We start from the raw sequence: 57,142 nt of genomic DNA, 5'->3' as shown, positions 1-57,142 counted from the left end.
CACCACAGAATTAGATGAATGCATGCAATGCTATTTCTTTTCAAGGAGAAAGTCATTCAGGTCATTATAACATTGGTATCTATATGACTCATCAATGGATTTATTTGGGTAGGCTTTGGTTATCTCCTTTGTGGCAGTCCTATCTGCTTCATCATTATCTAGAAAGCAATGAATGGAGTCATATCGTTTAAGATAGGGCAAAAGCAACCTTACTTCGCCAACACCATTAAGAACAAACAGGTCGCATGATTCTACAACGGTAACACCATTGCCAGGCATTCGAGCAGACATCGTCATATATGCCAGCATGTCAAAGAAGCCCTCAAAAATGCAGCATTCTTTCTGAGGAACTTCATTCGGATAGATAGCAGAAATACTCTTTTTGCCTATACAACGCTTACTGAGTTTATTTCGAGCCTCCATGCCACCCACGACATTCATAAAGGCGATAGCATAGTATTGTCTGCCTCGGAATGAATAATGAACCTCTTTGCAGTACTTCTGGGCTATGGCAAAGTCTATATGTCTCTGGATTATATAGTCACGAAGAATAGGGTGAGTGAGAGGAATAACCTTGTCAACAATAGTTTCCTGGTTTTTACTTTCTTGATATTCAATTCGTTTACCCGTAAGCCATTGACGCTTCTTTTCCTCCTCCAGTATTCGGGCATTAAAATCCTCATTGAATTGAAGCCTTTTCTCTTTGATTTGCTTTTCAAGATAGCCCAATACCTCATGCATCGTCCATGCCGAATTTATTTGTTCAACAAGGTTTATGAGGTTACCACCTTTACCCGTACCAAAGTCATACCAAAGATTATCCTTGGTATTGACTACGAATGATGGAGTTTTCTCAGAACGTAACGGTGAACAATAGAAGACATTCTTGCCTTTAATAGAACCAGCCCCATAACCATTCTCCTTCATCCAATTATAGATACTAACAGACTTTATTTCTTCAATTGTCATGTTCATTATAGATTATATTGCGCCTACGTGCATGTGCGTGCGTGTGCGCGTATGTGTGTATATATACCCTCTAAACTTAAACCTTAAACCTGTTCACCTCTGCTTGATACGGCTTTCTTGAAACATTCTGATTTATAGACATATCCTTCTTTCTCTCTTACGATGATACCTTTGCCAGTCAGGAGTTTAATGAGATCCTTGATACCATTGATTCCTCGTTTGTAACCAGCAGCTTCATAAGCTTCTGAGATAGAGTTAACCAGATCATTGTATCTTGAAGGAGAGTTGTTCTCAAACACTTTACTTAAAATCTCCTGATGTATCTCATTGTCCAGACTGACGAGGGATTTCTCTTGTCGCTTCACAACTGTTACGGAAATGCCAGAATCAAGAACAGGGAGTTTGTTGTCATCTATATGGAAAGCAAAAGTCCTGAACTCCTTATCTCGCATGTGCATTGGTTTAACTTCACTGATACTGTTGTTCTGCATATTCTTGCTGATAATAAGAACCGTCTCAGCTTTGTTTTCCAGTTCAGTACCTATATGACCACGAGGGTTGTTGTCGTTCTTGTTCAAATGAAGGACAGTGTGAATGTGCAGGTCATATACACTTGTCCATGCCATCAAAACAGTCATCACATCTGTTGCTTCCTTGCCGTTATTGATGTCGTACATAAGGTCTCTCAGACCATCGATGATAACAAGACCAACTTCATCGTACTTGCGCAAAGCATAATCAATAAGGGCAATACGCAGTTTTGGGGTGTATTCACGCAGTCCCCAGAACATAAGGCGAGGATCATCCTTTTTGAAGGATAGCCCAGACAGCTTATAAATACGCTCCAAAACCGTGTGGCAATGGTACTTACTTTGCTCTGTATCGAAATACAGAATCTTTCGTTTGCCATCTGGGAGACACGCTCTGTAGTTCAAAACTGTAGTATTTGTAACAGCAGCGGCTACCATTGCTGATATATTGAAGGTCTTCTTACTCTTTGCTTTGCCTGTGGATGCACTGAAGTTACCAAAAGTTGCAATGGTGCAGTCACCAACAAAAAGGATCTTGGGCGGTATAGTAACTTTGTCTGTAGCCTTGATTTCGCCTTTTGAGAGATAGGAATCAAGTTCTTCATCGCTGAAATTGTCTTTGTCAAGCATAGACACTTCAAGAGACTGATGCTCAAATGGTTCCTTTTGATTACCTGTACCTATCTTATTCGTTCTTTTTGCCATTTTGCTTATTCTTTTTTATGTTAGTTCTAACATCTTTGACCGTGATTGCACATCTGTCAAGCAGTTCTACCAAACGTGAGTCGGGAAGATTAACGCCATCAATGCTATTCTTTTTCGTTTTCTTCATAATTAGCGGAATCATTAGACATTATTTTAGAAGACCCTTTAACTACTTCTGAGCTTACCAAGTTGCTCTTCTTAATCCACTCAATCAATTCCTTTTTTTCAAAGAATATCATCTTGCCACGTGGCTTGAAATGTGGAATCTCGCCATTGCAGGTAAGTTTATACAGAAGACTCTGTGATATATCAAGGTACTGACAAACTTCCTTCATGTTCAGTATATCCTTGGTGGTATAAAGTGTTTCTTCTATTGATTGGAGTCGATCATTGATAACTTCTGGTTCCACCGTTTTCAGCTCTTTAATCTGCATTTCCAAGAGCTCAATGCGTTTCAACAAGAGCTCGTATTCAGTTTTCTTTTTTGCCATCTTTACATGGATTTGAAATTAGACATTGAGGTAGCTAACCTCATTATTGAACCGATTCGTTTGCAAAGGTAGAGGAGGTAAGTCACTATAAGGAATAATGATGCTATATAGGAATGATTGTTTCGCTATTATATAGTTATGTACCTTTCATTTGGTAGTCTTTATTGACTGATTTAGCACTTTCTTGCAATTGATGTCTTAAATCTGAATGGAAATGATGTGCTACTCCTGATTAACATGGGTGTTTGTGTTATTTAGGCGTTTAGACCGCACTTTTTAGAATATTTTTACTAATTTTGCAGCATGATTAAGAGAATGGCATTTTATGGTACAAACCAAGACAAGTTCAATAAGCACTTCACCAATGATGACGATTGCTTCAAATACTTGTCTGAAATCAAATGGAAAGATGACACTTTCGTATGTTCTAGGTGTGGCAATACTCATTATTGCAAAGGTCATCTGCCTTTTTCAAGACGCTGCACTAAATGCAAGCACGATGAAAGTCCGACTGCAGGTACTGTATTTGACAAAATCAAGTTCTCTCTTAATACAGCTTTTCACATTGCCTTCAATCTATGCATATCAGAAAATGGTGTAACATCAACGGCTTTATCTATAAAATACGGATTAAGACAAAAAACAGTCTGGGATTTCAAACGGAAGATACAACATGCTATGGGCTATGTCGAGGATAAACCTCTAGAAGGTATGATTCTCGTTGGCTCCTTTGAGATAGGAGATTCAAAATGTTCACCAAAAGGCGATTTGGTGATTATCTGCATGGAAATCCTTGATGGGAAGATAGCAGGTCACGAATATGCCTATGTCGTTGACAGTGCATCACCGGACTCTATTAGAGATTTTTTCAAAAAACACATCAGTAGTAAGTCAAATCATAGTCGGTAAAGAGAGTAGATGCGAGCAATATGCAGATGAATATTCAGATAGGACAGCTACAAGATTAGAAAATTCAACTCTCATGGACAACCATATATCAAATCTAAAGAAGTGGTTGTTTGGAGTACATCGTCACTGTTCTGCAGAATACATTCAAGACTATTTGAATGAATACTACTTCCGACTTAATGGATATAGGGATAACACTGTATTGTTTGATACACTCATGAATTTAATTGTAAAGAATAAGCCATTGCATTAAATGACACCATTCTTGATTAGCCCGTACTTTTCTCGAAATTTTAAAAATCGCATAGATGTTCCTATGCGATTTAACTCATTATATTTTATCACATTATCAATTTAACAAAAAGAAAATGAAACGGTTAACAAAAACGCCCGTTTTCTCTCTTTTTGTGCCCATGTTGCGTAAACTGCGCAAAAAAAAACAGAGAATGAGTTGCCAAAGGATGAGCTTTGGCAACTGTATAGTGCTGCCTATGAGCAGTACCAGTCTGAAATCATTAATGGTGAGAAGTCATATTCTCGCTATGTGAATGATTTCTATTACTATCATCTTCCAGTTATGAACGTGAGTGAATGCGATGCAAGGGTTCATTTCATGAACGTCTGCGGTTTGAAAGAGCTTCTTGAAAACCGTCGTGACCTCGTTGAAGTTTATTTTTTAAAAGAGAAGTTTGAGGAAGAGGACTATCAGCAAATGTCTCGTCTGTTTGATTCCGGAGAAAGCCTTATTCCCGAAAAAGACTGCCTTGCTCGATTTTCAGATCAGCAGATTGGCATCATCACACAGTTCGTGAATAAAGTAAGTCTCTTTAAAAATACCGTGACTGATTCTGATATCAAGAATTTGTTCATGTGTCAACTTTCCAAACCACTTCAGGCAAGCATCAACAGACATGTTGCCTTGTTCTTTGATGCTCTTCGCTCTTATGGTTTATTGCCTTTCCGATGGCAAATGATAATTGAGAACAATAAGCTTATTGCCTCGTCTGCCAACAATGAGCCACTGCGTGCAAGTCAGTTGCGTTGCGGTCTGTCTCAGGCAAAAAACGTGAAGCTCGCAAAAGCCAAATTGTCTAACTATAAAATTGACGATGTCGGCTTTGAAAGTGTATGCGATGATTTTGTCAAGAAACTGAAAGAAAGCATGTGAAATGCAAGAAATCCAACCAACGACAAGTAGGGAAGATATATAATGAATATATAAGAAGCCCTATATAGTAGGTTTTTCTACGCATTGTGATTGTTGGAACTACCTTTGCATTCGAATCGGTTCGAGTGCGGAGGTAGCTCCTCCTTTTCAATAACAATAATCATAAGAAATACAGATAATGGACAAAAATACAGAATGTCATTTCATTGATAAAACTGTCACATTCGACCAGTTTGTCAACGAGCTAGCGACAATGATTGCTTTAAGGATTCATCAGGTTGAAAAAGGCCAGCTTGAAATCAGCCAGACAAAAGCGTTCCAAATGTATGAACGTGCAGATGTTGAAAGATGGATAAAGAGTGGCAAGTTAAAGCCTTCCAGAATATCGCCTGGCAAGAAACGATATAAGCTGACAGATTTGCAGAAACTTGCGAATATTCAACAAAACTATCTCTTGTAAGCGTATAAAAAAACGAAAAAGCTCAGATGTGACTTTATGCCATATTTGAGCTTTTTCGTTGTTGTCAAGCGTAGTGACTATCTAACAAGACGCTGATACATCTGTGTTAGATCCTTGTCAATATTAGTAATCTTGAACTGAACACGAGTGTTGCTGATTTTTTCAGGAAGCATTGTCGTCAATTTATCCATGATTTGATCAACGTTAGAGAAACCGGTATCTTCGATGGCACAAACCATTTTGCCCATAACGTATGCTTCTGCACGAACATTATTGTATTTGGATATTCTCTCGAAAGACTTATCCTCTTTTTCGATGTGCTTGGACTCATTATCTGTAAAGAAAACGAAATCTATAACCTTTTCATTAAGAATCCACACAGGAGTATAGTCTATCTTGACATAGACTCTTGCCATTCTGTTTATGGAATGGTTAAGACCGAAATCAACCTCATTCATAGTTGCGCCACATTCATTTTGCGCTATGGTTGCCCAACTATGACGGAACGCATACAATGATGCTCTGAATCCTGGTTCTACTTTCTCCCAAACCTGTTTAATTCCAATATTTACATTTGCGCAGAAAGAATCAGAAGTTGATAATCGGTCATGAAAATTGAACACCATGGAGAATCTGCCTTCTTAGAGAGGTACTTCTCAAAGGTTGGTTTCAAAAAGGGTGGTACACGCACTTCGAAGTAACCACGGTCTGAACGTGTAGACCTTGTTTTCTGTCGCTCATAGTGGAAGATTCCATTATTATACTGATCCTTCTTCGCATTAAAGATGTCCACGGCATTAAGACCACACATGCAGAAGGAAATCAATGCAACATCCTGTCCAACCTCCATCAACGGGTTGGTGAAACGGCTTCTATCCGGTACGACATTAAAGAACGCACGCAACTTACTTGCTGGGATAGCACGTTTCTCAGGAACATCACTGCGAGGAATCTTCACTTTACTCCATGGATTATTAAGTTTGCTCAAACCACGCTCCTCATCATTAAACTCCATGATAGCAGCTTTATATATCTCTCTAATGCATACAGGATACTGCTCTTTACTACGAGTAGTAGTTTGTGATAATGTCTCAATCCACCTATTAAGAAAAGCAGATGTTAGACGAGAGAACATAAGATTGTCCGTTCGGGCAAACTTTTCCAGATGCTGCAGGGCCCATTTATAGTTACGAGAGGTACGTTCCTGGCCACGTTTTATCATCTTATCAATGTGCAATCTTGCATAATCCGAGAAGGATATGTCTTTCTCGTACTCTAATACGAACTCCAAGACTTCTTTTACAGACCATTTAGAAGTATCTACTTGGTTTAGCTTATTATAGCATTCCTCTATCAAGATAGAGGTTTGTTGGATGACAAATGGATCTATTATGTCTTTTTTGTCATCAGACAGTCCCTTTTCATTGACCATCCATGAAGTTCTCATGTAAGAGAACTGTCTGTTGTGAGTAAATCGGATATACACTTTGTACATTCCGTTTCTCATCTTTGTTTTTACAATTGCTCTTAATGTTGCCATTTTGAAAGTGTTATTTGAAAATTAGTATTTACGTTTATTGCTATAGTTGAAAATGCCCTTATTTTTTGGGAAACACAGCATTGTTTTTGGGAAACAACGAGGACTTTTTAGGAAACATTCGTTGTTTTTAGGTACCGGTTCATATGCTTTGGGAAACACATAAAGTGAAATTGGGAAACATTTCACTCGTTTTTGGCATCTTGGTCTGCTTGGAGAACGTGCAGAATAAACACAAAAAAATAAAGGCAAGTACCTGAATCCCAGATACTTGCCTTTTATGATGCTAATTTTCAGCACTTTCGTTTTATTCCTCTACAGCAGCCTGCGCCACTTTAATGCTTTACTGATTTTCATGTTTTTATACTTCTTGGGGAAAACAAAGTAAAAACAGAATGTGTGATCAGTATAAATACAGAGGGATTCTTACTCGATTGCAGCTTGGGCCGCTTTAATACAGTATTGATATTTAGCTGTTTACATTGATATAGAAAACAAATAAGCACAATACATATAAATAAGAACCTTAGACCTCTTGTATTATGGCTGCGAGGCTATGACAACATTATTATTTTTATAGTCAGAAACTACCGTGTCGGCACAGATGTAAGGGCTTTACTATAATGAAAACCATCTTATGGCCACAGCATTCTTGATGTTACATAAGTCTATTTCCTTTCTTTTAAAAGTTCTATAATAACGTCCTTGTCCTTCAAGTTGGAGTCAAGTCGATTTATCTGCGTATTCAAACTATCAATATGTTCCCTTAACAAACTGATGGTTGCCTTTAGAGAATCGGTGGTAGCCTGTTCTTTGGAAAGCTGTGTTGCCAATTCGCTATCTCCAATGTTATTATTCGCATTACCGTTTAGGGTAACAGCCGCAAGGTATGCGGAGATTTTATGCGACATTGAACAGAACAGGGCAAAGAAATTAAAGTCCAAGACCTGACACACCTTCAAGAGCTTGTTGGTTTCCATAGTCTCGCGTTCAAGAATACGATTGACATGCTGCTGTGGAACACCAATCTGGCGTCCGAACTCTGACTTGCTAAGTCCAAGCTCGATACGGCGTCTGTCAATTTCGTGACCTATATGTACTGGTTTTACATCTATTTCCATAGGTAAATCATTAATTATTGAAGATTAAATAGAAATCTTCAAACAAATATTTGGTAGTCTAAACTATTTTATGTTATTTTGCAGGTGTTATAAATTATACTTTCGAGTACAAAGTTAAACATTAAATATTAAACAAACAAATATTATGGTAGAAAACTTAGAAAAAATCCGTCCTGCGCTCGTTGCCCTCGAAGTCGGCGATGCTATCGTGTTTCCCATTTCGCGCTTGAAAAGCGTCCGTACCCAAGCATCTGAACTTGGAGCAATTTTTAATCGCAGATTCAAGACGAAAACCAACCGCGAGAATCAGACGATTACAGTTTCAAGAATCTCTTGAATAAACAACATATGCAATATGGAGTTTATTCAATTTATCGACCGTCTTATTCCCTATGACACATTTATTAACGACCTATCTGCCCGTATTGTCAAGCTACTAAAATCCGACAGCAACGATCCGGAGTTCATCAGCCAACGAAAGGCATTTGAAATATTCGGTCGCAGGAATGTGGAACGCTGGAGAAAGCAGGGAAAAGTGAAGACATACAAAAGGCCGGGAAAAGTGGAATACCGTACTGCCGACCTCAGACTTCTGCAACGCATTTCTCAGGATTATCTGAAAAACAGCAAGTGTAAGTAGAATGTAAACATAACGATACACCAAAGAAACAAACATTATTATGCTTATAATATGGATATAGACATTCCCATACTGTAATCATAGCAACGATTCTTTCACTAGGGTGGCAAATAGTATAATTTCGGTTCGTATTGGATTCGCATCAAACCAATACAGCCATAACAAAAAATGTTCAATGAAAGAAATAAAGCCTAAGTGCGACCCTAATGGAGTCTACTCAGTCAAGCAAGCCTGTATGGAGCTGGGCATTAGTCACAAGACACTCCGTAAATACAAAAGGTGCGGTTATATCAAGCCGATTAATCCGGATAATGTCTGTCGTCCAAAATACTCCGGGCAGTCAATCATTGACTGCTGGCACATCCTGACCGCTCTATGATTAATGAATCTACTCTAAACAAAGTAAAAAACCTTCCCATCGAGGAAGTTCTCAAACCATACGTGCAGCTTTCAAGAAAGGGAGCTGCATTAATGGGTGTCTGCCCTTTCCATTCGGAGCGGACAGGCTCATTCTCCGTATCACCCCAAAAGAACCTATTCCACTGTTTCAGTTGCAACCGTGGCGGTGATTCCATATCCTTTATAATGGAGAAAGAGAATCTGCCCTTTTGGGAAGCGGTTCGATTCATTGCCAAGAATCACAACATCCCAATAGAATATGTTGATGAAGAGCGTTCCGAAGAGCAGATTGCCGAAGCAAGACACAAGGAATCCTTGTTCATTGCGCTGGAGCATGTGCAGGAATATTTTCTAGAGAATCTGAGGACGAACATGAGCAGTGAATGCCAAGCTGCCCGTGATTACGCTTATGGCAGGTGGACGGAAGAGTTCTGTTCCGTGTCCGGCATCGGTTATGCGCCAAAAAACGGGAGCGATTTCATAGAATATTGCCGCAGGAAGTCGCTCAACGAGGAAGCCCTGTTCGAGCTGGGACTGTTCAAGCGTGGTGAAGACGGTTGTGCCTATCCGATGTTTCGTCAGCGTGTCATGATTCCGATCCGGAACAGGTGGGGACGCATCATCGCCTATACCGCCCGTTACATTGGTGACAATCCAAAAGCCCCGAAATATATCAACTCGGCAACCAGTTGTATCTACTCCAAAGGGGAAACATTGTTCGGTATTGACAGGGCATTTCGACAACGTAATTCGGACTATTATATCATTGTGGAAGGTGCGCCCGATGTGCTTCGGATGCAGTTAGTAGGTTTTGACAATACGGTGGCCGCACTCGGCACTGCTTGGAGTGAAAACCAGTTCGACCTGTTAAAACCACATACATCGTCCTTGTGCTTCATCCCGGATTCCGATGTGGCGGACGGAAAGAGTTTCGGGCCTGGCTTTGAGGCGGTCATGACAAACGGAGCTGCCGCCATCAAAAAGGGATTTTATGCGACTGTCAGGGAATTGCCCTTCGCTTCGGTTGTTGGTGACGATGAAAAGCAACAGAAGAATGATGCTGACAGCTTTATTCATTGCAAAGAAGATTACACCTCGCTCAAAGAGAAGCATTTCATCGTCTGGCTCGCTCAAAAGCGTTTCCTTGTTGCCGGTTCATTGGTGGAAGAACGTAAATGCGTGGCTGAAATCGCTGACCTGTTGCGCTATGTAAAAGACCAGTTGGTATTCGACCAATGTATCGAGCAACTGGCCAAACTGCACGGCAAGGTAAAGCTATGGCGTGACGCTGTGGCACAAGCCCGTGGAGAAGCGAAAAAGAGAAATGACAAAATTTCCTCCATGAGTGACCTGCAACGTGAAGCGGAACTGTTGCGCCAGTTCGGGCTGTTCATCCGGGAGAATTGTTACTATTCTACCGGGGAGGAAGATGAAGACCCGTCCAGAATTTCCAATTTCATTATGGAACCTCTATTCCACATTGAAGATGAAAGCAATGGTACTCGTATATTTCGGCTACGGAATACGCATAACGTATGTAGGGTTATTGAGTTGAAAGAGTCTGAGTTGTGTTCACTAAGCAACTTTCAACAAAAGGTAGGTTCATTGGGTAATTATGTTTGGCTCGCCAAAATAGACAAGCTCAACCGTGTCAAGGAATATCTATACTCCAAGACCGATACGGCAGAGCGCATCCGCAAATTGGGCTGGAACGCCAACGAGGACTTCTTTGCCTTTGGCAACGGCATTTTGACTAACGATGGTGTATTCAAGAATGTTGATGAGCTGGGTATCGTCCGTGGCATCAACGATAAGGCTTTCTATATTCCGGCTACCTCCAAGATTTACATCCACAATCAGGAGATATTCCAATTCGAGCGGTTGATGGTACACGAGAACCGTAGCGGTGTGAAGTTATACGACTTTGCATCAAAGCTTATGGAGGTGTTTGGTGAGAATGCAAGCATTGCCTTCTGCTATCTCTTGTCTACTCTGTTCCGAAATATAGTGTTCAAGCGTACCAGACATTTCCCAATCCTGAACCTCTTCGGTGAAAAGGGAACGGGTAAGACCACGTTGGCCACTTCGCTACAATCATTCTTCCTGCATGGTGTGGATCCGCCCAACCTGGGAGTGACATCCATCCCTGCAATGAACGACCGCGTATCGCAGGCAGTCAATACATTGGTGGTATTGGACGAATACAAGAACGACCTCGACATCAGAAAGATTGCTTACCTAAAAGGACTTTGGGGCGGTGGCGGTCAGACCAAGAAGAATACGAACACGGACGGTATGGCGGCACAGACCATCGTGACCACCGGTGTTGCGCTGTGTGGGCAAGATAAACCTACACAGGATATGGCCCTCTATACCCGTGTCATCTTTCTGGCGTTCACTAAGACCTCATTCAGCCAACAGGAAAAGAGGCATTATGAAGATTTGGTGTCTGTATGCAACATGGGGCTGACCCACCTGACAGTGGAATTGCTCCGTCATCGGGAACTGTTTGAAAAGAATTTCTCAGAAATCTATTCCATTACCAAGCGCGAATTGGCGTCCAAATTGGAAAACGATACCATCCACGACCGTATTTTTGGAAACTGGGTGATACCGTTGGCTACGTTCAGGACATTGGAAACCGTCATCGAAGTACCATTCAACTACACCGGGCTGTTTGATACAGCCGTCAGGGGTATGCGCAATCAGAACGAGCTGGCACAGGAAAGTTCGGAGGTCGCCGACTTCTGGAATATGCTTCAGGGCTTCCAGACTTCAGGGAAATGTATAGACCGTGCGCATTACCGTATCAAGTACCAGAAATCCTTCCGTCCTATCTCGGTCAAGGAGGATATAGAGTTTAGGGAAGCCCGTCCCATCCTGTACCTGAATATGGCGGCAGTGGCTTCGCTGTTCAACAGCCGGAACATGAACGCCACCGCCAACCGCTCGAATTGGTCCACCATCATGTCTTATTTGAAATCCCATAGTTCGTACTTGGGACTAAAACAAGACCGTTTCGTTATACTTACACCCAACGGAACTCCTGACTACTTGTTTGAAATGATTAACGGCGAGCAAGTGAAGCGAATCAAGGTGAACCGTCCCAAGGCTCTATGCTTTGACTATCTACAACTGAAAGATGCGTTTGGGTTGGAGCTAGAAACAGAGGTGGTGTCGGACGCTATGGATATGATGGAAGATATGAATGGCAAAGATAGCACCTTAACAAATAATCCGGTGTTGGAAGAGTTGCCATTTTAATATTGCCGGGTTGTTATATATCAGTTTTAGTGCACAACAACACATTTATCGCAGTTTTCTTTCTCTTTTTCGAGAGGAAACTACTATATTTGCAAAATAATAACAAATAACGGAGTTAAGCGCATGATTTTAGAATTTTATATAAACAACTATTTGTCCATAAAAGAGGACTTGAAAATTTCTTTTGTGGGCACCACGCTTAAGGAATCCCTGCCTGACCCCAACGACATGATACCTGTTTCCGATACAGGTGTGTCGCTTGTGCGAAGCGCGGTAATCTATGGAGCTAATGCTTCAGGGAAAACAAATGTACTAAAGGCCATAGCTTTTTACAAACGATTTATCATGGATTCGTTCAAGAATAGTCAAGCAGGAGAGGCTATTGATGTGGAAACTTTCCGTCTAAATGCGACCACGATAAATAATCCTACAACAATGGAAGCCACATTCACAACCGGTGAATATATTTACCGATATGGTTTTGAGGTAGATAATAAAACAGTCAGGGCGGAATGGCTTTACCAAAGGGCTAATAAAAAAAGGTCTAAAGAAATAGAGATATTCTATCGGGAGGAAGACACAACCACAGTACATCCCAAAAGAGCACTGTTGCAGGAACTCATCAATAAAAGAATGGTGCGTGGTAATGCGCTGCTGCTCTCCACTGCTGCCCAGTTCAATGAGACAACATCGGTTAGCATTCTCCAATGGCTCGGTGATACCCAAATACTATTTTGCAGTGAAGATGAAAAATTGTGGAAACAAGCTATAAAACACCTTGACAATGAGAATTTGCGATTTCGCATAACGAATTTTGCCAAATATGCAGATTTAGGTATCGAAAGTATCAGTAAGATAGACAACCGCATAGTAAGCAATCACCGTCAGTTCGATGACGATGGCAGGGAGACAAACAATGTGTCTTTTTCTTTCAATGGCAATGAATCTGAAGGTACGATAAAGTATTTTTCATTGGCATATCCTATCATTGACGCATTGGATAATGGAAAGCGGTTGGTGATTGACGAACTTGACTCCAAACTTCATCCGCTTTTGGTGCGTAAGATTGTATCTCTATTCAATTCCGCAAAAACCAATCCCAAGGGAGCGCAACTATTATTTACCACCCACGATACATTCCTGCTTAGTGCAGGTTTATTCAGGCGTGATCAGATTTGGTTCACTCAAAAGGATAGCTTCGGCGCGACAGAGGCTTACTCGCTGGCAGAATACAAGGTGCGTGGTAGTTCGCCTTTTGAGAAAGACTATCTGCAAGGCAAGTATGGGGCAACCCCCATCATTGGTGATATGGAAACCATTTTTCAGAAGGAGAATTGATTATGACAAAGAGAAACCATCGTACCAGTGACCTCACACGTCGCCAAAGTACAAGAAATATTAAACAGTCATTTCTTATTGTCTGTGAGGGAGTTCGTACAGAACCTGACTATTTCAAAGCCTTCCGTATGACTACTGCAACCGTAAAAGCTGTGGGGCAAGCCATGAACACCACAAGCCTTGTGAATAAAGCCATCAGTATTCGAGAGGCCGACCAAAGGAGAAAGCGGAAATACGACCAATGTTGGGTCGTTTTCGACAAAGATGATTTTCCGGCAAAAGATTTCAACCAAGCCATAACATTGGCTCACAAGAACGGTTTTCAAGTAGCTTACAGCAATCAGGCGTTTGAATATTGGTTTCTGTTGCACTTCAACCTGTATAAAGGTGCTTTACATCGAAATAACTATGCCGATATGCTAACAAAACTCATAGGTATACCTTATTCTAAGTCAGAAGGGTTCGGCACTGTAATGTACAACAGATTGTTCCATTTACAGTCGCAAGCTATAAGAAACGCCGAAGCTGTTCTTTCTGATGTTTCACATGGTAATCCGGCTCTGGAAGAATCTTCTACTACCGTCCACTTGCTAGTAAAGGAACTGAATAAATATATCTGAGAATAAAAGGTCATCGTTTCGGATGACCTTTTATTTTACCACTACTCATAGTTATCTTTCCGAAATCCGCAAAATAACTGCGTTTTATGCAGAAATTTTACATATAGAGGAGTTATCTTTCCAAATACCGCATTTTGACTCATATCTGAAAGGTTGATAATACATACAATTAGCATCCCCCTATTGCACTCCGAAAATATAATATGCACCTATTTTCGGGTTGACAGCGTTGACAAGGCTCAATCTTCTGTATATCAATTACATTGTATCAAAAAGTTGCGTTGACAAACGTTGACAAAGGTAGTCACTTTTTGAAAAATCAAAATTTTTGGAGCCAATCGTTGACAAATCACGAACTATTTATCTATATACTCTTTTAGAAAGAAAAAGATAATACATTGTATTACAGATGCTTCGCGCACAGCTTTTTCAACTTCGCAAGCCGTGTCTCCGGGTCAACGCTGTCAACCCTGAAATATATGCCGTTTTCTTTTCCGGGAAAACACATTGTCTTTCTCCGCTGCCTTTAATGACAGGCAAAGCTACCGGGGCAAATCATGGCGCAGTCCCTCAAAGTCTCACAAAATCCCTTTATTTCCTACATTATCCCATGTTTAACGTCTTGTGCAAGCTATTCACCACCAGTAACTTTGCAAGAAAAGGACTTGAATTATGGTGATACGAAGACTTTTCGATGAGATAGTGCCAGAGCAGACTTACTCCATCGGCAGAGCGGCACGTTACCTTGGCGTACATCGGTGTACAATCTATGACTATATTCGCAACCCGGACAATCCGCTACCTTTCATCAAAGTGGCGGAAACCGGGAAACTCAGGTTTTATGGTAGCGACCTGATTGCCTACAAGATAGCGGGGCTACCAAAGAAAGGGCGAAAACGGAAAAACGGGACACGTTAGTTCCATTGCTTCGGATTGGCTACCCATATCGGTATGCCACTTATCGCTTCCGATAACTCGCAAGCAAGCAGCCACGCTTTCGTGCGAATGTCCTCTATGTCCGCTGTGGCTTGAAAATATCGGTTGGATGCCATTACTCCCGACTTTATCATCCATTCTTTGGCACAAATGTACGGCTCGATGGCATCCACGAAAGAAACAATCTCAGCAACAAGACTTTCCGTCTTATCGTCCGTTATCTCGGCGGTGAAGCTGAAAGGCACACCGCTGAGTGTTGTCCGTTGAAAGTCAAAGCATAGGTTGATACCTTTGAGCTTTACCGATACATTCCAGCCGTTCTTGGCTGCAATGGTATAAATCCTATTGTCTATCATTCTTGCATTGGGTTTGATGGTTGTCTATTGGTCTTTAAATAGTTTTGCCATATCCGAACCGGGTACGGCAAAACTGTGTATGCGCTTCTATCCTTACTCCAAAGTCTTGACGGCATCAAGAAGAGTCTTTATCATTTCCTCCGCTGCCTCCATATCCTCCAGCACATCCCTCATACGATAAGGTGCGCCATTCCTGCCGTGTCCGCTTTCATCAAGCCACAGATAGGCTTCGCTATCCACATCAAAGCCTTCATAGTAATCCTCCATACCCGTAATCAGGCTGTCAAGGTGATTGCCTTTCATTTCTGCCGTGAAGGAAAAATCCTGCCCTGCCGGAGTAAACTGGCTGAACTCAAATATCGTCATGCCATTGTTTCTTTTGGTACTCACATTCCAGCCCTTATCCTCTGCGCATCGGACTATCTTGTTTATCAATCTTTTTGTTCTCATACTAAAATGGTATTGTGTCAGCCGTAACAAAGAGTGCTACGGCTGACAGGGTTATTACTACTCAAATCCTGCCAAGAAACCTTGCAGCCTTTGGTCGTTCAAGTTCCTTAGTGGGGTCGGCTGAAAGTTCTGTTGTTGCCGTACTTGCAGTTTGCTCAAACCTTGCGATGTAAGGTCTAAACTTACTTCCGACAGCTCATTCAGTGAAATGTAGCCATACTCATCCTCTGCCAAACCGACAACAATGCCGAATAAGATGGCATCTTCACCCTCGGTTTCTCCTTCAAGAATGAACCAGCGCACTGAACAGAGCGCGAATATCGCACAACAAACGGCATCCTTCCCCTTGCCGTCCTGGGAATAAAGCGGATAGCCTTGCAAGGCTTCCTCTAATTGGGGAGTCAATAATCTGCACATATCAATCAAATTCTATTTCGTCCTCATATACTTCTATCTCTGCATCGCTGCTGAACTGCATGACAAAGCCTCTTGCAGTCCGGGCGATGATTGTACCTCTGTGGTAGCCACGCCAAGGAGTGATTAACTCGCATTGTCGCCCGTATTCGGGGAAATCTGTATCGTCCTTTGCTTTACTTGTTAAAATTAAGGTCATAAATCAAATTACTCTCAATCAGATGTGTGTACGCTTCCGATGCAAGCCGTGAAGCCCACTCGTTGCGGTCATCATAAGTTCCTTTCTGATAGTTGTATGCCAACTGGCGCATAAAACCGATAAACATTTTGAACATCTGCTGTTGCAGGTAGCGGTGCGCTCTGGTCAACTCCCTGCCGGTGTTCTCGGCGGAACACATCCGTCCGTTCACGAAGTTGGCGAACTCTTGGGCAAAAGCCTTGTCTTGTTCGGAGATTGTAACTCCTGAAAATTCCTGATAGTCCATATTCATATTGTTTTAGGGTTTCAATTCTTTTCCCTTTTGTAAAGCTCTTTGAGCTTCGCGGCAGGGAGAACCGTTTTCGTGCAAGTTCTACACGGTGGACCAAAGGGGGATAAGACAAGTGTGAGTTCAGAGGGTGCGGACGGAATACCCTAATTTTTGAGGTATGAGAAAATTTGCGGAAGGCTGCCGTCAAGCCCTCCGAACGAAAGCGAAGCGGCACTTGACGTTCCTGCCGTCCGCCGTACCTTTGCACGGAAAACGATTCGCCCCGAAGCTAAAATTGGATTGCCAAAGAGAATATTTCACATTCATGCAGATGCCTTCGTTTCCAGAAAAGTATTCAAAACAAAATTGGCTATTCTCTATTGCAAGTGAAACCTGCAACAGAAGAACAGCCAAACTAGATTTCCAGACCCCGTTGTCAATGTGAGAAGTCATAAAGTGAAGTGTAGCATCTTTTTGCGAAACGTAACCTTGTGGCTTCTATCTTTGACAACGTCATAGATATATCCATCTGTTGAAACAACCTATCAGCCAAGACTTGCTTGGTGTTGAAAACACAGAGTAGGTCGGATGACGTAACTATCAAAACTTCCTTGTGATTTCCGGCATCGCATGAAATACGATTGATTAGAAGTGGTAAGGCGCATTTATAGACTAGTCTCAATATAAATGACAATTCACCGTTACAGGCAAAGCCTGCATCAGTGAGATTGACACAAGTTTATCGCAACATCACGACAATCCTCATAACATCATCATTAACAAAAAAGCCTATAAATATAACTTCACGTCCAGCATAGCATCTCATTGCAACTCTCAAATAATGATATACCCAATATTTTTGACAAATATATATCATAGCTGATAAAAGTGTGAGAAATATACGCTATTTCGCTAAAAAATTAGTAACTTTGCATTCTAAATTAATTTCAAAAAAATGGAAAAGCTGAATCGAATCAAGGTTGTTTTAGTCGAAAAAGATATGACGCAAATTGAACTTGCCACTAAATTAGGTAAAAGTTATAGTACGGTTAACTCATATTGCACAAATAGACAACAGCCTACACTGGAAATTTTAAAAAAAATTGCCTCTGTTTTATCGGTGGATATGAAGGATTTGATTTCGGATTAATAATATATAAATATGGCAAAGAAAAAAATACGTGTCATTGATTGTTTCGCAGGATGTGGCGGTCTGTCTCTTGGTTTTCAAAATGCAGGTTTTGAGATTGCTGCCGCATATGATTTTTGGGACGAGGCCATTTCTATTTATAAAAGGAATTTTGAACATCCTATATATAAGCGAGATTTAAATGATATTGAAGATTTAAGTGATATGATTTCACTAAAGCCAATGGTCATAATAGGTGGGCCTCCTTGTCAAGACTATTCCAGTGCTGGTCGCAGAGACGAAAATCTAGGACGTGCTCAACTTACGATAAAATATGCGGAAATAGTTACACGTATTAAACCATGTTATTTCCTTATGGAAAATGTTCCCAATATTCAGAAAAGTGAAAAATTGGAAATTGTACTATCAATGTTCAAAGCTGCTGGATATGGGATTAGTCGTATGGTTATAGATGCTAGTAAATGCGGAGTTCCTCAAAAAAGGAAACGATACATTGTAATTGGTGGCTTAAACGAGGAAGACGGATTCCTTGACAGTCTATTATTAAAAGGACAAAGTAAGAAAAGTATGACGCTCCGAGATTATTTTGGCGATTCTTTGGGTTTTGAACACTATTTTAGAGTCCCACGTTCATATTCTCGCCGTGGTATATTTAGTATTGACGAACCTTCTATGACGATACGTGGTGTTGACAGGCCTGTTCCTTCTGGTTATCCAGGACATCCCAATGACCCAATACCATTAAACCCGTCAATTCGTTCTCTGACTCCACAAGAACGCAGTTGGATACAAACCTTTCCACGTGACTTTGATTGGGGTGATGGAAGTAAAACAAATTTAAACCTTGCAATCGGAAATGCCGTACCAGTAAAGTTGGCAGAGTATCTTGCAAGATGTCTTAAAAAGCATATTAATGAAAAATAAGAAATATAGATTAATTGATCTTTTCGCTGGATGTGGTGGCATGAGTCTCGGATTCCAAAATGCAGGATTCGAGATTGTTGCTGCATATGACTTTTGGCAGGCGGCTGTAGATATTTATAAAGCAAATTTTCAGCATCCTATACATCAAGTTGATTTATCAAAACAAAATATAAATCAAGAACTTGCAATGGCTAACCCTGATATTATTATAGGGGGGCCGCCATGTCAAGATTTTTCCATTGCAGGAAAACGGGAATTCGAAGGAAAGCGAGCCAATCTTACTTTGATATATAGTAGTATTATATCTCAAGTCAAACCTCGTTGGTTCGTTATGGAAAATGTGTATAACATTGAGAAATCCCCCGTGTTTATGCAGGCCTTATCCAATTTTAAAAAGGCTGGGTATGGAATTACCAAGCGAATATGGGATGCTAGTTATATGGGAGTTCCACAGATGCGAAAACGATATTTTGTTATTGGAAGAATCGGAGTACAAGACGATTTCCTCTTGCCATCACTATTAGAAGGATTATCTGACAAAAAAATGACAGTGAGAGAGTATCTAAAGAGCCAACCTTTAGATACAGAATACTACTATATGCATCCAAGAAGTTATGCAAGAAGAGCCATATTTTCTATTGATGAACCAAGTGCAACAATTAGAGGCGTAAATAGACCTATCCCTTCCGGATATAAGTTTCATCCAGCAGATAAAGCACGTGATATAAGTTTGGTGCGCGCTCTAACATCTAAAGAACGTAGTCTTCTGCAAACATTTCCGCCAGAATTTTCTTTTGTTGGTCCCAAAACTGATATAGAACAAGCCATTGGCAATGCCGTACCTGTAAAAATGGCTGAATATATAGCAAGATACATCATAAAGTATATGATTGAAAATGATTGACGAAAATACTATAAGACAAAAACTTGACAATTTTGTTTTTCAAAGTTATACTAAAGTAGTCGCTAGGTTGCTTTCAACTTTCGGCATACTTGATACTACTATTGCTAAAATCAATTCTAAAATTGAGGCTGGTGAAAGTGGACCATTCTATGTGTACCGAAGAGCTATTATATATTGTACAGAGGATATGACATCGGCTGAAGAATATTCTTCAGCCAAAAAGACCATGCCTCTTCTTATTGTATTTACTCCAAGTCAAATCATTATTACGAATGAATATCTTGGAAGCGTTATATGTGATTATAATGAAATTACAAATTATATACATTATCTCGCTCCATTGCATAGTTGGGACGTAAATCGTAATGATCATTATAGCACACTTGAACTTGATAGTCTCGTAGAATCTCTATATAGAGAACTAATTTTGAATGATAACGATGAGAGGGATGCTCGAATTTTCATTTTTTCGCTCCTTTATATGGCACATTTTAGCACTTTGCTGGAATTGTCGCAGGTTTCTGATAGCCTTAAAGGGTATAATAGTAGTGGAAAGGAGAAACTGGCTAAGGTCTTTGACCTCTTTTTTGCTTGGGATTGCCCATATATTACTGACAATACAAGATGTTTGCTGTTGAGTTCGGATGCATATAAATATATTTTTGCGATATTACAATTTGATACAAATCTAATTGACGCAGAATTTCTCACCTCCTTAATATATAAAATGACAGGAAGGGATGAAGCAGGTTTATATGGACATCAAACATCATTCATAAACGTAGAGAAACTTCTTCAACCATTGTTTCTTAAAGAAATGCAACAAAAAGCCAATTCTTCGACTAACGAGAATTTCTTTCAGGTTGTTACAGAGATATATAATACAACGATTTTTGACCCAACAAATGGTCCTGGTTGTTATTTGGTTTCGTCTTATAATGGTTTGCTTCAACAACTTCGAGACGTTGAAGCGAAGTTCTCTATAAACTGTCAAGAACCATTAAATATTAGCCATTTTATTGGATTAGTTTCAAATGAATTAACACAGGAACTTACTCGACTTGCCTTAACGTTTGTTCATAGTTCGGAGCTTAAGCGATTAGGACTTTTAAACATTGAAACAATTAAAAAAACTTACAATCAATTAGCCGTTTATATTGGAGATGAACTTGAAGAAGCATGGGAAACTTATGTTGCCCCATCAGATTTTTTGTATATAGTTGGCAGCCCAGACTTTAAGGGCAATAACAAGATACATGCATCAATAAAAAAGTCAATGCAACGAATATTCGCAAGTAAACAGCTAAATAGTGCTGACCTTTGTTCGGCATGGCTTATGAAAACTGCGAAGTTTATTCGTGGAACTCATGCTAAATCAGCTTTTGTATTAACAAACTCTGTATCACAAGGAACACAAGCAACGTTTATTTTAGATAAAATAAATGATGCGGGATGCGAATATATATTTGCGCACAGATCATTTAAGTGGAAAACATCCAATGATAATAGTGGCGTTACCGTAGTGATAATTGGAATTGCGATGAAGGGGCTGGTAAAGAATAAATTCCTATATGATGGAGGTAAAGAATATCCATGTCAAGAAATTGGTGCAAATTTATTACCTGATATAGATATACGTGTAAAGAGCCGGACAACCCCACTGTCTCAATTATTGCCTCATATGTGCAAGGGCAACATGCCTGATGGAGCAACACATTTGACGTTCACATCAGCAGAGTTAGATGTTTTTCTTGAAATGTATCCGGATGCCTCAAAATACATAAAATCTCTTTACGGTGGAGAGGAATTTGTTAAAGGAAGACCTAAATGGGTTCTGTGGATAACAGACAAAGACTTAAATGATGCCTTACAGATAAAAGGCATTGCTGACCGCATAGAGAAAGTGCGTCAGCAGCGTAATAGCCCAAAATCAACTTCTTCAGAGAAGAGCAAGGCGAATCCTCATAAATTTAGGGAAGATAGAACAACAAGTAAAGGTAAGGTTTCGTTAATAGTCCCATGTGTCACATCTGAGAATCGTCAATATTTTCAAATGGGCATTTTAGGCTCTAATGCAATAGTTAACAATAATGTAAGTGTAGTTTTTGACTGTGATATATGGTTGTTAGCCCTTTTAGAATCTCGGATGCATGAAGTATGGGCAAAAAATGCGTGTGGTGGACATGAAACACGTCCAAGATATTCAAGCAGTTTGTGCTACAATACTTTTCCTGTTCCAGAATTGAATAATAAACAAATATGTGCATTGAGAAATCTCTCAAAAACATTGTTAGAAGTTCGAGAAAAATATTGTGATAAATCTTTGGCAGACATATATCAGAATATGCCTCCAGAGTTAATAAGAATTCACCATTTGATTGATGAGACAGTAGATTCATATTATAGAAATCAACCTTTTACTTCAGATGGCGAAAGATTGATTTGGTTAAGAAACATGTATAATACACTTATAAAAAATGAACAATCTATTTGAAACTACATACGATAGAAACGGCAGTAGCGTAACAACAAATAATCTAGGTATGCGCGAGATGCAGCTGAGAGCATATGAAAAATACGCCTCCCAATATCTTCTACTGAAAGCCCCTCCAGCGTCTGGTAAATCCAGAGCTTTAATGTTCATCGCGATAGAAAAGCTAAAGCAAGGGCTAGTAAAAAAGGTTATTGTTGCAGTTCCTGAACGTTCGATAGGAAAATCATTTGGAAGCACAAGATTGATGGATAATGGTTTTCACACAGACTGGGTAATAAATCAAAAGTACGATCTTTGCTCTCCAGGTGGAGAACCAATGAAGACAAAAACATTTTCCACTTTTATGGAGGATAGAGATGCAAAGATTCTTCTATGTACCCACTCTACATTGAGATTTGCCTATGAAAAAATTGGATACTCAAAGTTCAACGATTGCCTCTTAGCAATTGATGAGTTTCATCATGTATCTGCAGAAGCCGATAGCAAGCTAGGTGAATTGCTAAGAGCAATCATGGCTGAAACGAATGCACATATTTTAGCTATGACGGGGTCTTATTTCCGGGGAGACTGTGTCGCAGTTTTAAGCCCTAGTGATGAACGTAAATTTGAAAAGGTTACATACAATTATTACGAACAGTTAAATGGGTATCAATATCTCAAATCCCTAGGAATAGGCTTTCATTTCTATAATGGTGTTTATTATGAAGCGCTTAAAGACTCTGAGGTTTTAGACTTATCCAAGAAGACAATAATATACATTCCAAATGTAAATTCAGCTGAATCCACTGGAGAAAAAATAATGGAGGTAGATCAAATTCTTGGTTGTATAGGAACATATATGTTCACTGATGATTGCGGTATATATCATGTACGTACCAACAATGGACGAGAATTACGAATTGCAGACTTAGTAAATGACACCGACTATGAGCAACGTGAAAGAATAATGTCATACCTAAGGGCAATTCAAAAGCCTGAGGATATGGATATAATAATTGCATTGGGAATGGCAAAAGAAGGCTTTGATTGGCCTTTTTGTGAAACAACACTCACCATTGGTTATCGAGGTTCACTTACTGAAATAGTACAAATTATTGGCAGATGTACCCGCGATAGTAAAAATAAATCGCATGCACAATTCACCAATCTTGTCGCTGAACCAAGTGCAAATCGAGAAGAAATAGTTGAAAGCGTCAATAATATTTTGAAAGCTATCTCTGCATCCTTGTTAATGGAAGAAGTTATTGCTCCAAAATATAATTTTAAGCCAAAGGACTTAATCGGCAAACAGGATGAAAATGGTGAGGCTTCTTCCAAAAAGGAAGACGGAAGTAGTCACACCATTTTCATAGATGGATTCCGTGGAATAAGATCTAATAAAATTCAGGATATTATTGATAATGATCTCGTTGACTTGAAAGCAAGAATCCTTCAAAATCCAGACGTACAACATGCTATTGGTCAAAATGTTCCTGCAGAGACCATCAATAATGGCCTTATTCCTAAGGTTATACGCGAGGTTATTCCTGATTTAAATGAAGAAGAATCAAAGGAACTAGGCACATATATTGTGATAGATTCTGTTCTTTCGCATAGAAATATAAAAGATATAAATGGACAAAAGTTCTTAGAGTTTGCTAATAGACTTATAAACGTTAACGAGATTAACATCGACCTCATCTATTCGGTAAATCCATTTCACGATGCTTATGAGGTTTTATCCAAGTCACTGGATTCAAGAGTATTTCGTTCTATTCAAGCTTACATCAAATCTATGAGAATTGATGTAACTGATGATGAAGCTAAGGTGCTTTGGCCAAAGGTAACCGAATTTGCTCAAAAGATGCAAAGAGAACCTAATTTAGATAGTAATGATCCATATGAACGTAGATTGGCAGAGGTATTGCTTTACGCGAAACGGAGAATAATGGAAAAAAATGGCTGAGAATAAATCAGATTTTATAGATTTTTTGTCACAGAATGACCCTTTAGGTTTACTAAAACAGAAACCAAAATCCATAACAAGGTCAAATCGTTCTGTTCTGCTGCAAAACTTCGAGGAAATTGTCAATTTCTTTGAAGAATATGATCGTGAACCTCAAAAGTCATCATCAGACATATATGAGTTTCAATTATTTTGCCGTCTTGAAGCAATTCGAAATAATGCAAATATGGTAAAAGAGTTGAAAGACTTTGATATATATGGGCTTTTGAATGGAATGGGCATATCAAACATAACGCTAGAAGACATTTTGGGAAATGATCCTTTAAATTTGCTCGCTAGTGATTATGATAGCTCTATTTTTGAGATGAATCATGTGAAAAAATCCGATAGGATATTACCTGAATACATATCTCGCAGGAAATTTTGTCAGGATTTTGATACATATCGTCCAATGTTTGAATCTTTACATAAAGATTTAGAGCAAGGGTATAGAAAGCTGGCTGTATATCATCCACAAGAGTTATTTCCCAATAAATTTTATGTTTTAGGGGGAATCATAGTATATTTAAAATCAGTCGATGGAGAAACAAATCTCTATAGATATAAAAGTGGTGATAGACAACGGTTTGATGGCCGTACATATTGTATTTTTGACAATGGTACAACTTCCGATATGTTGTATCGGTCACTAGACAAGGCTCTTCAAAAAGAAGGTTATGCCATTACCGACTATAACGAAGAACAGCTAGTTTCTGAAAAAATTGAAAACGACGATCAAGCAAAGGGCTTTGTATATGTGCTTAGGAGTAAACATGCAAAACTGCGCAATGTTCCTGATGTATATAAGATAGGAAGTACAACAACATCTGTAACCGAACGTATAAAGAATGCAATCAATGAACCAACCTATCTGTATGCAGGTGTGGAGGTTGCACAAGTTTATAGATGCTATAATATTAAACCACGTGATTTAGAGGACAAATTGCATTCATTTTTTGATCAAGTACGTCTTAATATTAATATTCCAGATGATAGAGGTGTAGTCATTTCACCACGTGAATGGTTCAGTGTTAATATTAATGTTATTGGAGAAGCAGTTGACAAAATTATTCATAGAACCATAGCCAATTATGTATATGACCCTTCATCTCGTTCTATAATAGCAAAAAGTGCCAGCATTAATCAAATTACAGATAATGTAGATGTATATGAAAGTATTATTAAAGAAATCAATCTTATTGGAAAAAGTATGGAGCAAAAACCATCTTTATACCAAAATAAAGACGAGGAGGCTTTAAGAGATGTTTTTATTGCTATGCTGGAAAGAAGGTTTCAGTCCGTAACGGTTACAGCAGAGTCTTTCAACCATATTGGCAAGACAGACATACTATTAAAAGATTCTACCAATAGCTCAAATTTGTTTGTTGGCGAATGTAAAATATGGCATGGAAAAAAACATTTTATGGAAGCTATCAGCCAATTATTTGACAGATACCTTACATGGAGAGATACAAATACAGCTCTTATGGTATTTGTTAAAGGAACTAATCTTTCAACTGTTATGAGCGCAATAGAAAGTTCTGTGACGCAACATCAATATTATAAGAAATCTTGTGGAAAACGTGAAGAAACATCTCTAAGCTTTATCTTTGGTTTACCACAAGATAATCAACGAGATGTCAAGTTAGAGGTTATATTATTTGATTTTGACAAGGCATAAAAGACCGATGAACATAAAAGAACTTAATCCATTGCTTGTTAACACAAATAAAAGGAGATGCATTTTTTATAAGAGTTTACTCACGAAACAATAATTAAATAGATTTATTAGTGTCCGATAAATGTTTATAAATAATTGATTATTAATCTTCTTGCTATGGATAAGTTACTTTGCTGAAGTTGCCGCATAAATAATTGAACATCAATATTTTATAAACAATTTAAAGGATTCCGTCGGACAACAATGAAATAGATTTAACAATCGTCTATGCAAAAACTTCGCTGTGTAGTAGAACGAATCACTTACCAGAATCCGGAGAACGGATATTCGGTGATGCGGGTCAAGGTCAAAGGTTACTCTGACCTTGTGACCCTTGTCGGCAACCTACTGGAAGTCCCGGCAGGCAGTGTCCTGTTGTGCGAAGGCGAATGGAAAGTGGATAAGCGGTATGGCAATCAGTTCGTAGCGACATCGTGGGAAGAGGTAATGCCTGCCACCATTTACGGCATCGAGAAATACTTAGGCAGCGGACTGGTAAAAGGCATCGGCCCGAAGTTCGCCCAGCTCATCGTCAGCCGTTTTGGACTGGAAACCATCGACATCATCGAGACCGACATTGAGCGGTTGTACGAGGTGCCCGGCATCGGGAAGAAACGGGTGGAGAAGATTGCCGAGAGCTGGGAGAAGCAGAAGGACATCAAGAACGTGATGCTCTTCCTGCAAGGCTACGGGGTGAGTACCGCCTACGCTGCCAAGATTTACCGTCAGTACGGCAAGGAAAGCATCGACACGGTGAAATCAAATCCTTACAAACTGGCGGATGACATCTGGGGCATCGGTTTCAAGACCGCCGACGGCATCGCCGCCAAGATGGGTTACGAAAAGAACGACCTGCGCCGTTGCAAGAGCGGTATCACCTACACGCTCAGCCACCTTTCCGAGGAAGGACACGTCTATGCGGAGGAGGAACAATTGCTCAAAGCGGCTGTCGAATTGCTCGAAGCCGAGGAAGCGTCCATCCGTCAGGCAATAGCGGAAATGCTCCAGAGCGAAGACCTGATTCAGGATGCGGAAGCCCTCTATATGCCGCCGTTCTACTATGCCGAGGTGGGTACGGCAAACCGCCTGAACAACCTGCTGAACCACACGGAAGGCAACCTGTTCCGGAAGATGCCCGACATGGCGAAAATCTCTAAATCCACCGGCATCGAGTACGACGAGGTGCAGGTGGTGGCCATCCGGCAGGCGGTCGAATCCAAGGTAATGGTGCTGACCGGAGGACCTGGAACAGGAAAGACAACCACCACGCAAGGCATCATCGCCGCCCTGCAAGCAATGGGTCTGCGCATCCTGCTTGCCGCCCCCACGGGACGTGCCGCCAAGCGTATGGGCGAGGCAACAGGCATGGAAGCAAAGACCATCCACCGACTTCTGGAATACAATCCAAAGGACGGCTACAAGCGGAACGACGAGAACCCGTTGGAAAGTGATGCGCTCATTGTGGACGAGTGTTCGATGATAGACATCATCCTGATGAACAATCTGATGAAGGCGTTGCCCGTTTCTATGCGTCTGATACTGGTGGGTGACATTGACCAGTTGCCCAGCGTAGGAGCAGGTAATGTGCTGCGAGACATCATCGAAAGCGGACAGATTCCTGTTATCCGCCTGACACGCATATTCCGACAGGCACAGTCCAGTCGTATTGTAATGAGTGCCCACGCCATAAACAAGGGAGTATTTCCAGACACAAGCAACGGGCAGCAGACCGACTTTTTCTTTATACAGCAGGAAGAGCCTGAACAAGTAGCGGAAACCATCGTGAATCTGGTAAAAGGTCGTCTACCAAAAGCATACAAGCGTCCGATAAGCGACATTCAGGTGCTTACTCCGATGCAGCGTGGCGTGGTGGGTGCTGCCAATCTGAATATGGCACTGCAATCGGCTTTGAACACAAACACGTTGGCACTCAACCGAAGCGGCTATTCCTTCCGGCAGGGTGACAGAGTGATGCAACTCCGCAACAACTATGACAAGGAAGTATTCAATGGGGACTTGGGCTATGTCGAAAAAGTCAATCTCGAAGACCGCACCTTACTGGTAGACTTCGACGGCAGGGCGATAGAGTACGAAGTGTCGGAACTTGACGAGCTGACCTTGGCATACGCTACCACCATACACAAGTCGCAAGGCTCTGAATATCCCATCGTAGTGATGCCCGTATTGATGACCCATTACGTGATGCTCCAGCGTAATCTCATCTATACGGGCATCACCCGCGCCAAAAAGATATGCGTACTTGTCGGCACGAAGAAAGCACTGGCTTTCGCCATCCGCAATATGTCGGTCTTGAAGCGCAATACCAAATTGAAAGAACGGCTAAGTTCTTCAACCTCTGCATCAAGCACTCCCAAGAAATACGAGTTTCCCAAGCAGAGCGACTATGCTATGGTGGCAGAAAATAAACCCACATACGGAAAGAAAGGCGATTAACCCCAATACCCCGACCCACGTTTCACAACGCAAGTCGGGGACTCAGAACAATTATCAGGAACTTATGCTGTTTCCCTTGCTTTCAAGAAGCGGTGGGCGTTATCGTTTACCAACTTGATGATGCGGTCGTGATACTCCGTGTTTTGGTTGCATACCCCACGGCTCTGTATCACCTTGCCTTGACTGAGCGAGAACTCCACCGTCTCGATGCGGTTGCCTTGCAGGTCGTGAGCGGAAAGGATGACTGAATCCCTCTTGGCATAGTATTCGCACTGGAATACGCAATGCTTCATCTTTTCACCCTCTGCCTTGTATGCCTCCAAAGAGTCCAATACGGAAATCTCAATATCATTGTCGGTAATGACAATACCAAAGAAACAAGATTTATTCTTGTAAAACTCATCTTCTCGCTGCTTGGCTCTTTGTAACTTCTCTATGCTTCTGCGCTTTTCCTCCGCTACATTCACCTTATGCAGCCAGCGGTCGTGTTCCGCTTTAAGGTCTTTCGGACAGATATATTTCATGCTGCGGATGTCCTTGCCGCACTTTTCGAGTAAACGTATGGTGTCGCACCACATTCCGTAGTCCTTCGGTACATAGCGGTGTCTTGCAGCTATCTTGTAGGATGCCCAACAAGCATCAAGTTCACGTGGATGGTTCACGAAATAGGCTACCGCCTTGCGGTTTCCGCACTTCATCAGCGTTTCTATCCGATTATCGGATAACAAAGCCGACATCAGCCTGCACAAATGGCAATTCTCCGGCAATCTGCCTTTCAGTCCGTTGCGTCTCAGTTCGGGAATGAGCGAATATCGGGGATAGATATAGGCATCGGAAATGCACCAATGCACATCATACAAGTTTCTCAGTTCAATGGAAGAACCCCAGTTGAAGCTATCCACATAGTATCCCATAGCCCTCTTGCGAGTCGTTACCGCCACCTTGCCTTGCACATTGACCCACATACGGCATACCTCCCTGCAATCTGTTTTTATCGGGTTGCCTTTGCTGTAGATAACCGACAAAAGGAATACCTTCTGCACCTGCAAGCCGTCAATGGCTTCAAGGATAGAAAAGTAGTTCGCTTCTTTCCGTTTGCGTTTCAGCGTATCTACAATCTCAACCTTATGTCCACAATGCGGACAAGGGATAGTTACATTCCCTTTTCCCTTGTGTTCAAACTTCTCGCCACAATCACCACAGGTACACTTATGCCCTGATGTACGGAAAGCGATATGCTTCACCACGTTCTTGATTGCCCATTCTTCGGCTTTATAACTGATGGCGGTAAGCCTCGCATTGGAGGCTACCACCGCTTTTTCAAATTTGTTTCTCGGTTTCATGGTTCAAAAGTCAAATAGTGAGAGTTCGGGTTGCTGGGTCGCTTTGGGTTTGACCGCTTTGGGTCTGGAATTGCGTTGCTGTATCTTGCGCAGTTCCTCGTCCTGATAGCGTTGCATGGCAGCTTTCCGCTGTTCCGCCTTTTCTTCCTCTGTCAGTTCGATGTGGTGATTGACCACCACACCGCACTGCAAAGGTTTACCGATTTCAAGGGTAGGCTCATCCACTACGTGAACCGCCATTGAGAAAATTTCCTCGTCTGCAAATCCGCAGCATCCCGACCGCTGCACCTCGTTGAGTATATATGTTACCACATCGTCAATGGTGCGTGTCGTGGTTTCGTACTTGACACGGAAAAGTTCATCTTCCTTTGCCCGATTGTCAAGATAGTTCTTGATGATTTCTTTGAATTGCGCTGTTCCTTTCATTGTTCTGCTAATTTTGATTTCTAATTCTTTTCGCTTTGCGCAATAAACTCACGCTCGGCATAGATAAGCAAGCATCTCTCTGCTCTCGCTAATCGTTTATTTCCCTTTTGTTTGAAGCCTTTGGCTTCTTGTTTTCGGGAAATTTTTGATGCCTTCCTCACGGAGTACCTGAGGCACATAAGGCAAGTGTGGATGAAGGGAAACGGAGGGAATACCCAATTTGGCACAAATTGCGGAAGGCTGCCGGACGTTTGCCTTACAGACAAGCGAAACGGCACTTGCCGCCCGTGACGGTACTCCGTATTTTTGTATCAAAAATCCCGGATGCAAGATGCCTGCCGGATAAAAAGAAAATCCCGACACTTGTTAAGAGTTGAAAAATTGACATAGTACAAACATACATTTTACTTCGTTCTAAAAAATAAATTATACATTTGTAAAAAATAGAGTAGACAAATGCTCTAATGTTTTGTACAAAAGCTAAATCCGTAATAAGAAATTGCAAATATGATGAAAAAAAAGAAAGCCTTAGAATCTCTAAACGCTCAATTAGAAAAAATACCTTTCTTAAAAACAATTAAGGAAGAAGATACGAAATATCAAGAATGGAAAGCAAAGACTTTGGCTATTGTAAAATCTATTTTTGGAGAGGAATCTTCAAATTTCAAGGAAACAAAAAAGAAACTTTTTCCTGATTTTTATGTGTCTTCTTTTGATGATAGTCAAAAAGATTATCATGCAATCTATCAACGTAGACTAGAAGGATACTCTATTTTAATTAGGGGAATGATTACAGAAATAAGCCTTTTGGATAATACTGAGTTAAACGCATCAAATGATTCTATAGCCATAATAAAAAATATTTGCAATCATTTTCATCAAGTAGCCAGACAATTAAGAAATCGTCATAATAATCGTCCAACCATTAATATCGAAGATGAATATGATGTACAAGATTTGATTCATTCCTTATTAAGATTGTACTTTGATGATATTCGTTCAGAAGAATGGACTCCAAGCTATGCTGGTGGTGCTTCTCGTATGGACTTCCTTCTTAAAAAGGAAAAAATTGTAATTGAGATAAAAAAAACTCGGAAGGGTTTAGATGCAAAAGAGATTGGAAATCAATTAATTATTGATATAGGAAAATATGCAGTTCATCCAGATTGTAAAACTTTAGTTTGTTTTGTTTATGACCCGGAAGGGAGGGTGGTGAATCCTGTGGGAATTGAAAGCGATTTAAGTCAAGGACATAATGAATTAAAAGTAATAACCATAATAACTCCGCAATAATATAACAAAAATATTGTAATCTGTGGACTTACTATTACTTTAAGTAAAGTACCGTCACTTACCGTTGTGACGGTACTCCGTATTTTTGTATCAAAAATCCCCGATGCTTGTTCAAAAGCACCAGGATTCCCAACAGATTGTCAAGAGGAAGAATATTCTACTCCTTTACTTGCGAAGCGGCAAGGGATTGTTTACGGAACTGCTTCAAGAGCGGTTCTATGTCGAGCGATATGCGCCGGGCACGAAGCCCTGCCGCTTTGTTTCCTTTCTCCATTTGCAACTTGGCATTTTGCAGCAATGCCGTCATTTTCGGTTCGAGTTGTCCTATCAATTCTTTCATATTTCGATTGTTTTAATGAGTTTTTTATGGGGTAAAAAGAGACATACGTATCTCATCGTTTGCTACATACGTTAGTAGTAACTCACTACATACGTATGTTTATAGCAATGGGATTTCAAACGATTTGACCACACAATTTGCCTTCTTATCCAAGATGCACCAGTATTCGGAGCGATAGGGATTGCCGTCAGTAGCTTTCGCCTCGTATTCTATCTTCACTTTCCAGCCGTTGAATGGCTTCGGTTTGTTGCTTTCAAGCATACCCGTACCGACAAGTTCACGAAGGGCGGTCATCGCCTCCATCCGTTGCTTCATCTGCCCCGGTATCTCCCAATGTTCAAGGTCAGTACCGATGTTCTCCAAACAATCCTCCTTCATCATTTCCTGACCGAGTTTCATCAGCGTCACCGATAGAGCCATCTGTTCGTGTTGGTTCACATACTCCTTGCCGAAGATGGAGTCCACCTTGCTGATACCTTTTATCTGTATAGATTCAGGATTATCCGCTGTAGCCAGCAATGCTTTCTTCGCTACCTCCACCGCCCGTTTCTGCGGTTGGTTGGTGTAATATACGAAGCCTGTCACACCGCCCCAAAACAGGACGGTCGCTATCAGGATAAATTTTATCAATGCCCCCGGTTTCATATCTTCACGATTTGAAGTTTGTCGGGAGAAAGTCCCAACCGCTTGCGGTAGATGCTTCCGTCCTCGCGATACATTTCCAGTTCTGCGGAAGTGATTTGCTTCTCGCATATCTCCTTCGCTTCGGCCAATGTCAGTTGGTGTCCACCGATGTTGCGCCAAATGGCAAAGCTGCACGGTGCGGCTTGGTTGGCATAGTTCGAGCAGTTGAACGCCCGGCTTCCCACACGGATGTCACCACCGCAATGAGGGCACTTCCCGATGACCGGTTGCATATTGACTGCACCGTCATCCGCCAGTTCCAGAACGGTGGGGAATGATTTGCCCTCCTTGGTCACGAAGCCGTTCAGCAGGATGCAGCGTTGTTCCAACAGTTCGGCAATCTCTTTGTCATTCATTTTACGGTTGCCGATGATGCCGTTGATATTAAGAACGCAAGTCGGCTGCTCACCGATGTTATGCTCACAGCGATAACCCTTGCAGGTCTTCACCACGTTGCCGTCGCACAAGGGGCAGCGGCCGATGATTTTCTTTTCTGTTTCCATTTCTTTATCGTTTAATTTGTTACTGTTCATTACTTGCTACCATTTCAGCAGGTAGCCCTGATTCCATTCCGACACGATGCCGTTGATGATGTTCTTGCCCGACATCACGTTTGCCCAGCCCTCCGGGTCGAGGGAAAACCACAGGTCGTTCCACGAGAGGGTGCGTATCTGCCACGCCAGTATGAAGAGGTCGGTATTGATTGTTTCTAATCTTGTCACCACCTCGGTGGCGATGTAGTACCGCTCCGCCGAACTGAGCAGGTTGACCTTGTGCTTCTCCTTGTTCCCGTCCTGATTGGTGACATCATAACTCCCCAATGTCACCAGTTGCTTCATGAAGGGATAGAGAGCCGCCATCTGTGTGGCTGCGTCCGTAAGTTCGTCTGAGACCATCGAGGCGATGACTGTCCCTTTCAACCGCTTGCCCACTGATTTTGTCAGCAGGCTGCAATTCCGTGGTATCTCCACCGTTACCAGTTCCCCCGCCCGTTTGATCTGGTACAGGTTCTGTACCGCTCCTTGCGCGTTCGACAGGTATTCCAGCATCTTGTTTTCCACGCTATGCACCCGGTCAAGGGCAAGGGTCACGGCTGTCTCGGCTGCGATGATTTTCTCCTGCGTCTGCTTGCGCTTCTTGTGGATGCTTTTCAATTCCGCCGTCTGCGCAATGACCGCCGCTGTCAGGGTCGGGTCTGTCTGTTGGGCATAGCCGGACAATCCTCCGGCCAACAACAGAAGGACAAGTGTCGTTCGTTTCCATTTCACTCCGTTCATAATCACTACATTTTAAGACCGGTCTTTCTACGCTCGGTCAAATTCAGTTCACGTTCTTCCTTGCGAGGGGAATGTATAATTTCCATCGGCTTGTTCATCAGGCAATCGTTCCAATCCTTGAAAGCCTTGGGCGGTAGCCATTGCCCCATCTTGTAGCGGATGGATAGATGCTTGCTGACTTGCGCCAGCAGGGAGCGTTCCGTGTTCAACTCAAAGGATTTTCCTTTGGCTTCTATCTGAAGGGTATCGGATTTCTTATTGATTTTCATCGGTACACCTTCCAACAGGGCCATCATGCGTAATCCGTAAATACGCCCGGCAAGGTCATTGTCGAAACAGTCGAAGGCACGGGCGTATGGAAAGCGTTCCATCGTGTTTGTTATCTGCTTGTCGGAAAACGTACCGCCCAATGAAACCAAAGCCACATCCGTACCCATTTGTACCTTGTTCATCTGGTAGAATGCCATCGCATCGAAAGCGGATTCACAGAAGAATACGCTTTTGACCATACCCTTGTTACCGTTTGACAAGTCGGCTACCCATGCCGATGTGGATGAATCCGTTCCTGCCGCCTTGGACTTGTAACCGCCATGCCCCCGTATCTCATAGCCCTTGATTGTATCATCCTTTCCATTCGTATAGGGAAAACCGATATTATAGCCATCAAACTTCCCGTTACGCTTGTCTCTGATTAAAGAGATAAAGGGTGCAAGCTCTTTGACTGTTTCATTGGATAACCCACGTTGTGAGAATATAGCCGGAATCCTTTCGGCATTTATCGGTTTCACCTCATAACGGGAACTGTCAAACACGGCATCGGTCTTGAACGACTTCACATAATCGCTATCCTCGCGGTATTCCGGTTCAGGCATATTGGCGAAACGTGCCAGTACCTTGGCTATCTTCTGCCAATCGTCCTTGCCGGACACGGGAAAGGCGTTCAGGTTCTCACGTATGAGTGTGACCACATCGCCTTTGGAGCCATCCCTGCGGAAATAGGCTTGGGCGGCTTTGTTGTTCGGGTTGCTGACGATAATCGTGTCACGTTTGTTGCCGTTCTCGCCCAATACCAGCTCGATATACCTGCCCACACCTGCCTTCCTGTCCAGACGGTAGCCCAAAGCGTATGCAATATCATCGACACCCACACGCGCTTTCAGTTCCTTAAAATTTACCTTATAGTCGGTCATATCGTTTTCTCCTATACATTATATAATAGATGTCACATACTCATCCCGGCTCTTGTATGCTGCCTTTGCGAGTGTTGCATCATCGCCAGTTCCGGCTCATAGCTCTTCCGGGCGGTCATGTTTAGGAATGCCTCCTTGTCCTTGTAGTCGGTCAGTTGGAAGAAAGTCCGTGCCGTGTCCTTGGAAACGGCTTTCAGCCCCAGCTCCACACCATCGTAAGAGGCACGGATGGCATAGTCACCGTTCCGGGTCTTCACGATGGCGGCATTCTTGAACGGTATTTCCTCATTCGGGTCCAACGGGGCAAAAGGATCGTTCTTGGCAAGGTACGGCTGTTCGCCCAATGCCAAACGCTGCTTATCCACATGGTCGAGTATCAGGTCCGAAGCCTTGTTCACGTCCGCCATCACGGAAACGATGAACTTGGGTTCTTTCTTCAAGACACCAATCCACGAGTCCAGATAGGCGGCGGAGTTGTCGGTCACCTTGGCATCGAAGCCCATCGAGTGGCTGATCATCGCCGCTGTCAGTTCCGCCACCAGTTCCTCCTTCGCATATTTCGGGTCGCCGAACTTGCCGCCCATTTCACGGTTGAGCCGTTCAGGGGTCATCGTGGAATGGGTCATCTCGTGCAGCATGGTCGAATAGAACTCCATGCCGCCCCGATAAATCTCTTCCGCTGTGTTGCCGATGTTGAACTGCGCCTTCATGGGAAGCACAATTCTATCACCGGAGGGAGAATAGTATGCACCGTCCTCGCGTTTGTCCGCCTGTATCGGGCAGATCCAGCCCTGCGTCTGGAGCATACGGTCCAAGGAAGCATGGGCGTACATTCCTTCGGTATCCCGAAGTTCGGGCACTTTGAACTTACCCAATAGCTTCTGCATCCGCTCAGGCTGCACTTCGGCCAGATTGGTCTGCGCCACGTTATAGACGGGGAACGCCTTGGCGAAGGGAATCGTTTCCATCTCCTTTTTCTCTTCCTTGCTCATCGCCCGGTATTCCTCGGAACTGACACGCTTTCCGTTCTTGTCCTTCACCATCATGTCCCAATAGACCACCGGAAACGCCTTCTCGCCTTTGAGGACGTGCGCTTTCAGGTTGTGCGCCTGCTTGAAGGTCAGATAGACCGGAAGTTGGTAGCCTTTGGCGGCTGTCTGGAGTTGCAGGAAGAACGAGTTGGAGCCGGAGTAGTTGCGTCCGCCCACGTTCTGCGGAAGTCCGTTGTAACCGGACGCACCGCCTATCCAGCCTTTCTTCCAGCCGGTATCTTTCATCTCCTGCATACGCCCGATCATCATTTCGGCGAAGCGGTCGATGGCAGCCTGCCCGGAGTTGCCCGGTGAGTTAGTTCCATACGCCATAGTCCTCGTCATCTATCAGTTGGCTATCCATCCGTGCGATGTCCGTCTGTTCTACATAAAACTCGGCGGATTCCTCCGTGGGGTCTGTACTGTGGGAGCGGCACCACTCCTGAAAATCCTCCGCATCTTCGCCACTCAATACAAATTCGAGGTAGTTGATGCGTCCCTCCTGAAGAATCTCTACCAGTTCTTCGTGATTCTTTTTCGCTGTTGCCATATTTCTTTACTTAATTATTTGACTTGTTGATTGATATATTGTCTTTACATTTTGATGGAAGCCGTTTTCTCTACTTTGGCGGTATGGGCTGCCAACATCCCTGCAATCTCCGTGGTGAGATATTTGGCAGCAATCTGCTCACGGGTTGCCGTCTTGGTCTTGAAAAGCGAATAGCCGTCATCAAAGGATATTTCCTGTCTGGAGGTCTTTCCTTTATCGCCCATATCGACAGACACTTTCCACTTGTTATCGGTGCGGTCTTTGGCCACACGTACCCCTTTGGCATCCACCCCTTCGGGCAGGCTGTATTTCTCGTAGGCGGATTGCAGGTGCAGCTTCTCGCCGAAGTTCTTCTCCACTAACTTTTCAGGGGTCGTTACCCGGTCAAAGTAGGCGTTCAGGTCCTGACGGGAGGCTACCGCCGACATCTTGGCATCGCCCACCTGCGCATAGAACTTGTACTTGCCGAAGTCGGGACGCTGCTCGTCCTTCTCCTTATAGACATTGAACTTCTCCACGGTGATGTTACCCTCCGGGCCCGCCATCGACTTGGGCATCTTGAACGCTTCTTCCGACACCTTGGGCTGGAGTTTGGTGGGATAGTAGCGTTCCATCAGTTGGGGTACAGTCATTTCCTTCTTCTGATAGGCGACAAGGTCGGCAGCGTCCATCTTTTGCGGCTTCAACTGTTTGCCGTCCATCTTGGCGGTGAAGTACCAGTCCTCCGGCTTCTCCTTGCTCTGGTAGGCGTGTCCGTGGGTCACTTTCTCGCCGTTGGTTGTCACCATCTGCGGCTCACGGGGCTTGTGCTCTTGCTTCTCCTCGGACTTCTGTTCGTTCTTGGATTCGGCTTTCACACCCTCTTTCTTTTCTTGGGCAGGTTTGTCTTCGGCTGCATTCTTCACTGCCTTGACAGGTTCTTCCTGCACGACCTTTTCTTTCTTTTTCTTAGCCATATCTTCGTTGTTTGAAATGGATTGTTGCTTTTTGTCTTCCGCTTTCTTTTGCAAGGGATTGTCAAGCGGGTCACAGATGGCAACCCTTGCCCCTGCGCGAATCAGCTTGGGAAGATGGGTGTCAAGCTCCGAGCGAGGGAAACGCAATGTCGGCACTTTTTCCTTTCCACCGGGAAGGAGCTTATCCGTGATGTCGATGGCAAGTATCACCGTGGCTTTTACGGCATCCTCCTTGTAGAGTTCGTAGAAGTTGCCCTGCCTGAACAACAGCAAGGCATCGGGATGCTTCCGCTTCAACCCATTAAACTGCTTGATGGTGTTCGTTTCTTTATTACTTTGTTTTGCCATAGTATTATAGTTTAAGACCGTTACTTCGTTTCTCGGAATCACCGCCTAACTTGATGGCTCTCTCTTTGGATTGCTTGTCAACCACCTGCTGATACTCCCAACGGTTCTTGTCCGTCATCACATAGCCAAGGTATTCGGGATGCTGCTCGTCATAGCGGAGCTTCTGCCGGTTTTCCCATTCTTTCATATCCCCCTTGATAACTTTGAAGCCCTGCGGCTCTTTGAGGTCAATGCCGACAGACACCTTTTCGCCGCCTACATTCAGCTCCACGGGCTTGCCCTCACGTACCTGCTGCTTCTGCTGTGTACCCAGTTCGATGTCGTTGACCTTTTCCATTTCACGGAGCTTCTGGTCCAGTTTGAGGTCGGTCACTCTGCGGTGGATGACCGATTGCGTTTCGGGGTCGAGCTGGAGATACTGCCGGGTCTTTTCTCCGTTCACCTCTACGGATTTCTGCAAGACTTCCCCTTTAACCAGTCGTGCCGCTTCCTGCTCTGTCAGCCGAAGTGCCGGATTGCGTTCCTGTTCAAGGGCGGCTCTGACCGGATAAGCGATAAGCGCGGGCTCTCCGTTAGCGTCTGCCGCCAGTTGCAATTTGAGCGGTAACGAGATTACGTTACCTTTTTGGGTACTGATAGAAACCTGTACAATAGGCGTTACTTCGCCGGAAACCAGCTTCTCCTTTACCTCTACGGGCAGATTGTCAGCTTTCTCCCGGTCGATACCCAATACTGCCAGTTTCTCGTATGGCAGCAGTTCGGTTTGATTTCTGTTGTGTAATTCCATATCACGATAATTGAGCTGTTAATTTTGCGGTTGGAACCGCAATGTTCAATGCAAAATTATCTGTCATAAAAGCCGTAAAAAGAAATGCACAACACTATTCGGATTACATTACTCATGCTGTTTTTGCCTGTTATGGCATCGGCGCAGTTCTACACGATTACAAAAGGAAAGGATATTATTCCGATTCCTGATGATAAATCCTTGTTATACATTGATAATAAGGTAAAAACAGATATTGATTCAATCAAAACAGCCAACACAGACACGATTGAGGCAAAATCGAAAAAACATCGCTACAATAGTCCCAGTGCCCAAAAATGTAACGATAGCACGTCTGCAAAATCAATCTCCCCAAAGAGCGGTTCAGACCTTCCAGAATTGACAATACATAACCTCTATGAAGAAATCAGGCGGAACGGCATCCTATATCCGAAAGTGGTATTGGCGCAAGCCATTCTGGAAACAGGTTGGTTCCGCTCATCACTATGCCGGGAACGGCACAACCTTTTCGGGCTGACCAATCCCCACACGGGAAAATACTATGAGTTCGGCCATTGGACGGAAAGCGTCCGTGCCTATTATACGAAGGTGCAGTACAAGTATAAAGGTGGTAATTACCTGCTTTGGCTGAGGGACATCGGCTATGCGGAAGATCCGGGATATGTCAGGGCTGTTATTGGCGTACTAAAGACATTACAAGAACCGCTTGCAATGAATACAAATCGTAAAAACACTTAAACCTTGAAACTGAAACGCTTGTACAACCCTGATTTTCAGATAAAATTCGTACATTTGCATATTGAAAAACTATTCAAGTACGAAGAACAAAATGAAGATATTACACCTATCAGATACACATGGCTGCCATAATCAGTTAATCAATATGCCGAAGGCTGATGTGCTGGTACATTCCGGTGACTTCACTATGACAGGCTCCGAACAGGAAGCACTTGATTTCCTCAACTGGTTCTGCGACCAGCCGTATGAGCATAAGATTTTCATCTGTGGCAACCATGATGATTGCCTATATGGGGCCAATATTGACGGACTTGATGAAAATGTACATTATCTATGCAACTCCGGTGTGGAAATCGGGGGAGTGAAATTTTATGGAGTGCCTATGTTTATGGGTGACTGTATTACCGAACGGCAAAACAGGAATATAGCCCAGATTCCGCTTGATACCAAAGTGCTGATTACTCATTCGCCTGCGTATGGCATTCTTGATTTTGATGACAGTATCAATTATGGCAGTAAGGAGATACTGGCAAGGATTAACGATGTCCGTCCCACATTGCATCTGTTCGGTCATATCCATGCACAACATGGTATCACAAACGAGTCCGGCATAACATTCTCAAACGGTGCAATCATGAACACAGACTACACAAACCTTAATGCTCCAAACCTACTGGAATTTTAATACATTGTCATATGGCTAATAAATATCTGATAAAGAATATCACTTTGCCTCATTCTATGAATTTTGAAATAGATGACAACTCCATACACATAACATTGTCTCACAATGGCATGACAAGCAATATGCAAGAGAACTGTGCCTGCTTTGAAGGATGGGCTGTTTGCCTCAAAGCGAAACTTGACAAGGAGCAAGCCACTTCGTTCAATGTGAAAATTACAACAGGTGTTTCATCCGAAATTTTAGATAACCTGTTTGTTTCCTCAGAATTGGAAGGACTTCATTTCAAGAGATTCCTATACCGTTTGGGTAAATTCTGCCAAACTTACGATTGGGCTTCTATGTCTGATGTCCTCCAACGGCAAGTGAATAGATTCTTTGAAAAGTATTCATACAGGATGGTTCTTAACTGTCCCACAGGAGAATGCTCACAGCCAAAAGCGCAGGAGGCTATTATGGAAGAGACATACTGCAAGGAGCATAACAATGAAATAAACCTATATGGGCGGCAACTTCCGGTAGGTGTCTTTTTTGACAAAAAGAGCAAATATACCAGAGTAATGCCCGGTGAAGCATCTGCTATTGATATATGGTCGATTGACAAGAAACAACGTTCACTTTTAATCTACGAACTCAAAACCGAGGAGAACAACACAGTCGGCATCATCTCTGAATTATTCTTTTATGTCAATATCATAACGGACTTGATGACGAATAAGACAGTCAAATATGATACGGCTGATGCCGGAGTTAGAATTGCGGCTAAGTGCAATTACCGCAATTTCGAGACATTTTACAAGATGTGGCTCAATAACGAATGCGTGTCTGTTAGAGGAATATTTCTATCACCCCTGCGTCATCCGTTATTGACAGATAACGCTATAAGACTTTTAAGTTCCGGTGGAACTGAGTACCGATGGGAGGAAATCAAAATAGATGTGAGTCACATATCATTTGCCTCTTCCGAAAAGTTACGGCAAATGAGGTTACTTGGAACAGGAGTATTCAGATATGATACAGGAGGCGGTGCATTCAAAGGTTACAATCGTCCATACTGCCTTGTATGCGGCGATAACAACCTAATGGAAGGTATTGTGGAGGATGTGAAACGATATTTTACGGATAATCATGTTGTGTTTTGGGGTGGTGCGCTAATACCCAATCACATCCTTTCCTCGCAGGTCTCCTGCTTGAACCACCTGTTTACGTTTCGGAACGACAAGACAATGGTTCTTCATGTTATCAATCACCTCACAGGCCAACAATTTGATGATGTTGCCCCTGTGGTATGTGACAATCAGAACACCGCTGCCTCATACATCGCATTTGAAGTTGTAAGCCACCGAGACCTGCTGAACGAAAAACAAGTAAGTCGAGGTGCGAATTGTACTTCCATAGATGCTGCCGTAGTTGCAGAAAAAGGTGGATTGAAAACTCTCATAGCGATTGAATGGAAATATACCGAATGTTATGGAGCGGAAAACAAATCGCTCGATGAAAAAGGAGAAGAAAGAATTGACCGATACCAAGACTTGATAAAAGAATCGGACTATATAAACTGCCATGCGGTAGAAAACATCAAAGGGTCTGTCTTTTTCGTAGAACCGTACTATCAACTTATGCGGCAGACGCTGTGGTGCGAACAAATGATTAAAACAGGGAATGAAGGAACGAATTGGGCAAAAGCAGATGACTACTTACACGTTCATATTGTTCATGGCAGCAATCGTATTTTGTTAGATGCGCATCAAGACGGATTTGGCGAAAAAGGCATGGTGGATATATGGAAAAGTCTGCTGAAAGAAGAAGGTAGAAAACGCTATATTCCTGTTGATTCTATAGCTATACCGGATTCCCTTTCGCAAGATTCACGATATGATGGGGTTGTCAATTATTTAAGAACCAGATATTATGATGACCTATGACAAAAAAGATGTAATTTTGCACCCCAAAAGAGGAACTTATGAAAAAGATATTGATTATCAGTACAAGTCCACGAAAAGGTGGCAATTCAGATACGCTGGCACACGAATTTGAACGCGGTGCTTCCGAAGCCGGACACGAAGTGGAGTTCATCAACCTTTGCGACAAGAACATTGCCTTTTGTCGTGGTTGCCTGACTTGTGGAAAGACGAACCGTTGCGTCATCAAGGATGATGCCAATGTCATTGTAGAGAAGATGCACGATGCCGATGTGGTCGTATGGGCTACGCCTATCTACTATTACAGCGTCAGCGGACAAATGAAGACAATGATAGATCGCGGCAATCCTCTATATGATACCGACTACCATTTTACGGAAACCTACCTGTTGGCTACCGCTGCCGAGGATGAAGCCGAAGTAGTGAATGGCGCAAAGACCGCCCTTCAAGGCTGGGTAGACTGTTTCGAGCGTCTGTCTTGCAAGGGAACGGTGTTTGCCGGAGGAGTCAACAACCGTGGGGACATCGCTAATCATCCAGCCCTTGCAGAAGCATACGAAATGGGACGTAAGGTATAATGATTTCTGAATAACGGGCTGGACAATACCACAAGAATATGAGATATAAGTACGAACTCACAGAAGATCAGGCGGAGAAGCTGATTTGGAATATCATAACTGCCATAGAGCAACGTATGGACGAAGATGATTACATCGAAGATACATACTTACGAATCAATCATGATGATTTGAGTGTGGAGATTATGTATCTTGAAGAGAGTAATCTGACAATTCCCAATGATGATGTCGCTGTCCTGAATTTTATTTATGACTTTGGCGGTGAAGAATGGCTTCCGAACGAAGCTGCCATCCGCCAATATGTAAATGATAATATTTAATGGATGTAATATCATTACGGCATTCACCCGAATATCTTGAACGGGCAATCGCTTATTTTCAACGAAAATGGGCAACAGAGGATTCTATGCAAGTTTATGACAATTGCCTTAGAAACAGCCTTTGTGCAGATAATCCATTGCCACAATGGTATTTGCTGATAGATGGTACAGAGATAATTGGGTGTGCCGGTCTTATCACCAATGATTTCAACTCACGCATGGATTTATATCCATGGTTGGCAGCTCTTTTCATAGAAGAAAATCATCGTGGTCATAATTTGGCCAGACAGCTCATTGATAAAGCTATAAATGATGCAAGAATGTATGGATTCAACTCATTGAATCTATGTACTGACCATATCGGTTATTATGAGAGATTCGGATTTGAATTTATTGGCTTTTGTTATCATCCGTGGGGTGAAAAGACGAGAGTCTATCAGATTAATTTATAAAAACAAACTCTAAAGTATGAACAAACAGCCCGACCCTCATGAAATATATCCCATAAAAGGATGTCATACAGTTACTCAGGTAAAGCCAACGATTACAAAGCCCAACATCCTTGTAGGTGACTTTACCTATTTCAGTGACGTTGATTTTGAAAAGCATGTACTCCATCATTACGAGTTTATTGGCGACAAGCTTATAATAGGTCGTTTTTGCCAGATAGCAACAGGGGTTACATTCATTATGAACGGGGCGAATCATCAGATGAACGCCGTATCAACATATCCATTCTACGTTATGGGATGGGAACAAATACCTCCCCAATTGGAAGACCTGCTGATAAAAGGTGACACGGTGGTTGGCAACGATGTCTGGATTGGCCAGAATGCAGTAATTCTTCCCGGCGTTCACATCGGTGACGGTGCTATTATCGGACTGAACAGTGTAGTAACCCATGATGTGGAGCCTTATTCTGTCGTGGCAGGAAATCCGGCAAAAGTAATTCGCAAACGGTTCGATGATGAATTGATTGCCATTCTTATGCAGTTGAAATGGTGGGACAAGAGCGTGGACGAAATTCAGGAGTTAATACCTGTATTGACTGACAGCGACTTGTCGCAAGTCAAGGTCAAGTTGAAACAGATGCTACGATAAAAAACGTTCACACAAGAAAATCAGTCCTAAATGCCCCGGATAGAACATATAAAATCCATATTTTGCCATGCTTCCTTGTATGAATCCTCTTGTTCCATCGTACAAAAAGATAACCATACAGGCAAGCATGACACCAATTATCCCGTAGTGCATCATCAAGGGAAAGGCACAAAGTAACGGTAACATTCTACCAAAAGGGAAAGCATTACTATTCAGGTTGCCCAACAAATAAAAGATGACAATCATCAAAACACCCCGCCACTCATAATCAACACCCGACCAAGTGGCGAACCAAGCTATAAGAAGGATGGCACAGATACAAAGTATGCCATCCTTTTTCAATATCTCAAAAGAAGCCAAAGCCACCACTCCCAAAGCCAGCGTAAACATCACATTGTGCGTACCATCAGCACCGTTCAGCAGATACCACGGGATTTCACTGACAACAGCAAAGCCCAGCAATAGCCCGAAGTATCTCTTCCGATTCCGGGTATGGGCAAAGCCTTCCGCAATCAGGAAAGCGAATACGGGAAAGGCGATGCGCCCTAAGCAACGCATCACCTCATAGTTTATCCCAAATCGGTCATTAGAGATATAGTTGTCTTTATTTCTAATGACTGTCATTAGAAAAACAGATTTGTATATGGTTAATTTGTAGCCATTTACTAACTTTACCACGACTTAAAACCTATAAGATTTAATGCGAGATTGTGACATAAAGTTCGTAAACAAGGAAATAACCCCTTTTGGTGGGCTTTCCCTGTTCTTCAAGATGCTCGAAAAGTGCCATTTCGCCAAGCGTCTTGAACAGAGTAGTATCCCTGTTCAAGGTTCCAACAGGGGCTATAAACCGCTTCAGCTCATATTGGGATTGTTTGCGGGGGTATGGTGTGGCGCAAGCTGTTTCGGGCATCTTGACGTGGTGCGTTATGATACGGTACTCTGTAATTTGCTTGGCTGGAGACGTGGTGCGGACCATCGGGCCTACCAGCGGTATTTCGACAAATTCTCGCAGGCCATCAACCAGCGTGTGTTCGGCGAACTGTTCAGTTGGTTCTTCTCGGAGCTGTTGTTTGACAATTACACTTTGGACTTTGATTCCACGGTAATGGTCCGTGAAGGGAATCAGGAGGGTGCTGCCAAAGGATACAATCCCAAGCGTCCGGGCCGTCCTTCACACCATCCCCTTCTCGCTTTCGTCTCGGATGTGAGAATGATAGCAAACTACTGGTTACGTCCGGGAAACACGGCTGCGAACACCAATTATCTTGCCTTTCTTGAAGACACCCTGTCCAGGCTTCAGAATAAGACGGTGGGACTGGTTCGTATGGATAGTGGCTTCTTTACGAAAGATATACTTGACTGTCTGGAAAATAAAGAGTTACACTATATCATAGCCTGCCGGTTCAACAACCGTATCAAGTACAGCCTCACCCATGAGCATGTATGGGTCGAGATGTCAAACGGCCTGGAAATATCCGAGACGACGTATCAGGCGAATGGCTGGGACAAGCCAAGACGCATAGTGATGGTCAGGCAGGAGATAGAGAAACGTCCAAACGCTGCCGGCAAACAAGTAAGGCAAATGGAACTTTTCGAGAATGAGAACGACTTTGGCAAATACCGTTACAGCTGTTTCGTCACCAACCTCAGACTGCCGGCTAAGATCGTGTACGACTCGTATCGCGGAAGGGCGGACTCCGAGAACAGAATCAAGGAACTGAAGTATGACTTCTCCATTGATGATTTTGTTACGAATAACTTCTGGGCGACCGAAGCATGTGGGAACTTTATAGTCATGGCATATAATTTCATGTCGCTATTTCGCCATGCACTTATCAACTCCGACAAAAAGCATTTTCTCAAAACTATCCGTTACGAGCTGATTTCAACACCGGCTTATTTAGGTAAGACAAAGGACAAGCATATTCTTTATTTGGCCAGATCGTTAAAAACAAGACAATCTTTCTTTTCTATTTGGGAAAAGATAAAGGATTTCTCACTGCCATATGACACAGAGAAATCCTAATGACCGATTTGGGTTTATTGTTGTTCCGTCCATCAGGAAATAAGCGCAATGGTCAATCACCATCGAGAGGATGGCGATGACTTTCAATGTGCTACCGCTGAGTTTGGACAATGTTATCGGCATACTCATAAATTCTCAGTTCATTCCAAGCAGTTCCTTCACCATATTCTCCACCTCCTGATTGACACGTTTGAAGTTTCGGTTCAACAGGATTTCCTTTTCCCGGTCATTCTTGAACTCATAGATTTTGGGAAGCGGCACATAGTGGTCTTCCTCTTCCTTAATCTGCTTCATGTCGAAGTGGGTCTTGCAGAAGTATTTCGTTGTCTTGAACTCCTCCGACTGCTCGATGTCGAAGTGGTCAAGCATCTTCTCGTCCGTGGCCGTAAAGTCACGCGCCGCCTGACCTGCCAGCCAGCCTGTCGCCATGTCCGCAATCTTCGCCGCAGGAACAAGGTAGTCCATCTTCTCAGATATGGTGGTAGATACCTTCTGGTCGTTGATGGAAATGGAGCGTGAGGTCTGCTTTGCCTTGCCGAACACATCATTTTGCGCCCACTCCAAAGTTTCCTTGTTGCGAGCTGCCCCCATGAAGATGTTGCCGCAGGTGGTGATAATCTTCTGCATACCCACCTTGCCATAGTCCGCCTCCAACTGGGGCAGTTCCTGAAATCCCAATGTCACGGCAACCTTGTTGCTTCGTGCCGTACCAATCAGCCGGTCAATCTTGTGGAAGTACAGGGTGGGAAGCTCATCCACGATGATGCTTACCGGGATATTCCCTTTGGAGTTTACCCTTGTAATCAGACGGTTCAATACAAGAGCATTGAGCGAACCGATGACCTGCTCTTTCTCCGGGTCATTGGCGATGACCAGATAACTGGGATTGTTCCTGTCCGAAATCTTCAAGTCAAAATCATCCCCCGTGAATACCCAATAGGCTTCGGGAGATACCAGTCTTGCGGCATTGACACGCAGCGTACCCACCATACCTTCCAACTGGTCGTTCGCCTTGTTCTCGTAGGCACTCTTGAAGGGAGCCATCAGGGAAGCAATCTTATCGTCCTGCATCAGGATATTAAAAACTTGGTCGTAGGGTCTGCCCAAGAATGAAAGGACATGAGGCATATCCGAAAACTCGCCCGTGACGGTGTCCGGCTCCACCTCGTTGCCGTCCTCGTCCTCATACCAGCAGCGGTCGATAACAATCAAGTTGTGCGCATGGTCTTTGTAACGGAAGCCGTCCAAATCCACAAACATCCTGTCCTCGTCCGTGGAAACATCGTTGCCGTTTTCGTCCACGAAATCCAACACCACGTTACCGTCCTTGTCAATGGCGTTGAAATCGTCCCAGTTCCTAATGACTATCTCCAATTTGTTTCCCTTGTGTGAGATGAACCGTTTCAGCTTCTTCCCGTCCTTGAAACCTGTCGGATGGAAATTGACGAAGAAGTAGATGATGGCCGCAAGGAAATTCTCCGCCGAGTTGGTGAAGAAGGCTTCCGAACCACCTTTCTTCTCACCGCCGCCTTTGTTCAGGGATGCCAATAGCGTAGCCGCCGTTTCCGAAGCAGCGGCCAAGTCGGGTATATACTTCCGCTGTATCGGATTGATGCGGTTGGAATACTCCACATCGGTAAAGTTTATAGTTCTAAACCCGCAATTTTCAGGAAGTTTACCTGCCTTTCTATTCTTGCAAAACTGGTAAAAAAGAGTCTTGGCAAGTGCCGGGTACTTATAATCATATACCATGAGGGCGAATCCTTTGGCCGAGTGCTGACGGATAAAAGGGTCGATGATGCCGAAAGACTTACCAGAACCGGGTGTACCCAACACAATCGTCCCACGGAACGGGTTGATGATATTGATCCAGCCCTTGCGCATCTTCCGTTTCCAATAGTAAACCATCGGGATGTTCACCGAATAGTCGTTACCAGCCAACGCTTCCGACTGTTGGAAAGATTCGTTCTCGAAGTTGAAACGGTCATCACCCACCTTGTAGTTGTAATACTTGGCGATGCCGTCCAATCCCTGATGCACCAGCATTGTGCCCACCACCGAGCAAATGGCGTAGAGGATGCGGTTGGCAGGGAAGCCCATCCAACTGATGCCGATGTTCATTCCGTGGAAGACGAAGCAAAGCCCCACCAAGGTCAATCCTGCCAACACGGGATAGATGACCATCGTCTTCACGTTGAACTTCAACGCCTTCTTCGCCTTTGTGCCGATGCAAACCACACAGATGCAGACCAGTTCCGCAATCTTGCACCCCTGCACAGAGTTGAACACCGCGAAGCGTCCCAACAAGTCCAAGATGAACTGCGTCACACGGTTGTCAGCCGTCACGGGCAGGTTCATCACTATCTCAATAATGAGAAAGATGTAGATGCAGCTCCGGAAGTAGTTGTACATCTGCTGCTGTTCCCTTGTTTCCTCAAATGCCATACGCCTTGGATTTTAGAATGGTACTTTGAATCCTAACAGCAGACCGTTGCGGAATGTGTCACCATGAATGAAGTTCACATTATTCTTTTGGATCACCGCAAACTCCCAGCCGTTCTGAAAGACATAGCTGTATTCAAATCCGGCTTCCAGTCCCAAGAAGAATTTTCGTTTGTCAGCTCCAAATTGTGGGCCAAAACGGAAGCGGAGCATCCCGTTCTTGTACCTGACCAGACGGTGCTTGTACACCAGTCCGGCATCCCAGTAGTAGCCTTTCCAAAACCGTGAAATTGGCAGCTGCCAATGGTTGCCGGCCTCCCCATACAGTTCCACGGCATTGCCGTAGGAAAGTGGATGCTCATAACCGACGGTGGCGTTCAACGTACTTGGGAATAGGAAACCAGCGTTGACTGTCAGTTTCTTGTCTTGTGCAAACGCTCCCATAGAGAGCATTATGCTACACATAAGAAATAGAATCTTTTTCATGGCTTAACGGGATATGTAGTAATACGGATAATAGGATGTCTTTTTCAGAATGTCGGAATCAAAACCGTCAGCGTGTAGTATATCCTCGTATTCTATCGTCAATACGATGACACGACCGCTGATTTGGTTCTCGGAGATTTCCAACCTAAGCACTTTCTCATCAGGGAAAGTCAGCTTGGGCAATACCAGCACGTTGCGGTAGTCCTTCTTGAACTTCCTGACGTGGTTCAACGAGAATACAGGTGTCAGTTCGATGGTCTGCGAGTTGGTGGCCTTCGTTTCCTTCTTGTCGGTCAGCTTCACCCGAAGCTCTTCAATGTCGTAGGGTATCTTTGTCCTGTTCTGCAACGAATAGTCAATAAAGAAGAAGTCCCCGATGGAATAGATGTTGTTGACGATGGCTTTCATGCCGTGCGCCTTTGACACCACCTGATTGAACTTGCGCTTGCTGCCATAGACCGCCCACGCATACCGTGCCATTTCGGACATGGGCATGGAAACCTCCGGGTTGATGTAGGATTTCGTATCGCTGTAAGCCACTTGGTAAATGGATGTCGCCATATCCGGGGAAGTGGTATAAAGAATATCATACTGGGCGATGTGACGCTCACCGATCAAGGTCAGCGTACCCAACAGCTCCGCTTCCTTGTATTCCGCGTTTGGAATTGAATCGTTCTCTTGGAACGGTTTGATACGGACGATGTTGTCGGCACATTGGTTGCCGATTATCTTCGGGGTGGAAATATCCACTAACTTGATATTCTCCGGCATGACAATGTGGGTCGTCACTTCCCGGTTCACATAGATTTTCTCGTTGGCGAAAGCCGAACTGACAAAGCCGAGCATACAGCATACGGCTGAAAGAATCTTGAATTTCATATAGCGTGATTTTATGAGTTACTATTTTTCTTTGTTGTGAATTATATTTATCTCGCTTCATCCGAATTGATCAGGTAAACAATCGTGTTATACTTGATTTTCGCCTTGTTCTTGCGGATATTGGTAGAGATGGCCGAAGTAGCGGAATTGTACATATTCTGCAAGGCCTGCAATGCGATTGCCTCTCCCGATATGCCCGAACCATAGCCGTTTTCCGATTCAAAGCTGATGTTCTGCTGTACCGTGCTGGCCCCGGCATCCTTCACGAAGTCGCGGAAGGAGGATTCGGGAACATAGAATCCCTCCATACCGTCGTTGTCGAACACTGACAGCTTGACATTGATGAACTTGTCACCTACAAGGATGCTGGTAATCGTGGCGCGGACACGCTGCTGGCCGAAGCCGCTTACAGTTCCATAGAGGTAAGTCCCTTTTTTCAACTTCGTTCCGCTGACCGTCACATCGTCCAAGAGCTTGAAACGAAGCCTTGTGCCCTCACGGGCTTTGGTGGTCTGGTCTATCATCGCCTTTATCAGGCTGGCATCCACCGATTCGTCCTGTGCTGATACGGTATGGAACTTATCAGCGTTGGTCTCTTTGGACTTGATGACCAACTTGGGGCGGTTGCGCTCCTTTTCCTCTGCCCGAACCTTGGCGATGGAGTCGGCCCGCTGCTTCTGTCGTGCCTCTTCCTCGTCATTACCATAACCCAATCCGCTCTCGATAGCTTTCTGACGCTCATAGCTGCGCCGTTGGATTTCTTCTATGTCACGGGCAAATTCTTCCTGTGAGGAATAACTGTTACGGTTGTTATCTCCTGATGGCGGATTCTCATAAGCGTATGAATTGATATGCTTACGGGATTCGGCAAGGGAACGCTCCAGTTCTTCCAGTTCCTGCTGCTGGCGGATGCGTTCCGCCTCGGCTGCGTCCAGACGGTTCAGTTCTTCCTCGCTGTAACCGTGTTCCAACGTGTTATCCTCTTTCTTTTCCTCGCCGATGGCACCGACTGCGGTAAAGGCATCCTCGTCATCGAAGCGGCGCGACATCTCATAGAGCTTGTCACCTGCTTCCTCGGCATTGGCTTGGGGCAGTTCCATGTTGATGCGGTCGGTGGCGACCGTCTGCTCCGGTCCACCGCTGCCCCCGAAGGTCTGCATCACGAAGTACACCAAGGCGCACAGCGGTACGAACACTACCAGCGGGAAGATGTACTTGGGTTGTTTGAAATTGATTTTAATCATGGTCTATCGTTGTTTTTAAGTGATTTGACAATGCTCTCCAACCGCTTGTACTGCCGGATGATACGGATGGAATCGGCACGGGACTTTTGAGGCTTGGCAATCAACGAGTCCAGTTCTCGCTTGATAGCCTGACCTTTATCGGTCAATCCAAACAAAGTCTGCCGATGCACGTTCTTGTTGGACTGTATGGCATGGAAACCTTGAATCACAGGCTCAATATTACCTATGATGCTTACATCGATGGCTTTTGTTTTCACTGTCTGGCTATTCACAAGTATATCACCGCACAACACAAATAGCAATGAGCCGACCACACAGGCAAAGGTGCGTCCGGGATGTTTCATCGCCCAAGCATTGGCCAACCGGATTCTTGCCGCCAAGCGGTATCTCGTGCCGATTGCGCACAACTTCGGTTGCAGGTGGGATTGGAAGAAGTTCCATGTCTTCTTCCGGTTCTCCTGTATCGTTTTCCTTAATGATTTCATATCTTACGATTGCTTGATTTATCAGTAGTCCAAATCTTTGTTTTCCAATGTCCTCCAGTTGGTTATCATCAGCCCGTGCGGATTGTTCCTTGTCCTCGGCACGTTCTCGATATATCCGGTTGTCACCATTGTCCGTTTCAGGTCACGGGTACGGCGTTTGATGAACTGTGTGCCGTAGTAGGTGAACTTCCGTTCATGCTCGTCAAACCGGATGGAGTCACACATGATGGTACATACCGCAGACGAAGAGATGATGTCGGTATAGAAGCCGTTCTCGTCCATCGCCTGCTTCTGTTTCAGGGCCGTGCCGTCCGCCATATACATCGCCTTGCCGACCGTCCACTTGATATAGTCGTTGTCGGGCGGCAGGTTGAAGAAGTACTGGTGGAAGAGCTGGATATGCGCCTTTGCCTCCATCGTGAAGTTCGCCTCCAGTTGTGCCCGTTCCGCAAGGAACGGTATGTCGCCGTCCAACACATAGATTTGCTGCCGCTCCTTTGTGACCAGCGACACGCAGCACCAGACGGTAAAGGCGCAGATAATCACGCTGCCCGCTATGCTCGCCAGTACCGTCATCAAGGCGAGTTTCGTTTTCTGTGCTAATGATTCTATAAGCATATTGTGGAGTTTTATGTTGATACTACTTTTTCTTGCCGCCTGCCATACTTGTTACACCACCTACAGCCGCGCCTGTAACACTTCCTGCCGCTGCGCCTGCCGTTGTAGCCATGCCCATAGCCGTAGCACCTGCCACTGAACCAGCACCGGAACTGACACCGCCCGGTATCAGCCATGAAGCCACTTCGGGCACAAAGCGGATAATGTAAGCCCCCACGAGCATACCCATCGCGTACATGCAGTTTGAGCCAATGCCTTGCAGTCCCAACGCGCCGATCTGTTCCCATGAATTGACCGAACCGTGCAGCAGGTGGTTGTAGGCTACCATGTCCTGCTGGAGATTGTAGAGTAGGATGAAATCCACATAGTACATGCACATATAAGTCACGAAGCCCCATAACGAGAGGGAAAGGTACTTCGACATCCACTGGCTCCAAGCGGAGTTCCAAGGCGGCGCAAGCGATAGTGCGAACATAATTGGGCAGAATATCATCATGATTGCCATGAATATCCGTTGTGCCACGAGGATGCCGTAGTAGGACATCTGGAACACCAGTTCCCCGACAAAGCGTATGACATCGTTAATCCATTCGCTGATTTTGGTTTCCGCCGCCACTGCCGCCCGTTGCGCGTAGTTGTTGATGGTGTTGCCCAAGTTCTCCACGTTGTAGATGAGCTTGTCCCACCAGTTGGCATCCTCACCGATAGCCGCTATCTGTTGGGCGGTAGAGATGGAATCCTGAACAGCACTCAACCGGTCAAGGTATTCACTCTGCTTTTGCGCTAATTTCAACTCGAAAGCCGCCACTTCCTTGTTCTTGGCGTGTGCCATCGCTTTGGTGGCGGATTCCAGCCCTTTGCCCGGCACTTGCAGGGCGGAGCAGATCCATGAGGACGATGAGATGCACATGGAGATGCCGACGATGCGGAGCAGTTTCATCACGTCCATGCCCCGCCGTCCGAGCATCATCATCCAACACTCGTATGAGCCGACACAGAGGGCGAGGCACAACCCGATGACACGTGCCAGTCCGACTGCATCACCCAACACCGCCACATTCGGGAAGGTTTCCATGGCGACCAGCAGCTTGTCCAGACTCTCGTCTATCACGGGCAAGCCGATGGTCAGGGGTACTAACAGTAAATTCATATTCTTCGTTTTTATATTGTTGCTTAATAATGGGTGGCCGCTACCGCACACAGATGGGCAGTCCGGTTTACCAGTTCGCTCATCTTCGTCTTGGCTTCCTCGTATGCCTGCTGCCGTTTGGCGTTCTCCAGCCCATAGCCGACTCCCGTCTTATGGATATAGGCTATGTCCGCACAAAGGATCTCATTCAGTCGGCTGAGTTCGTCCACTTGGTATTTGAGCTTGCCGTCACTCTTGTTCATGCAGTAAAGCAGTCCGTCCGCAATGCGGTCTTGCATACGGTTGAACTCATCCTTATAGGCATCATACATCAAATCAACGGCTCTGTCCGCCTCACGCAACAGCTCTTCCTTGTACAGTTCCTCGATATGCTGCCGTTCCTTTTCCACCTTATCCACTTTCTGCCGTTGGGTCTCTTCGGAAGTGACCCTGACGGGCATGATGCGCCTGATGTTGGATTTGGGTTCTTTGAAGCGTACCCGGAAGCCGGAATTGAAACCCGCCCACTTCCAGTACATTTCCGCTCCTGAATATCTTTTGTGCAGGAAATAATAGTACCAGTCGGGAGAAAAGTCCCAAGGGCCGTTCTCCATAGACTGCCATTGCTTCTTCTTTTCGTTGTCACGAACAACCTTTTGTGCATTCCCCGTTAAAGGGAAACTGATAATGATAGCACAGAGCATTGTGATAATCTTATTCTTAAATCGCATATCCCTTATTCCATTGGTTAATGATTCTATCAGCAATCTCTTCCTTGACGGTCGAGTTCAGTATCTCCCAGATATAATCCGGTTTCCATCCGCAGTTAGTAACCAGATAGCAGTACAGGTTCGCATTGTCTATGATAGCCCGTGCCTTGTCGATGGTCGTTTTGAGCGTCAGCACCAGATTCAGTTTCTCGTCCATCGAGGCTTTCATCAAGTTGATACCGGAAGCGGCTACCGTTGCATAGAGCTTGTAGCAATGTTTGATTTCACGGGCTATGGCTACGTTGGCATCGGTATAATACCATGCGACAAAAGGTTTGTCGGACACATACTTGAAGGTATGGCTCGTAAAATTCTTGTAGTCCCTTACGAGTTGATACAACGAGTTGGCGGTGGACGATATGGCTCCGGCTAACACAAGGTAGGAATTTGCATTGTTCAACCTTGTATCCAAGGTGGTACGCACGTCATTGAATTTGTTTGCGCCTTTCGTTATCAGCGATTGTTCCCCAAAGCTGGTTGCGACACGTGTTAGTGCCTGGTCTTCATCTTTCTTGATAGCCTTATGCAAAGCAATCAACGCCTCAATGGTCGGCAGGTCTTTCGGTAGGACATAGGCGAAAGATTTTGCCGGAAACAAGACGGCAAACATCAGAACCAATATGGATAAATGTTTGTGTTTCATGGCATCAGTTGTTAGTGGCTACCAATCCGTTCCAGTCCCTTACCAGCCCCTCCACACCGTTGCGCATCGCCATGATGTTTGCCCAGCCTTCCGGGTCTATCGCAAAAAACAAATCGTTCATCGTGGCATAACGGGCCATCAGCAGCATACCTTCCACCTTGTAGCGTATCTCCATAAGGTTGGTATAGATGCTATTTGCCAACGACAACCGTTCATGGCGGTCAAGCAGGTTGTAACCGTCATTCTTCTTGTCTGCGGTCGCTGCGCCTTTCAGCGGATTGGCGACCTTGCCGTTGTTGACGATGTTCACGAAGTTGCCCACCAACTGTTGCGTTTCCGTAACCAGATTGCCCAGTTCATTCAGGCACAGTAACTTGTTGGAGAACTTCGCCTGATTGACCGTCTTGATTAGTTCCGGTACATTGCGGACTATATCAAAGGCGCACAATCCGATTTCCTTGTAGTAATGGCTTTCCGTTCCAAAGCCCTTCACATTCTCCATTGAGAGCTTGTAGAGTTCCTTGATGGTCGCCATACTCACCGAATACAGCTCCACCTTCTTCTTTTTGGAAGCAATGGAGTCCAACCGGGCGTTGTGTTGATCCTCTATCAGCTTTTGAGAGGCGGTATTGGCGGTAACTATTTTCAGACAGTTCTTGTCTATCACCACTCGCCAGCCAGCATATACACTATTACAGGTTATTGTTAATAGTGTCAGAATGAATATGTATCGTAACTTTACCATAGTGACATTACTTTTTGATGTTGGTTGACTTTCCTTGCAAACTCTATATAGAGAAGGACACCGTCCTTTTGGCGGTCTTCCTCGATATGGATTATCGCCTCCTGCAAATCCCCGTAATGGGCAAGATATATCTTCAGGGCTTCTTTCTCGCTCCGTTCCGTGGTATACGCCCAGTAACATTCCGGGGCTTCCTCCACACCATAGACATCAGAGTTCTGCCCACGGCATATCCAGACCTCCTTGAAGTAGCTGCGCCCTTCCTTGTTGTTGAGCGCGTTGATGGTGAATATCTGCTGCTTCTGTATCGGGGTCAAACCGAGGATAGCTGCAATATCGTTGTACCTGTCCTTGAACTTCGACTGGTCGAGCAATACCTTCACATCGGAGTTGTTGATGATGGCTTCCTTCACAATGGGCGAGTCTATCACATCGTTAAGTTCCTGAGTGACCACTCCGGCAATGCCGTGGAACTTACGGACGGTCTTGTAGAGGTACTTGATGTATTCTGCCATCGTGGGTGATGCGATGGCTTTCCATGCTTCCTCGATTATCAGTGCCTTGCGCCCTTTCTTGATACGCATTTTTTGAAGGAACACGTCCATGATTATCAGCACCACAATAGGGAAAAGGATGGGGTCATCTTTTATTTTATCGATTTCGAAGACGATGAAACGCTCATCAAAGAGGTTTACCTCCAAATCGGAGTTCAGGGTTTTCTCCTGTTCACCGCCCCTGTAAAACTGTTTCAGGATGGATGCGAAGTCGTGAACCTTGAAATCCACCTTGTCCTGTTTCATTATCTGCGGGATGCGCTCCAAGGCAAACTCATAGTAGGAATTGAACGAGAGTTCCGTGACTTTCAGCCTGCGCTTCTGTTCCTCCATACGGGTTATCTGCCTGTCTATCTTGACAAGCATCGAGTTCTCGTACAATTCTTTTTTGAATCTTTCAACGATATGGAACGCCCTTTCCCTTTCTGAGGATGTCGCTCCGGGGTCGTTCTTCAGGGCGGTCAGTGACTTGCACTGGCGGATGAGCTTGAACCGTCTGGCTTCCGAGGGCAGCATCAGGGCACGGCTCTCAGGCTTCTCAATAATATCCTCACTCTCTATCAACCGCTCGATGTCCTGCATATCTTTGGTGTACTTGTCTATGTCTTCTTCCATCCGGGCTTCCAGTAATAACTTACGCCTCAAATCCTTGCGCTCACGCTCGTTGAAGTGGGTGAAGGGATGGAAATAGGTGTCGTAGTATTCCACCAAGGTCTGGTTAATCAGCATATCCTCAATCTTGTTGGGAAACTGGTTGCCTTTGAAAATGAGGAATATCAACGACTTCAAAAAGTTCTTCTTCTCTCCGAAGTTCTGGTCATATTCCTCCTGCGTCACCTTGAAGGGGTTCATGGAGATGGGGTTCTCCTTGGAATAGGAGATGTATGTGCCGTTGAAATAGCGGCAGATGCCTTCATATGAGTCGCCGGTATCTACCATCACCACGTCCGTATGCTGTTCAAGCAACTGGCGGACAACGCTGTTCATGTGGAATTCATATGAGAGGACTTTTGCTATTGATTATCAACGATGTAGAAAAATAACGGTACAAAAAAACTTGGTTGGGGAAAGAGGGTATAAAAGCTATTTGAGGAAAGAAAAAGGACTGTAAAAAAGTGAGTGTCGAATACGAAAATTTAACAGAAATT

Annotated in this window: 60 protein-coding genes and 2 pseudogenes; 27 read left to right on the top strand and 35 right to left on the bottom strand. The window is 43.8% G+C overall.

Annotation, left to right across the window (positions count from 1 at the left end; genetic code table 11):
• Positions 1 to 30: 30 nt before the first annotated feature.
• The 3 genes from HPS57_RS13800 to HPS57_RS13790 all read right to left on the bottom strand — a co-directional run bounded on the left by HPS57_RS13800 (position 31) and on the right by HPS57_RS13790 (position 2,695).
• Positions 31 to 969: a DUF8464 domain-containing protein gene (locus HPS57_RS13800; protein WP_172184116.1), complete on the bottom strand. Its 939-nt coding sequence runs from the start codon at positions 967 to 969 to the stop codon at positions 31 to 33.
• Between the two features lie 83 nt (positions 970 to 1,052).
• Positions 1,053 to 2,204 carry an AAA family ATPase gene (locus HPS57_RS13795; protein WP_253946587.1) on the bottom strand — a complete coding sequence of 384 codons (1,152 nt, stop codon included), beginning with the start codon at positions 2,202 to 2,204 and terminating at the stop codon, positions 1,053 to 1,055.
• 104 nt (positions 2,205 to 2,308) lie between these two features.
• The gene (locus HPS57_RS13790) at positions 2,309 to 2,695 is read right to left on the bottom strand and encodes a helix-turn-helix domain-containing protein (RefSeq protein WP_172184114.1); all 387 of its coding nucleotides are present in this window, start codon (positions 2,693 to 2,695) and stop codon (positions 2,309 to 2,311) included.
• Positions 2,696 to 2,998: 303 nt separating this feature from the next.
• Here HPS57_RS13790 and HPS57_RS13785 point away from each other — a divergent pair, with 303 nt between their 5' ends.
• The 4 genes from HPS57_RS13785 to HPS57_RS13770 all read left to right on the top strand — a co-directional run bounded on the left by HPS57_RS13785 (position 2,999) and on the right by HPS57_RS13770 (position 5,232).
• A complete protein-coding gene (locus HPS57_RS13785; protein WP_172184112.1) occupies positions 2,999 to 3,604 on the top strand; it encodes a transposase in 606 nt (201 codons plus the stop codon).
• Complete coding sequence (locus HPS57_RS14480; RefSeq protein WP_369811549.1) at positions 3,516 to 3,857, top strand: transposase; 342 nt, start codon at positions 3,516 to 3,518, stop codon at positions 3,855 to 3,857. Before HPS57_RS13785 ends, HPS57_RS14480 begins: the two co-directional genes overlap by 89 nt.
• A 198-nt stretch (positions 3,858 to 4,055) precedes the next feature.
• On the top strand, positions 4,056 to 4,772 hold the full coding sequence (locus HPS57_RS13775; protein ID WP_172184107.1) for a hypothetical protein: 717 nt from the start codon (positions 4,056 to 4,058) through the stop codon (positions 4,770 to 4,772).
• 178 nt (positions 4,773 to 4,950) lie between these two features.
• Positions 4,951 to 5,232 carry a MerR family transcriptional regulator gene (locus HPS57_RS13770; protein ID WP_172184105.1) on the top strand — a complete coding sequence of 94 codons (282 nt, stop codon included), beginning with the start codon at positions 4,951 to 4,953 and terminating at the stop codon, positions 5,230 to 5,232.
• Positions 5,233 to 5,309: 77 nt separating this feature from the next.
• Here HPS57_RS13770 and HPS57_RS13765 read toward each other — a convergent pair whose 3' ends face one another.
• The 3 genes from HPS57_RS13765 to HPS57_RS13755 form a co-directional block, all read right to left on the bottom strand.
• Positions 5,310 to 5,690, bottom strand: coding sequence for a hypothetical protein (locus HPS57_RS13765; protein WP_172184103.1), 381 nt, complete (start codon positions 5,688 to 5,690; stop codon positions 5,310 to 5,312).
• Between the two features lie 110 nt (positions 5,691 to 5,800).
• Positions 5,801 to 6,772 (bottom strand): phage integrase SAM-like domain-containing protein, encoded by a 972-nt coding sequence (locus HPS57_RS13760; protein WP_172184101.1) that lies wholly within the window; start codon positions 6,770 to 6,772, stop codon positions 5,801 to 5,803.
• Positions 6,773 to 7,437: 665 nt separating this feature from the next.
• Positions 7,438 to 7,890: a helix-turn-helix transcriptional regulator gene (locus tag HPS57_RS13755; RefSeq protein ID WP_172184099.1), complete on the bottom strand. Its 453-nt coding sequence runs from the start codon at positions 7,888 to 7,890 to the stop codon at positions 7,438 to 7,440.
• Between the two features lie 145 nt (positions 7,891 to 8,035).
• Here HPS57_RS13755 and HPS57_RS13750 point away from each other — a divergent pair, with 145 nt between their 5' ends.
• The 7 genes from HPS57_RS13750 to HPS57_RS13720 all read left to right on the top strand — a co-directional run bounded on the left by HPS57_RS13750 (position 8,036) and on the right by HPS57_RS13720 (position 15,069).
• Positions 8,036 to 8,227 carry a hypothetical protein gene (locus tag HPS57_RS13750; RefSeq protein ID WP_172184097.1) on the top strand — a complete coding sequence of 64 codons (192 nt, stop codon included), beginning with the start codon at positions 8,036 to 8,038 and terminating at the stop codon, positions 8,225 to 8,227.
• Positions 8,228 to 8,245: 18 nt separating this feature from the next.
• Positions 8,246 to 8,530, top strand: coding sequence for a hypothetical protein (locus HPS57_RS13745; protein ID WP_172184094.1), 285 nt, complete (start codon positions 8,246 to 8,248; stop codon positions 8,528 to 8,530).
• Positions 8,531 to 8,705: 175 nt separating this feature from the next.
• Positions 8,706 to 8,909, top strand: a complete 204-nt coding sequence (locus HPS57_RS13740) for a MerR family transcriptional regulator (RefSeq protein WP_172184092.1) — start codon at positions 8,706 to 8,708, stop codon at positions 8,907 to 8,909.
• On the top strand, positions 8,906 to 12,193 hold the full coding sequence (locus tag HPS57_RS13735) for a DNA primase (protein ID WP_172184090.1): 3,288 nt from the start codon (positions 8,906 to 8,908) through the stop codon (positions 12,191 to 12,193). Before HPS57_RS13740 ends, HPS57_RS13735 begins: the two co-directional genes overlap by 4 nt.
• 123 nt (positions 12,194 to 12,316) lie before the next feature.
• On the top strand, positions 12,317 to 13,531 hold the full coding sequence (locus tag HPS57_RS13730) for an AAA family ATPase (RefSeq protein ID WP_172184088.1): 1,215 nt from the start codon (positions 12,317 to 12,319) through the stop codon (positions 13,529 to 13,531).
• A gap of 2 nt (positions 13,532 to 13,533) precedes the next feature.
• Positions 13,534 to 14,151, top strand: a complete 618-nt coding sequence (locus HPS57_RS13725) for an RloB family protein (RefSeq protein ID WP_172184086.1) — start codon at positions 13,534 to 13,536, stop codon at positions 14,149 to 14,151.
• A 672-nt stretch (positions 14,152 to 14,823) separates the two neighbouring features.
• Entirely contained in the window at positions 14,824 to 15,069 is a 246-nt protein-coding gene (locus tag HPS57_RS13720; protein ID WP_172184083.1) for a helix-turn-helix domain-containing protein, read from the top strand.
• Here the strand turns inward: HPS57_RS13720 and HPS57_RS13715 are convergent.
• The 5 genes from HPS57_RS13715 to HPS57_RS13695 all read right to left on the bottom strand — a co-directional run bounded on the left by HPS57_RS13715 (position 15,066) and on the right by HPS57_RS13695 (position 16,792).
• Entirely contained in the window at positions 15,066 to 15,443 is a 378-nt protein-coding gene (locus HPS57_RS13715) for a hypothetical protein (RefSeq protein WP_172184081.1), read from the bottom strand. The genes HPS57_RS13720 and HPS57_RS13715 overlap by 4 nt on opposite strands.
• A gap of 93 nt (positions 15,444 to 15,536) precedes the next feature.
• Complete coding sequence (locus HPS57_RS13710) at positions 15,537 to 15,893, bottom strand: hypothetical protein (protein WP_172184079.1); 357 nt, start codon at positions 15,891 to 15,893, stop codon at positions 15,537 to 15,539.
• 57 nt (positions 15,894 to 15,950) lie between these two features.
• Positions 15,951 to 16,310, bottom strand: coding sequence for a hypothetical protein (locus HPS57_RS13705; protein ID WP_172184077.1), 360 nt, complete (start codon positions 16,308 to 16,310; stop codon positions 15,951 to 15,953).
• Between the two features lies 1 nt (position 16,311).
• Positions 16,312 to 16,506, bottom strand: coding sequence for a glyoxalase (locus HPS57_RS13700; RefSeq protein WP_172184075.1), 195 nt, complete (start codon positions 16,504 to 16,506; stop codon positions 16,312 to 16,314).
• Positions 16,484 to 16,792, bottom strand: coding sequence for a sulfide:quinone reductase (locus HPS57_RS13695; protein WP_172184129.1), 309 nt, complete (start codon positions 16,790 to 16,792; stop codon positions 16,484 to 16,486). Before HPS57_RS13695 ends, HPS57_RS13700 begins: the two co-directional genes overlap by 23 nt.
• 940 nt (positions 16,793 to 17,732) lie before the next feature.
• Here HPS57_RS13695 and HPS57_RS13690 point away from each other — a divergent pair.
• From HPS57_RS13690 to recD2, 7 genes are all read left to right on the top strand, one after another.
• Complete coding sequence (locus HPS57_RS13690; protein WP_172184072.1) at positions 17,733 to 17,927, top strand: helix-turn-helix transcriptional regulator; 195 nt, start codon at positions 17,733 to 17,735, stop codon at positions 17,925 to 17,927.
• A gap of 12 nt (positions 17,928 to 17,939) precedes the next feature.
• Entirely contained in the window at positions 17,940 to 18,851 is a 912-nt protein-coding gene (locus HPS57_RS13685; protein ID WP_172184070.1) for a DNA cytosine methyltransferase, read from the top strand.
• Positions 18,841 to 19,755: a DNA cytosine methyltransferase gene (locus HPS57_RS13680; RefSeq protein ID WP_172184068.1), complete on the top strand. Its 915-nt coding sequence runs from the start codon at positions 18,841 to 18,843 to the stop codon at positions 19,753 to 19,755. Before HPS57_RS13685 ends, HPS57_RS13680 begins: the two co-directional genes overlap by 11 nt.
• Complete coding sequence (locus HPS57_RS13675) at positions 19,748 to 22,249, top strand: type IIL restriction-modification enzyme MmeI (RefSeq protein ID WP_172184066.1); 2,502 nt, start codon at positions 19,748 to 19,750, stop codon at positions 22,247 to 22,249. Before HPS57_RS13680 ends, HPS57_RS13675 begins: the two co-directional genes overlap by 8 nt.
• A complete protein-coding gene (locus HPS57_RS13670) occupies positions 22,233 to 24,194 on the top strand; it encodes a DEAD/DEAH box helicase (RefSeq protein WP_172184064.1) in 1,962 nt (653 codons plus the stop codon). Before HPS57_RS13675 ends, HPS57_RS13670 begins: the two co-directional genes overlap by 17 nt.
• A complete protein-coding gene (locus tag HPS57_RS13665) occupies positions 24,187 to 25,914 on the top strand; it encodes a GIY-YIG nuclease family protein (protein ID WP_172184062.1) in 1,728 nt (575 codons plus the stop codon). The genes HPS57_RS13670 and HPS57_RS13665 overlap by 8 nt, the downstream gene beginning before the upstream one ends.
• Positions 25,915 to 26,181: 267 nt before the next feature.
• On the top strand, positions 26,182 to 28,407 hold the full coding sequence (gene recD2, locus HPS57_RS13660; RefSeq protein ID WP_172184060.1) for an SF1B family DNA helicase RecD2: 2,226 nt from the start codon (positions 26,182 to 26,184) through the stop codon (positions 28,405 to 28,407).
• 62 nt (positions 28,408 to 28,469) lie between these two features.
• On the opposite strand, the gene HPS57_RS13655 is transcribed toward recD2, so the two are convergent.
• Both HPS57_RS13655 and HPS57_RS13650 read right to left on the bottom strand, forming a co-directional pair.
• Positions 28,470 to 29,750: a PcfJ domain-containing protein gene (locus HPS57_RS13655; RefSeq protein WP_172184058.1), complete on the bottom strand. Its 1,281-nt coding sequence runs from the start codon at positions 29,748 to 29,750 to the stop codon at positions 28,470 to 28,472.
• A 3-nt stretch (positions 29,751 to 29,753) separates the two neighbouring features.
• Complete coding sequence (locus tag HPS57_RS13650) at positions 29,754 to 30,176, bottom strand: PcfK-like family protein (RefSeq protein WP_172184056.1); 423 nt, start codon at positions 30,174 to 30,176, stop codon at positions 29,754 to 29,756.
• Between the two features lie 507 nt (positions 30,177 to 30,683).
• Here HPS57_RS13650 and HPS57_RS14410 point away from each other — a divergent pair.
• Positions 30,684 to 31,469 carry a PD-(D/E)XK nuclease domain-containing protein gene (locus HPS57_RS14410; protein ID WP_253946585.1) on the top strand — a complete coding sequence of 262 codons (786 nt, stop codon included), beginning with the start codon at positions 30,684 to 30,686 and terminating at the stop codon, positions 31,467 to 31,469.
• 157 nt (positions 31,470 to 31,626) lie between these two features.
• On the opposite strand, the gene HPS57_RS13640 is transcribed toward HPS57_RS14410, so the two are convergent.
• The 9 genes from HPS57_RS13640 to HPS57_RS13600 form a co-directional block, all read right to left on the bottom strand.
• The gene (locus HPS57_RS13640; RefSeq protein ID WP_172184055.1) at positions 31,627 to 31,809 is read right to left on the bottom strand and encodes a BF3379 family histone-like protein; all 183 of its coding nucleotides are present in this window, start codon (positions 31,807 to 31,809) and stop codon (positions 31,627 to 31,629) included.
• Positions 31,810 to 31,908: 99 nt separating this feature from the next.
• Complete coding sequence (locus tag HPS57_RS13635; RefSeq protein ID WP_172184054.1) at positions 31,909 to 32,454, bottom strand: hypothetical protein; 546 nt, start codon at positions 32,452 to 32,454, stop codon at positions 31,909 to 31,911.
• Positions 32,451 to 32,996, bottom strand: a complete 546-nt coding sequence (locus HPS57_RS13630; RefSeq protein ID WP_172184053.1) for a topoisomerase C-terminal repeat-containing protein — start codon at positions 32,994 to 32,996, stop codon at positions 32,451 to 32,453. The genes HPS57_RS13635 and HPS57_RS13630 overlap by 4 nt, the downstream gene beginning before the upstream one ends.
• A 36-nt stretch (positions 32,997 to 33,032) precedes the next feature.
• On the bottom strand, positions 33,033 to 33,770 hold the full coding sequence (locus HPS57_RS13625) for a hypothetical protein (protein ID WP_172184052.1): 738 nt from the start codon (positions 33,768 to 33,770) through the stop codon (positions 33,033 to 33,035).
• Between the two features lie 5 nt (positions 33,771 to 33,775).
• The gene (locus tag HPS57_RS13620) at positions 33,776 to 34,960 is read right to left on the bottom strand and encodes a toprim domain-containing protein (protein ID WP_172184051.1); all 1,185 of its coding nucleotides are present in this window, start codon (positions 34,958 to 34,960) and stop codon (positions 33,776 to 33,778) included.
• A gap of 32 nt (positions 34,961 to 34,992) precedes the next feature.
• Positions 34,993 to 36,324: an ArdC family protein gene (locus HPS57_RS13615; RefSeq protein ID WP_172184050.1), complete on the bottom strand. Its 1,332-nt coding sequence runs from the start codon at positions 36,322 to 36,324 to the stop codon at positions 34,993 to 34,995.
• Positions 36,308 to 36,541, bottom strand: coding sequence for a hypothetical protein (locus HPS57_RS13610; RefSeq protein WP_172184048.1), 234 nt, complete (start codon positions 36,539 to 36,541; stop codon positions 36,308 to 36,310). Before HPS57_RS13610 ends, HPS57_RS13615 begins: the two co-directional genes overlap by 17 nt.
• A gap of 44 nt (positions 36,542 to 36,585) precedes the next feature.
• On the bottom strand, positions 36,586 to 37,845 hold the full coding sequence (locus HPS57_RS13605; RefSeq protein WP_172184046.1) for a MutS N-terminal domain-containing protein: 1,260 nt from the start codon (positions 37,843 to 37,845) through the stop codon (positions 36,586 to 36,588).
• A gap of 4 nt (positions 37,846 to 37,849) precedes the next feature.
• The gene (locus HPS57_RS13600; RefSeq protein WP_172184043.1) at positions 37,850 to 38,632 is read right to left on the bottom strand and encodes a DUF4099 domain-containing protein; all 783 of its coding nucleotides are present in this window, start codon (positions 38,630 to 38,632) and stop codon (positions 37,850 to 37,852) included.
• Between the two features lie 84 nt (positions 38,633 to 38,716).
• Here HPS57_RS13600 and HPS57_RS13595 point away from each other — a divergent pair, with 84 nt between their 5' ends.
• The 7 genes from HPS57_RS13595 (at position 38,717) to HPS57_RS14560 (ending at position 43,973) form a co-directional block, all read left to right on the top strand.
• Positions 38,717 to 39,370, top strand: coding sequence for a glucosaminidase domain-containing protein (locus tag HPS57_RS13595; RefSeq protein WP_172184041.1), 654 nt, complete (start codon positions 38,717 to 38,719; stop codon positions 39,368 to 39,370).
• 91 nt (positions 39,371 to 39,461) lie between these two features.
• A complete protein-coding gene (locus HPS57_RS13590; protein ID WP_172184039.1) occupies positions 39,462 to 40,055 on the top strand; it encodes a metallophosphoesterase family protein in 594 nt (197 codons plus the stop codon).
• An 11-nt stretch (positions 40,056 to 40,066) separates the two neighbouring features.
• Entirely contained in the window at positions 40,067 to 41,977 is a 1,911-nt protein-coding gene (locus HPS57_RS13585) for a PGN_0703 family putative restriction endonuclease (protein ID WP_172184037.1), read from the top strand.
• A 38-nt stretch (positions 41,978 to 42,015) separates the two neighbouring features.
• A complete protein-coding gene (locus tag HPS57_RS13580; protein ID WP_172184035.1) occupies positions 42,016 to 42,552 on the top strand; it encodes a flavodoxin family protein in 537 nt (178 codons plus the stop codon).
• Between the two features lie 38 nt (positions 42,553 to 42,590).
• A complete protein-coding gene (locus HPS57_RS13575; protein WP_172184033.1) occupies positions 42,591 to 42,872 on the top strand; it encodes a hypothetical protein in 282 nt (93 codons plus the stop codon).
• Entirely contained in the window at positions 42,872 to 43,324 is a 453-nt protein-coding gene (locus HPS57_RS13570) for a GNAT family N-acetyltransferase (protein WP_172184031.1), read from the top strand. The genes HPS57_RS13575 and HPS57_RS13570 overlap by 1 nt, the downstream gene beginning before the upstream one ends.
• 16 nt (positions 43,325 to 43,340) lie before the next feature.
• Complete coding sequence (locus HPS57_RS14560; protein ID WP_172184029.1) at positions 43,341 to 43,973, top strand: CatB-related O-acetyltransferase; 633 nt, start codon at positions 43,341 to 43,343, stop codon at positions 43,971 to 43,973.
• On the opposite strand, the gene HPS57_RS13560 is transcribed toward HPS57_RS14560, so the two are convergent.
• A complete protein-coding gene (locus tag HPS57_RS13560; RefSeq protein WP_172184027.1) occupies positions 43,965 to 44,597 on the bottom strand; it encodes a TraX family protein in 633 nt (210 codons plus the stop codon). The two genes, HPS57_RS14560 and HPS57_RS13560, sit on opposite strands and share 9 nt — an antisense overlap.
• Before the next feature lie 76 nt (positions 44,598 to 44,673).
• Here HPS57_RS13560 and HPS57_RS13555 point away from each other — a divergent pair, with 76 nt between their 5' ends.
• Positions 44,674 to 46,002, top strand: a complete 1,329-nt coding sequence (locus tag HPS57_RS13555) for an IS1380 family transposase (protein ID WP_172184025.1) — start codon at positions 44,674 to 44,676, stop codon at positions 46,000 to 46,002.
• Positions 46,003 to 46,017: 15 nt separating this feature from the next.
• Here HPS57_RS13555 and HPS57_RS14400 read toward each other — a convergent pair.
• The 12 genes and pseudogenes from HPS57_RS14400 to HPS57_RS13500 all read right to left on the bottom strand — a co-directional run.
• Positions 46,018 to 46,131, bottom strand: a pseudogene (locus tag HPS57_RS14400) (TraX family protein); the annotation flags it as partial.
• A 6-nt stretch (positions 46,132 to 46,137) separates the two neighbouring features.
• The gene (locus tag HPS57_RS13550; RefSeq protein WP_172184024.1) at positions 46,138 to 48,447 is read right to left on the bottom strand and encodes a type IV secretory system conjugative DNA transfer family protein; all 2,310 of its coding nucleotides are present in this window, start codon (positions 48,445 to 48,447) and stop codon (positions 46,138 to 46,140) included.
• Between the two features lie 12 nt (positions 48,448 to 48,459).
• Positions 48,460 to 48,930: a hypothetical protein gene (locus tag HPS57_RS13545; protein WP_172184023.1), complete on the bottom strand. Its 471-nt coding sequence runs from the start codon at positions 48,928 to 48,930 to the stop codon at positions 48,460 to 48,462.
• A 3-nt stretch (positions 48,931 to 48,933) separates the two neighbouring features.
• Positions 48,934 to 49,809, bottom strand: a complete 876-nt coding sequence (gene traN, locus HPS57_RS13540) for a conjugative transposon protein TraN (protein ID WP_172184022.1) — start codon at positions 49,807 to 49,809, stop codon at positions 48,934 to 48,936.
• A gap of 47 nt (positions 49,810 to 49,856) precedes the next feature.
• Positions 49,857 to 51,053 carry a conjugative transposon protein TraM gene (locus HPS57_RS13535; RefSeq protein WP_172184021.1) on the bottom strand — a complete coding sequence of 399 codons (1,197 nt, stop codon included), beginning with the start codon at positions 51,051 to 51,053 and terminating at the stop codon, positions 49,857 to 49,859.
• Positions 51,050 to 51,538, bottom strand: a complete 489-nt coding sequence (locus HPS57_RS13530; protein WP_172184020.1) for a hypothetical protein — start codon at positions 51,536 to 51,538, stop codon at positions 51,050 to 51,052. The genes HPS57_RS13535 and HPS57_RS13530 overlap by 4 nt, the downstream gene beginning before the upstream one ends.
• 21 nt (positions 51,539 to 51,559) lie before the next feature.
• Positions 51,560 to 52,156, bottom strand: a complete 597-nt coding sequence (traK, locus tag HPS57_RS13525; protein ID WP_172184019.1) for a conjugative transposon protein TraK — start codon at positions 52,154 to 52,156, stop codon at positions 51,560 to 51,562.
• 22 nt (positions 52,157 to 52,178) lie between these two features.
• Positions 52,179 to 53,306, bottom strand: coding sequence for a TraJ family protein (locus tag HPS57_RS13520; RefSeq protein ID WP_172184018.1), 1,128 nt, complete (start codon positions 53,304 to 53,306; stop codon positions 52,179 to 52,181).
• Between the two features lie 23 nt (positions 53,307 to 53,329).
• A complete protein-coding gene (locus HPS57_RS13515; protein WP_369811551.1) occupies positions 53,330 to 53,989 on the bottom strand; it encodes a DUF5045 domain-containing protein in 660 nt (219 codons plus the stop codon).
• 16 nt (positions 53,990 to 54,005) lie between these two features.
• Positions 54,006 to 54,698, bottom strand: coding sequence for a hypothetical protein (locus tag HPS57_RS13510; RefSeq protein ID WP_172184014.1), 693 nt, complete (start codon positions 54,696 to 54,698; stop codon positions 54,006 to 54,008).
• A gap of 4 nt (positions 54,699 to 54,702) precedes the next feature.
• Entirely contained in the window at positions 54,703 to 55,443 is a 741-nt protein-coding gene (locus tag HPS57_RS13505; RefSeq protein ID WP_172184012.1) for a hypothetical protein, read from the bottom strand.
• Positions 55,437 to 56,987: pseudogene (locus tag HPS57_RS13500) on the bottom strand (TraG family conjugative transposon ATPase); the annotation flags it as partial. The pseudogene HPS57_RS13500 and the gene HPS57_RS13505, both read right to left, overlap by 7 nt.
• Between the last annotated feature and the right edge of the window lie 155 nt (positions 56,988 to 57,142).

Origin of the sequence: Palleniella intestinalis, assembly GCF_013166595.1 — a bacterium.
Classification (GTDB): Bacteria; Bacteroidota; Bacteroidia; order Bacteroidales; family Bacteroidaceae; genus Prevotella; species Prevotella intestinalis.
Note: the sequence above shows the minus strand (reverse complement) of the source record. Positions and strands in the feature narration are given on the sequence as shown.

Coding starts and splice junctions, on each gene's coding strand:
- HPS57_RS13555 (WP_172184025.1), top strand. CDS start 44,674: ATGCGAGATTGTGACATAAAGTTCGTAAACAAGGAAATAACCCCTTTT.
- HPS57_RS13560 (WP_172184027.1), bottom strand. CDS start 44,597: ATGACAGTCATTAGAAATAAAGACAACTATATCTCTAATGACCGATTT.
- HPS57_RS13785 (WP_172184112.1), top strand. CDS start 2,999: ATGATTAAGAGAATGGCATTTTATGGTACAAACCAAGACAAGTTCAAT.
- HPS57_RS13520 (WP_172184018.1), bottom strand. CDS start 53,306: ATGAATTTACTGTTAGTACCCCTGACCATCGGCTTGCCCGTGATAGAC.
- HPS57_RS13745 (WP_172184094.1), top strand. CDS start 8,246: ATGGAGTTTATTCAATTTATCGACCGTCTTATTCCCTATGACACATTT.
- HPS57_RS13795 (WP_253946587.1), bottom strand. CDS start 2,204: ATGGCAAAAAGAACGAATAAGATAGGTACAGGTAATCAAAAGGAACCA.
- HPS57_RS13570 (WP_172184031.1), top strand. CDS start 42,872: ATGGATGTAATATCATTACGGCATTCACCCGAATATCTTGAACGGGCA.
- HPS57_RS13675 (WP_172184066.1), top strand. CDS start 19,748: ATGATTGACGAAAATACTATAAGACAAAAACTTGACAATTTTGTTTTT.
- HPS57_RS13690 (WP_172184072.1), top strand. CDS start 17,733: ATGGAAAAGCTGAATCGAATCAAGGTTGTTTTAGTCGAAAAAGATATG.
- HPS57_RS13655 (WP_172184058.1), bottom strand. CDS start 29,750: ATGAAACCGAGAAACAAATTTGAAAAAGCGGTGGTAGCCTCCAATGCG.
- HPS57_RS13550 (WP_172184024.1), bottom strand. CDS start 48,447: ATGGCATTTGAGGAAACAAGGGAACAGCAGCAGATGTACAACTACTTC.
- HPS57_RS13700 (WP_172184075.1), bottom strand. CDS start 16,506: ATGACCTTAATTTTAACAAGTAAAGCAAAGGACGATACAGATTTCCCC.
- traK (WP_172184019.1), bottom strand. CDS start 52,156: ATGCTTATAGAATCATTAGCACAGAAAACGAAACTCGCCTTGATGACG.
- HPS57_RS13545 (WP_172184023.1), bottom strand. CDS start 48,930: ATGAAAAAGATTCTATTTCTTATGTGTAGCATAATGCTCTCTATGGGA.
- HPS57_RS13665 (WP_172184062.1), top strand. CDS start 24,187: ATGGCTGAGAATAAATCAGATTTTATAGATTTTTTGTCACAGAATGAC.
- HPS57_RS13755 (WP_172184099.1), bottom strand. CDS start 7,890: ATGGAAATAGATGTAAAACCAGTACATATAGGTCACGAAATTGACAGA.
- HPS57_RS13725 (WP_172184086.1), top strand. CDS start 13,534: ATGACAAAGAGAAACCATCGTACCAGTGACCTCACACGTCGCCAAAGT.
- traN (WP_172184022.1), bottom strand. CDS start 49,809: ATGAAATTCAAGATTCTTTCAGCCGTATGCTGTATGCTCGGCTTTGTC.
- HPS57_RS13770 (WP_172184105.1), top strand. CDS start 4,951: ATGGACAAAAATACAGAATGTCATTTCATTGATAAAACTGTCACATTC.
- HPS57_RS13575 (WP_172184033.1), top strand. CDS start 42,591: ATGAGATATAAGTACGAACTCACAGAAGATCAGGCGGAGAAGCTGATT.
- HPS57_RS13650 (WP_172184056.1), bottom strand. CDS start 30,176: ATGAAAGGAACAGCGCAATTCAAAGAAATCATCAAGAACTATCTTGAC.
- HPS57_RS13710 (WP_172184079.1), bottom strand. CDS start 15,893: ATGAGAACAAAAAGATTGATAAACAAGATAGTCCGATGCGCAGAGGAT.
- HPS57_RS13670 (WP_172184064.1), top strand. CDS start 22,233: ATGAACAATCTATTTGAAACTACATACGATAGAAACGGCAGTAGCGTA.
- HPS57_RS14480 (WP_369811549.1), top strand. CDS start 3,516: ATGCCTATGTCGTTGACAGTGCATCACCGGACTCTATTAGAGATTTTT.
- HPS57_RS13680 (WP_172184068.1), top strand. CDS start 18,841: ATGAAAAATAAGAAATATAGATTAATTGATCTTTTCGCTGGATGTGGT.
- HPS57_RS13715 (WP_172184081.1), bottom strand. CDS start 15,443: ATGATAGACAATAGGATTTATACCATTGCAGCCAAGAACGGCTGGAAT.
- HPS57_RS13535 (WP_172184021.1), bottom strand. CDS start 51,053: ATGATTAAAATCAATTTCAAACAACCCAAGTACATCTTCCCGCTGGTA.
- HPS57_RS13635 (WP_172184054.1), bottom strand. CDS start 32,454: ATGAAACCGGGGGCATTGATAAAATTTATCCTGATAGCGACCGTCCTG.
- HPS57_RS13505 (WP_172184012.1), bottom strand. CDS start 55,443: ATGGTAAAGTTACGATACATATTCATTCTGACACTATTAACAATAACC.
- HPS57_RS13585 (WP_172184037.1), top strand. CDS start 40,067: ATGGCTAATAAATATCTGATAAAGAATATCACTTTGCCTCATTCTATG.
- HPS57_RS13790 (WP_172184114.1), bottom strand. CDS start 2,695: ATGGCAAAAAAGAAAACTGAATACGAGCTCTTGTTGAAACGCATTGAG.
- HPS57_RS13515 (WP_369811551.1), bottom strand. CDS start 53,989: ATGCTCTGTGCTATCATTATCAGTTTCCCTTTAACGGGGAATGCACAA.
- HPS57_RS13580 (WP_172184035.1), top strand. CDS start 42,016: ATGAAAAAGATATTGATTATCAGTACAAGTCCACGAAAAGGTGGCAAT.
- HPS57_RS14560 (WP_172184029.1), top strand. CDS start 43,341: ATGAACAAACAGCCCGACCCTCATGAAATATATCCCATAAAAGGATGT.
- HPS57_RS13630 (WP_172184053.1), bottom strand. CDS start 32,996: ATGGAAACAGAAAAGAAAATCATCGGCCGCTGCCCCTTGTGCGACGGC.
- HPS57_RS13685 (WP_172184070.1), top strand. CDS start 17,940: ATGGCAAAGAAAAAAATACGTGTCATTGATTGTTTCGCAGGATGTGGC.
- HPS57_RS13590 (WP_172184039.1), top strand. CDS start 39,462: ATGAAGATATTACACCTATCAGATACACATGGCTGCCATAATCAGTTA.
- HPS57_RS13695 (WP_172184129.1), bottom strand. CDS start 16,792: ATGGACTATCAGGAATTTTCAGGAGTTACAATCTCCGAACAAGACAAG.
- HPS57_RS13615 (WP_172184050.1), bottom strand. CDS start 36,324: ATGGCGTATGGAACTAACTCACCGGGCAACTCCGGGCAGGCTGCCATC.
- HPS57_RS13730 (WP_172184088.1), top strand. CDS start 12,317: ATGATTTTAGAATTTTATATAAACAACTATTTGTCCATAAAAGAGGAC.
- HPS57_RS13640 (WP_172184055.1), bottom strand. CDS start 31,809: ATGAAAGAATTGATAGGACAACTCGAACCGAAAATGACGGCATTGCTG.
- HPS57_RS13510 (WP_172184014.1), bottom strand. CDS start 54,698: ATGAAACACAAACATTTATCCATATTGGTTCTGATGTTTGCCGTCTTG.
- recD2 (WP_172184060.1), top strand. CDS start 26,182: ATGCAAAAACTTCGCTGTGTAGTAGAACGAATCACTTACCAGAATCCG.
- HPS57_RS13720 (WP_172184083.1), top strand. CDS start 14,824: ATGGTGATACGAAGACTTTTCGATGAGATAGTGCCAGAGCAGACTTAC.
- HPS57_RS13705 (WP_172184077.1), bottom strand. CDS start 16,310: ATGTGCAGATTATTGACTCCCCAATTAGAGGAAGCCTTGCAAGGCTAT.
- HPS57_RS13605 (WP_172184046.1), bottom strand. CDS start 37,845: ATGGCAAAACAAAGTAATAAAGAAACGAACACCATCAAGCAGTTTAAT.
- HPS57_RS13530 (WP_172184020.1), bottom strand. CDS start 51,538: ATGAAATCATTAAGGAAAACGATACAGGAGAACCGGAAGAAGACATGG.
- HPS57_RS13760 (WP_172184101.1), bottom strand. CDS start 6,772: ATGGCAACATTAAGAGCAATTGTAAAAACAAAGATGAGAAACGGAATG.
- HPS57_RS13610 (WP_172184048.1), bottom strand. CDS start 36,541: ATGGCAACAGCGAAAAAGAATCACGAAGAACTGGTAGAGATTCTTCAG.
- HPS57_RS13750 (WP_172184097.1), top strand. CDS start 8,036: ATGGTAGAAAACTTAGAAAAAATCCGTCCTGCGCTCGTTGCCCTCGAA.
- HPS57_RS13620 (WP_172184051.1), bottom strand. CDS start 34,960: ATGACCGACTATAAGGTAAATTTTAAGGAACTGAAAGCGCGTGTGGGT.
- HPS57_RS13595 (WP_172184041.1), top strand. CDS start 38,717: ATGCACAACACTATTCGGATTACATTACTCATGCTGTTTTTGCCTGTT.
- HPS57_RS14410 (WP_253946585.1), top strand. CDS start 30,684: ATGATGAAAAAAAAGAAAGCCTTAGAATCTCTAAACGCTCAATTAGAA.
- HPS57_RS13740 (WP_172184092.1), top strand. CDS start 8,706: ATGAAAGAAATAAAGCCTAAGTGCGACCCTAATGGAGTCTACTCAGTC.
- HPS57_RS13600 (WP_172184043.1), bottom strand. CDS start 38,632: ATGGAATTACACAACAGAAATCAAACCGAACTGCTGCCATACGAGAAA.
- HPS57_RS13765 (WP_172184103.1), bottom strand. CDS start 5,690: ATGAATGAGGTTGATTTCGGTCTTAACCATTCCATAAACAGAATGGCA.
- HPS57_RS13735 (WP_172184090.1), top strand. CDS start 8,906: ATGATTAATGAATCTACTCTAAACAAAGTAAAAAACCTTCCCATCGAG.
- HPS57_RS13800 (WP_172184116.1), bottom strand. CDS start 969: ATGACAATTGAAGAAATAAAGTCTGTTAGTATCTATAATTGGATGAAG.
- HPS57_RS13625 (WP_172184052.1), bottom strand. CDS start 33,770: ATGAACGGAGTGAAATGGAAACGAACGACACTTGTCCTTCTGTTGTTG.